Annotated in this window: 52 protein-coding genes, 4 tRNA genes and 3 pseudogenes (1 of these 59 running past the window's edge); 26 read left to right on the top strand and 33 right to left on the bottom strand. The window is 59.6% G+C overall.

Going from position 1 to position 57,428, the window contains the following annotated elements; translation table 11 throughout:
• From OO306_RS13415 to OO306_RS13405, 3 genes are all read left to right on the top strand, one after another.
• Positions 1-769: the 3' end of a DUF4105 domain-containing protein gene (locus OO306_RS13415; RefSeq protein WP_099452859.1), read on the top strand. Its footprint begins 1,085 nt before the window's first position; 769 of the gene's 1,854 nt are visible here — the last part of the coding sequence; its start codon lies off the left edge, out of view; its stop codon occupies positions 767-769.
• A gap of 78 nt (positions 770-847) precedes the next feature.
• Entirely contained in the window at positions 848-1,204 is a 357-nt protein-coding gene (locus OO306_RS13410) for a hypothetical protein (RefSeq protein WP_027594528.1), read from the top strand.
• 66 nt (positions 1,205-1,270) lie between these two features.
• The gene (locus tag OO306_RS13405; RefSeq protein ID WP_265968987.1) at positions 1,271-1,768 is read left to right on the top strand and encodes a GreA/GreB family elongation factor; all 498 of its coding nucleotides are present in this window, start codon (positions 1,271-1,273) and stop codon (positions 1,766-1,768) included.
• A gap of 141 nt (positions 1,769-1,909) precedes the next feature.
• On the opposite strand, the gene gdhA is transcribed toward OO306_RS13405, so the two are convergent.
• From gdhA to OO306_RS13390, 3 genes are all read right to left on the bottom strand, one after another.
• Positions 1,910-3,250, bottom strand: coding sequence for an NADP-specific glutamate dehydrogenase (gdhA, locus tag OO306_RS13400; protein ID WP_265968985.1), 1,341 nt, complete (start codon positions 3,248-3,250; stop codon positions 1,910-1,912).
• Positions 3,251-3,573: 323 nt separating this feature from the next.
• Positions 3,574-5,241, bottom strand: a complete 1,668-nt coding sequence (ettA, locus tag OO306_RS13395; RefSeq protein WP_027594531.1) for an energy-dependent translational throttle protein EttA — start codon at positions 5,239-5,241, stop codon at positions 3,574-3,576.
• 418 nt (positions 5,242-5,659) lie between these two features.
• Complete coding sequence (locus OO306_RS13390) at positions 5,660-6,073, bottom strand: hypothetical protein (protein WP_265968983.1); 414 nt, start codon at positions 6,071-6,073, stop codon at positions 5,660-5,662.
• Positions 6,074-6,343: 270 nt separating this feature from the next.
• On the opposite strand from OO306_RS13390, the gene OO306_RS13385 reads away from it, so the two are divergent.
• From OO306_RS13385 to OO306_RS13350, 8 genes are all read left to right on the top strand, one after another.
• On the top strand, positions 6,344-10,174 hold the full coding sequence (locus OO306_RS13385; protein WP_252826642.1) for a bifunctional diguanylate cyclase/phosphodiesterase: 3,831 nt from the start codon (positions 6,344-6,346) through the stop codon (positions 10,172-10,174).
• A 300-nt stretch (positions 10,175-10,474) separates the two neighbouring features.
• Positions 10,475-11,728, top strand: a complete 1,254-nt coding sequence (glyA, locus tag OO306_RS13380) for a serine hydroxymethyltransferase (protein ID WP_027594534.1) — start codon at positions 10,475-10,477, stop codon at positions 11,726-11,728.
• A 143-nt stretch (positions 11,729-11,871) separates the two neighbouring features.
• A complete protein-coding gene (locus OO306_RS13375; protein WP_265968979.1) occupies positions 11,872-12,462 on the top strand; it encodes a hypothetical protein in 591 nt (196 codons plus the stop codon).
• Between the two features lie 70 nt (positions 12,463-12,532).
• On the top strand, positions 12,533-13,492 hold the full coding sequence (locus tag OO306_RS13370) for an arsenic resistance protein (protein WP_265968977.1): 960 nt from the start codon (positions 12,533-12,535) through the stop codon (positions 13,490-13,492).
• 99 nt (positions 13,493-13,591) lie between these two features.
• Positions 13,592-14,125 (top strand): sigma-70 family RNA polymerase sigma factor, encoded by a 534-nt coding sequence (locus OO306_RS13365; RefSeq protein WP_027594537.1) that lies wholly within the window; start codon positions 13,592-13,594, stop codon positions 14,123-14,125.
• Complete coding sequence (locus OO306_RS13360) at positions 14,118-15,086, top strand: FecR domain-containing protein (RefSeq protein WP_265968974.1); 969 nt, start codon at positions 14,118-14,120, stop codon at positions 15,084-15,086. Before OO306_RS13365 ends, OO306_RS13360 begins: the two co-directional genes overlap by 8 nt.
• 78 nt (positions 15,087-15,164) lie before the next feature.
• The gene (locus tag OO306_RS13355) at positions 15,165-17,594 is read left to right on the top strand and encodes a TonB-dependent siderophore receptor (protein WP_265968972.1); all 2,430 of its coding nucleotides are present in this window, start codon (positions 15,165-15,167) and stop codon (positions 17,592-17,594) included.
• A 307-nt stretch (positions 17,595-17,901) separates the two neighbouring features.
• The gene (locus OO306_RS13350) at positions 17,902-18,219 is read left to right on the top strand and encodes a DNA-binding transcriptional regulator (protein WP_186683146.1); all 318 of its coding nucleotides are present in this window, start codon (positions 17,902-17,904) and stop codon (positions 18,217-18,219) included.
• A gap of 57 nt (positions 18,220-18,276) precedes the next feature.
• Here OO306_RS13350 and OO306_RS13345 read toward each other — a convergent pair whose 3' ends face one another.
• The 3 genes from OO306_RS13345 to OO306_RS13335 form a co-directional block, all read right to left on the bottom strand.
• A complete protein-coding gene (locus tag OO306_RS13345) occupies positions 18,277-19,206 on the bottom strand; it encodes a malate dehydrogenase (protein ID WP_265968969.1) in 930 nt (309 codons plus the stop codon).
• A 141-nt stretch (positions 19,207-19,347) separates the two neighbouring features.
• Positions 19,348-19,575 (bottom strand): hypothetical protein, encoded by a 228-nt coding sequence (locus OO306_RS13340; protein WP_085274298.1) that lies wholly within the window; start codon positions 19,573-19,575, stop codon positions 19,348-19,350.
• Between the two features lie 536 nt (positions 19,576-20,111).
• The gene (locus tag OO306_RS13335; RefSeq protein ID WP_085274297.1) at positions 20,112-20,357 is read right to left on the bottom strand and encodes a hypothetical protein; all 246 of its coding nucleotides are present in this window, start codon (positions 20,355-20,357) and stop codon (positions 20,112-20,114) included.
• A gap of 1,270 nt (positions 20,358-21,627) precedes the next feature.
• On the opposite strand from OO306_RS13335, the gene OO306_RS13330 reads away from it, so the two are divergent.
• Positions 21,628-24,057 (top strand): hypothetical protein, encoded by a 2,430-nt coding sequence (locus OO306_RS13330; RefSeq protein WP_265968965.1) that lies wholly within the window; start codon positions 21,628-21,630, stop codon positions 24,055-24,057.
• A 428-nt stretch (positions 24,058-24,485) separates the two neighbouring features.
• On the opposite strand, the gene OO306_RS13325 is transcribed toward OO306_RS13330, so the two are convergent.
• Together OO306_RS13325 and OO306_RS13320 are read right to left on the bottom strand one after the other, a co-directional pair.
• Complete coding sequence (locus OO306_RS13325) at positions 24,486-24,914, bottom strand: hypothetical protein (RefSeq protein ID WP_265968963.1); 429 nt, start codon at positions 24,912-24,914, stop codon at positions 24,486-24,488.
• A gap of 507 nt (positions 24,915-25,421) precedes the next feature.
• Positions 25,422-25,643, bottom strand: a pseudogene (locus tag OO306_RS13320) (IS5/IS1182 family transposase); the annotation flags it as partial.
• A gap of 535 nt (positions 25,644-26,178) precedes the next feature.
• Here OO306_RS13320 and OO306_RS13315 point away from each other — a divergent pair.
• The 3 genes from OO306_RS13315 (at position 26,179) to OO306_RS13305 (ending at position 27,529) form a co-directional block, all read left to right on the top strand.
• On the top strand, positions 26,179-26,466 hold the full coding sequence (locus tag OO306_RS13315) for a hypothetical protein (protein ID WP_265968961.1): 288 nt from the start codon (positions 26,179-26,181) through the stop codon (positions 26,464-26,466).
• A gap of 60 nt (positions 26,467-26,526) precedes the next feature.
• Complete coding sequence (locus OO306_RS13310; RefSeq protein ID WP_016501569.1) at positions 26,527-26,838, top strand: hypothetical protein; 312 nt, start codon at positions 26,527-26,529, stop codon at positions 26,836-26,838.
• Between the two features lie 94 nt (positions 26,839-26,932).
• On the top strand, positions 26,933-27,529 hold the full coding sequence (locus OO306_RS13305; protein WP_265968959.1) for a hypothetical protein: 597 nt from the start codon (positions 26,933-26,935) through the stop codon (positions 27,527-27,529).
• Positions 27,530-27,624: 95 nt separating this feature from the next.
• Here the strand turns inward: OO306_RS13305 and OO306_RS13300 are convergent, their stop codons facing one another.
• From OO306_RS13300 to OO306_RS13275, 6 genes and pseudogenes are all read right to left on the bottom strand, one after another.
• Positions 27,625-28,533, bottom strand: a complete 909-nt coding sequence (locus OO306_RS13300; protein ID WP_265968957.1) for a DUF2806 domain-containing protein — start codon at positions 28,531-28,533, stop codon at positions 27,625-27,627.
• Positions 28,534-28,656: 123 nt separating this feature from the next.
• Positions 28,657-28,887 carry a hypothetical protein gene (locus tag OO306_RS13295; RefSeq protein WP_016501572.1) on the bottom strand — a complete coding sequence of 77 codons (231 nt, stop codon included), beginning with the start codon at positions 28,885-28,887 and terminating at the stop codon, positions 28,657-28,659.
• 180 nt (positions 28,888-29,067) lie between these two features.
• Positions 29,068-29,450, bottom strand: a pseudogene (locus OO306_RS13290) (integrase); the annotation flags it as partial.
• A gap of 895 nt (positions 29,451-30,345) precedes the next feature.
• Complete coding sequence (locus OO306_RS13285; RefSeq protein WP_265968954.1) at positions 30,346-31,674, bottom strand: integrase arm-type DNA-binding domain-containing protein; 1,329 nt, start codon at positions 31,672-31,674, stop codon at positions 30,346-30,348.
• Between the two features lie 164 nt (positions 31,675-31,838).
• Positions 31,839-31,914, bottom strand: a tRNA-Thr gene (locus OO306_RS13280).
• A 70-nt stretch (positions 31,915-31,984) separates the two neighbouring features.
• Entirely contained in the window at positions 31,985-32,395 is a 411-nt protein-coding gene (locus OO306_RS13275; RefSeq protein ID WP_027594556.1) for a pilin, read from the bottom strand.
• Positions 32,396-32,612: 217 nt separating this feature from the next.
• Here OO306_RS13275 and OO306_RS13270 point away from each other — a divergent pair, with 217 nt between their 5' ends.
• Genes OO306_RS13270 through yacG form a run of 4 tightly spaced genes read left to right on the top strand, consistent with a single transcriptional unit; the run spans position 32,613 to position 35,510 of the window.
• A complete protein-coding gene (locus OO306_RS13270; RefSeq protein ID WP_265968951.1) occupies positions 32,613-33,821 on the top strand; it encodes a type II secretion system F family protein in 1,209 nt (402 codons plus the stop codon).
• A gap of 2 nt (positions 33,822-33,823) precedes the next feature.
• Entirely contained in the window at positions 33,824-34,690 is an 867-nt protein-coding gene (locus tag OO306_RS13265; protein WP_265968949.1) for an A24 family peptidase, read from the top strand.
• Positions 34,690-35,313 (top strand): dephospho-CoA kinase, encoded by a 624-nt coding sequence (gene coaE / locus OO306_RS13260; RefSeq protein WP_027594559.1) that lies wholly within the window; start codon positions 34,690-34,692, stop codon positions 35,311-35,313. The genes OO306_RS13265 and coaE overlap by 1 nt, the downstream gene beginning before the upstream one ends.
• Positions 35,310-35,510 carry a DNA gyrase inhibitor YacG gene (yacG, locus tag OO306_RS13255; RefSeq protein WP_265968947.1) on the top strand — a complete coding sequence of 67 codons (201 nt, stop codon included), beginning with the start codon at positions 35,310-35,312 and terminating at the stop codon, positions 35,508-35,510. Before coaE ends, yacG begins: the two co-directional genes overlap by 4 nt.
• Positions 35,511-35,585: 75 nt before the next feature.
• Here the strand turns inward: yacG and OO306_RS13250 are convergent, their stop codons facing one another.
• Positions 35,586-36,269, bottom strand: a complete 684-nt coding sequence (locus OO306_RS13250) for an energy-coupling factor ABC transporter permease (protein WP_099428277.1) — start codon at positions 36,267-36,269, stop codon at positions 35,586-35,588.
• Between the two features lie 259 nt (positions 36,270-36,528).
• Here OO306_RS13250 and OO306_RS13245 point away from each other — a divergent pair, with 259 nt between their 5' ends.
• The 3 genes from OO306_RS13245 (at position 36,529) to OO306_RS13235 (ending at position 38,844) form a co-directional block, all read left to right on the top strand.
• On the top strand, positions 36,529-37,158 hold the full coding sequence (locus OO306_RS13245) for a DUF1780 domain-containing protein (RefSeq protein WP_019473259.1): 630 nt from the start codon (positions 36,529-36,531) through the stop codon (positions 37,156-37,158).
• Positions 37,159-37,290: 132 nt separating this feature from the next.
• The gene (locus OO306_RS13240; protein WP_013970765.1) at positions 37,291-37,464 is read left to right on the top strand and encodes a DUF3094 family protein; all 174 of its coding nucleotides are present in this window, start codon (positions 37,291-37,293) and stop codon (positions 37,462-37,464) included.
• An 84-nt stretch (positions 37,465-37,548) separates the two neighbouring features.
• Positions 37,549-38,844, top strand: a complete 1,296-nt coding sequence (locus tag OO306_RS13235; protein WP_027594562.1) for an NAD(P)/FAD-dependent oxidoreductase — start codon at positions 37,549-37,551, stop codon at positions 38,842-38,844.
• Positions 38,845-39,154: 310 nt separating this feature from the next.
• Here the strand turns inward: OO306_RS13235 and OO306_RS13230 are convergent.
• The 6 genes from OO306_RS13230 to rluD all read right to left on the bottom strand — a co-directional run bounded on the left by OO306_RS13230 (position 39,155) and on the right by rluD (position 44,243).
• Positions 39,155-39,230: transfer RNA gene (locus tag OO306_RS13230), tRNA-Lys, on the bottom strand.
• Between the two features lie 6 nt (positions 39,231-39,236).
• A tRNA-Pro gene (locus OO306_RS13225) sits at positions 39,237-39,313 on the bottom strand.
• Between the two features lie 4 nt (positions 39,314-39,317).
• Positions 39,318-39,393, bottom strand: a tRNA-Asn gene (locus OO306_RS13220).
• A gap of 400 nt (positions 39,394-39,793) precedes the next feature.
• Positions 39,794-42,358 carry an ATP-dependent chaperone ClpB gene (gene clpB / locus OO306_RS13215; RefSeq protein WP_027594563.1) on the bottom strand — a complete coding sequence of 855 codons (2,565 nt, stop codon included), beginning with the start codon at positions 42,356-42,358 and terminating at the stop codon, positions 39,794-39,796.
• A gap of 185 nt (positions 42,359-42,543) precedes the next feature.
• Positions 42,544-43,284: a peptidoglycan editing factor PgeF gene (pgeF, locus tag OO306_RS13210; RefSeq protein ID WP_027594564.1), complete on the bottom strand. Its 741-nt coding sequence runs from the start codon at positions 43,282-43,284 to the stop codon at positions 42,544-42,546.
• On the bottom strand, positions 43,281-44,243 hold the full coding sequence (gene rluD / locus OO306_RS13205; RefSeq protein ID WP_027594565.1) for a 23S rRNA pseudouridine(1911/1915/1917) synthase RluD: 963 nt from the start codon (positions 44,241-44,243) through the stop codon (positions 43,281-43,283). The genes pgeF and rluD overlap by 4 nt, the downstream gene beginning before the upstream one ends.
• Before the next feature lie 147 nt (positions 44,244-44,390).
• Here rluD and OO306_RS13200 point away from each other — a divergent pair, with 147 nt between their 5' ends.
• Complete coding sequence (locus OO306_RS13200; protein ID WP_099428275.1) at positions 44,391-45,410, top strand: outer membrane protein assembly factor BamD; 1,020 nt, start codon at positions 44,391-44,393, stop codon at positions 45,408-45,410.
• Between the two features lie 94 nt (positions 45,411-45,504).
• Positions 45,505-45,735, top strand: a complete 231-nt coding sequence (locus OO306_RS13195; protein ID WP_099428274.1) for a PP0621 family protein — start codon at positions 45,505-45,507, stop codon at positions 45,733-45,735.
• Between the two features lie 128 nt (positions 45,736-45,863).
• Here OO306_RS13195 and thiO read toward each other — a convergent pair whose 3' ends face one another.
• Genes thiO through OO306_RS13170 form a run of 5 tightly spaced genes read right to left on the bottom strand, consistent with a single transcriptional unit; the run spans position 45,864 to position 48,719 of the window.
• Positions 45,864-46,961: a glycine oxidase ThiO gene (gene thiO / locus OO306_RS13190; protein WP_265968942.1), complete on the bottom strand. Its 1,098-nt coding sequence runs from the start codon at positions 46,959-46,961 to the stop codon at positions 45,864-45,866.
• Between the two features lie 55 nt (positions 46,962-47,016).
• Positions 47,017-47,406: a type IV pilin protein gene (locus tag OO306_RS13185; RefSeq protein ID WP_027594569.1), complete on the bottom strand. Its 390-nt coding sequence runs from the start codon at positions 47,404-47,406 to the stop codon at positions 47,017-47,019.
• Between the two features lies 1 nt (position 47,407).
• Positions 47,408-47,872: a hypothetical protein gene (locus OO306_RS13180; protein ID WP_265968941.1), complete on the bottom strand. Its 465-nt coding sequence runs from the start codon at positions 47,870-47,872 to the stop codon at positions 47,408-47,410.
• Positions 47,869-48,516, bottom strand: coding sequence for a PilW family protein (locus OO306_RS13175; protein WP_265968940.1), 648 nt, complete (start codon positions 48,514-48,516; stop codon positions 47,869-47,871). The genes OO306_RS13180 and OO306_RS13175 overlap by 4 nt, the downstream gene beginning before the upstream one ends.
• Positions 48,513-48,719: a prepilin-type N-terminal cleavage/methylation domain-containing protein gene (locus OO306_RS13170; protein WP_265968939.1), complete on the bottom strand. Its 207-nt coding sequence runs from the start codon at positions 48,717-48,719 to the stop codon at positions 48,513-48,515. Before OO306_RS13170 ends, OO306_RS13175 begins: the two co-directional genes overlap by 4 nt.
• A gap of 109 nt (positions 48,720-48,828) precedes the next feature.
• Between OO306_RS13170 and OO306_RS13165 the strand changes: the two genes are divergently transcribed.
• Entirely contained in the window at positions 48,829-49,311 is a 483-nt protein-coding gene (locus OO306_RS13165; protein WP_186683239.1) for a GspH/FimT family pseudopilin, read from the top strand.
• Here the strand turns inward: OO306_RS13165 and ispH are convergent, their stop codons facing one another.
• From ispH to murJ, 6 genes are all read right to left on the bottom strand, one after another.
• A complete protein-coding gene (gene ispH, locus OO306_RS13160; protein ID WP_027594574.1) occupies positions 49,312-50,259 on the bottom strand; it encodes a 4-hydroxy-3-methylbut-2-enyl diphosphate reductase in 948 nt (315 codons plus the stop codon). It lies immediately after the preceding gene.
• A 14-nt stretch (positions 50,260-50,273) separates the two neighbouring features.
• A complete protein-coding gene (gene fkpB, locus OO306_RS13155) occupies positions 50,274-50,711 on the bottom strand; it encodes an FKBP-type peptidyl-prolyl cis-trans isomerase (RefSeq protein ID WP_085274283.1) in 438 nt (145 codons plus the stop codon).
• Positions 50,704-51,219 carry a signal peptidase II gene (gene lspA, locus OO306_RS13150; protein WP_027594576.1) on the bottom strand — a complete coding sequence of 172 codons (516 nt, stop codon included), beginning with the start codon at positions 51,217-51,219 and terminating at the stop codon, positions 50,704-50,706. The genes fkpB and lspA overlap by 8 nt, the downstream gene beginning before the upstream one ends.
• Complete coding sequence (gene ileS, locus OO306_RS13145; protein ID WP_027594577.1) at positions 51,212-54,043, bottom strand: isoleucine--tRNA ligase; 2,832 nt, start codon at positions 54,041-54,043, stop codon at positions 51,212-51,214. The genes lspA and ileS overlap by 8 nt, the downstream gene beginning before the upstream one ends.
• Entirely contained in the window at positions 54,040-54,990 is a 951-nt protein-coding gene (gene ribF / locus OO306_RS13140; RefSeq protein WP_027594578.1) for a bifunctional riboflavin kinase/FAD synthetase, read from the bottom strand. The genes ileS and ribF overlap by 4 nt, the downstream gene beginning before the upstream one ends.
• A 118-nt stretch (positions 54,991-55,108) precedes the next feature.
• Positions 55,109-56,647 (bottom strand): murein biosynthesis integral membrane protein MurJ, encoded by a 1,539-nt coding sequence (gene murJ / locus OO306_RS13135; RefSeq protein WP_265968938.1) that lies wholly within the window; start codon positions 56,645-56,647, stop codon positions 55,109-55,111.
• A gap of 249 nt (positions 56,648-56,896) precedes the next feature.
• Between murJ and rpsT the strand changes: the two genes are divergently transcribed.
• Positions 56,897-57,175, top strand: a complete 279-nt coding sequence (gene rpsT, locus OO306_RS13130) for a 30S ribosomal protein S20 (RefSeq protein ID WP_003247625.1) — start codon at positions 56,897-56,899, stop codon at positions 57,173-57,175.
• Positions 57,176-57,303: 128 nt separating this feature from the next.
• Here the strand turns inward: rpsT and OO306_RS13125 are convergent.
• Positions 57,304-57,428: pseudogene (locus OO306_RS13125) on the bottom strand (AraC family transcriptional regulator); the annotation flags it as partial.

The following is a 57,428-nucleotide window of genomic DNA, read 5'->3' as shown; positions in this document are numbered from 1 at the left end:
TGGCCAGCAACGCGACCCAGGCCAGGCCACGCGCAGCTTCGAGCTGCTGCGCGCAATCAACCGCAACCCGCCGCCGGCGCTGCAAATCGAGCGCCCCGGCCTGCCTGAGGATGGCCATGATTCACGCACCTGGCAGCTGGGTGTCGGCACGCGGGAAGACCGTGCCTACGCCGAGTACGGCCTGCGCATGGCGTATCACGACCTCAACGACAACGCCTACGGCTTCCCACTGGGCGCGCAAATCGAGATTCTGCAGCTGAAAGTCCGCCAGTACGAAGGCAACGACTGGCAGGTGCAGCGCCTGGACCTTGCCACCATCCGCTCGCTGACACCCCGCAATGCGCTGCTCAAACCATGGTCATGGCAGGTGACCGGTGGCCTGGAACGGGTGCCGGGCAAGCATGACGACGAAGTGCTGGTCAGCCATGTGAATGGCGGCGCTGGCGGCACCTGGCAACTGGCCGACGAACTGCTGGGCTTCGCCCTGGGCACGGTGCGCGTTGAACACCACAATGATTTTGCCGAGTTCATCTCCCCTGCTGCCGGGTTCAACAGCGGCCTGCTATGGCGCAACGGGCTGGGCAACATGACGCTGGAGGCGAAGGGCGACTTCTTCACCAACGGCGAAGTGCGGCGCAGCGTGAGCCTGAATCAGCAATGGGAAATCAGCCGCAACCTGGGCCTGCGGTTAAGTGCCTCGCGCGAATTCAGCCACCTGGCGACGGCGCAGAACGAAGTGATGCTGGAGCTGAAGTGGTACCACTACTGACTCTTTGACACTGTTTTGACAGCTCGCCGACAAATCGCCCCCTAGACTCTCCAGCATCAATTGGAGGGTCTGGTGTTCATGTCGCGGTACTGGTTAGGCCTGTGCGTTGCCTTTTTGCTGTCAGGGTGCGAAACCACCCACGAACAGATGCTCGACCACGGTTACCCCCCCGCCTACGCCGATGGCTTCCAGGATGGCTGCAGCAGCGGCCGGCAGGCGGCCGGGGTGATGGCCGGCGACTTCCGCAAGGACGTGCCGCGCTACCTGCACAATCGCCAGTACGAAAGCGGCTGGGACGATGGCTTTCGCCAATGCCACGCCCTGCAGAACAGCGAAGAGCAGCGTCAATACCGTGACCGCTACTGGGACCAACGCGACCGTGACTGGGAGCACGAGAAGAACCGCGATGCCGCACGGGCCTATCGCCACGACTAGGTCGCAAACTGACATCCCTTGAAACCGGCGGCCTGCCATCATGGTCTCCTGCACAAGGAGGCCACCATGAGCCGAGCGTTCGTCAACGAAGACCAAGCTGCCGCCCAGGCCGACCAACCGGTTGAGCGACGGGTGAGCGAGCAGCCCAACTACGTCACGGCCAGTGGCCTGGCGCAATTGCAGCAGCGGGTAGCCGAACTCAATACATTGCGCAGCCAGTTGCAGGCCCAGGGCGAGCGTGCCGACAAGCAGCGCCTGGCCGATGCCGAGCGCGACCTGCGCTACTTCAGCGCACGGGTGCAGAGTGCCCAGGTGGTGCCAGCCGCTACCTCGCGGGACAAGGTGCAGATCGGTAGCCGGGTAAGCTTTGTGGATGAGCAGGGCCAAGCGCATGAGGTGCAGCTGGTGGGGGAAGATCAGGCCGATGCGGGCCACGGGTTGATCAACTGGGGCTCGCCGCTGGGGCGGGCGTTGCTAGGCGCGGGGCCTGGGGATGAAGTGATGTGGCGGCGGCCGGTGGGGGATCAGATGATCGAGGTGGTCGCTATCGCGGGTGAGGCTTGAGAGCCTTGGGGCTGCGCTGCAGCCCATTCGCGGCGCAAGGCCGCTCCCACAGGTTCGGCGCTAGCCTTGGAGGCTACATAGTTCGGGTGGGAGCGGCCTTGTGCCGCGAATGGGCCGCAAAGCGGCCCCAGCGATCTTGGATCAGACCACGCCCTGCGCCAGCATGGCATCAGCCACTTTCACAAAGCCGGCGATGTTCGCACCCTTGACGTAGTTGATCGTGCCATCCGCCTCTTCACCATAGTGAACACAGGCATGGTGGATCGACTGCATGATGTTGTGCAGCTTGCTGTCCACTTCACCGGCCGTCCACAGCAGGCGCATGGCGTTCTGCGACATTTCCAGGCCCGACACGGCCACGCCACCCGCGTTGGATGCCTTGCCCGGGGCGTACAGAATGCCTGCCTCGAGGAAGATATCCACCGCCTCAAGGGTGGTCGGCATGTTGGCGCCTTCGGCGACGCAGAAGCAGCCATTGCGCAGCAGGGTGCGGGCGTCTTCGGTGTCCAACTCGTTTTGCGTGGCGCACGGCAGGGCGATGTCGCACGGCAGGCTCCACGGGGTCTGGCCCTTGCGGAACTCAAGGCCAAATTCAACGGCCAATGTGCTGAGGCGGCCACGCTTGACGTTTTTCAGCTCCATCACGGCGTCCCACTGGGCGTCGCTGAGGCCGGCTTCGGCGTACAGGGTGCCTTCGGAATCGGACAGCGAGATAACCTTGCCGCCCAGGTCCATGACCTTGCGCGCAGCATACTGGGCCACGTTGCCGGACCCAGAAATGGCCACGCGACGGCCATCGATGCGCAGGTCACGGCGCTTGAGCATTTCTTCAGCGAAGTAGACGCAGCCGTAGCCGGTGGCTTCCGGGCGAATCAAGCTGCCGCCATAAGTCATGCCCTTGCCGGTCAGCACCGAGGTGAACTGGTTGGCCAGGCGCTTGTACTGGCCGAACATGAAGCCAATCTCGCGCGCGCCCACACCGATGTCACCGGCCGGTACGTCGAGGTCGGCGCCGATGTGGCGGTACAGTTCGCTCATGAACGCCTGGCAGAAGCGCATCACTTCTGCATCGCTCTTGCCCTTGGGGTCGAAGTCCGAGCCGCCTTTACCGCCACCCATGGGCAGCGAGGTCAGGGAGTTCTTGAACACCTGCTCGAAGGCCAGGAACTTAAGCACGCTCAGGTTCACCGACGGGTGGAAGCGCAGGCCGCCCTTGTACGGGCCGATGGCGCTGCTCATTTGGATGCGGTAGCCGCGGTTGACCTGGACCTTGCCCTGGTCATCGACCCACGAAACACGGAACAGCACCGCGCGCTCGGGCTCAACCATGCGCTCCAGGATACCGGCCTGCAGGTAATGAGGGTTGGCTTCGAGGAACGGCCACAGGGTACGCAAGACTTCTTCCACCGCCTGGTGGAATTCAGGCTGGGCAGGATCGCGTTGCTTGAGGCGCGCGAGGAAATTGTCGACAGATTCGATCATGGTAGACATCTCACCAAGAGGGATTGGACTTATTGGTTTTTTTTCGAATGTACCAAGAAGCAATCGCACGAGAACAGGGCGTAATGTCGTTTTTTTGAAATTATTTGGTGCGTTTTATATAAATGTATACAAAATGATGAAAATATTGTTAGCAGAATCGGCCTCTTCGCGGGCAAGCCCGCTCCCACAGGGGCCTGTGAAAGACTGAGATTGCGGGTGATTCTGTGGGAGCGGGCTTGCCCCGCGAAGGGGCCAACGCCGAGGCCTGCCAGGCACAAAAATGGGGCCCCTGAGGGCCCCATTCTAGTGCAGCTAAAACCGGCTTACTGGGCCAGCTTCTTGTGCCGTACACGGTGCGGCTGGGCAGCAGCATCGCCCAGGCGCTTCTTGCGGTCGGCTTCATACTCGGTGTAGTTGCCTTCGAAGAACATCACGTTCGAGTCGTCTTCGTACGCCAGGATGTGGGTCGCCACGCGGTCCAGGAACCAACGGTCGTGGGAAATCACAATGGCGGCGCCCGGGAAGTCCAGCAGGGCTTCTTCCAGGGAACGCAGGGTTTCGACGTCCAGGTCGTTGGACGGTTCGTCGAGCAGCAGGACGTTACCGCCCTCCTTCAGGGTCAGGGCCAGGTGCAGACGGCCACGCTCACCACCGGACAGGTCCTTGACGAACTTCTGCTGGTCGCCGCCCTTGAAGTTGAAGCGGCCCACGTAGGTGCGCGACGGGATCTCGTAGTTGCCGATGCGGATCTGGTCGGAACCGTCGGAGATCTGCTGGAACACGGTCTTGGAACCGTCCAGGTCTTCGCGGCTCTGGTCGACGCAGGCCAGTTGCACGGTTTCGCCGATTTCGATGCTGCCCGAGTCCGGCTGCTCCTTGCCCATCAGCATGCGGAACAGGGTCGACTTACCGGCGCCGTTACCGCCGATCACGCCGACAATGGCGCCCTTCGGCATGGCGAACGACAGGTTGTCGATCAGCACGCGATCGCCATAGCCTTTGGAAACGTTCTTGAACTCGATGACCTTGTCACCCAGGCGCGGGCCGGCCGGGATGTAGATCTCGTTGGTCTCGCTGCGCTTCTGGAACTCTTGCGACTGCATTTCTTCAAAGCGCTGCAGACGTGCCTTGGATTTGGACTGGCGGGCCTTGGCGCCTTTGCGCACCCACTCCAGTTCCTCTTTCATGGCCTTTTCGTGGGCGCTCTGTTGCTTGGATTCCTGCGCCAGACGGTCCGACTTGGCTTCCAGCCAGCCCGAGTAGTTGCCTTCGTACGGGATGCCGGCGCCGCGGTCCAGTTCGAGGATCCAGCCGGCGACGTTGTCGAGGAAGTAACGGTCGTGGGTAATCGCTACCACGGTGCCCGGGAAGTCGTGCAGGAAGCGCTCCAGCCAGGCCACCGAGTCGGCGTCCAGGTGGTTGGTTGGTTCGTCGAGCAGCAGCATGTCGGGGGCAGACAGCAGCAGGCGGCACAGGGCCACACGGCGCTTTTCACCACCGGACAGGTGTTCGATTTTCGCGTCCCAGGCCGGCAGGCGCAGGGCGTCGGCGGCGACGTCCAGCTGGCGCTCGAGGTTGTGGCCGTCGGCCGCCTGCAGGATCGACTCGAGCTTGGCCTGTTCGGCGGCCAGTTTGTCGAAGTCGGCGTCGGGTTCGGCGTAGGCGGCGTAGACCTCGTCCAGGCGAGCCTGGGCGTCCTTGATCACGCTGACCGCTTCCTCGACCACTTCACGCACGGTCTTGGCGGGGTCGAGTTGTGGTTCCTGCGGCAGGTAGCCGACGTTGATGTCGGGCATCGGACGGGCTTCGCCGTCGAATTCCTTGTCGACGCCCGCCATGATGCGCAGCAGGGTCGATTTACCCGCGCCGTTTAGGCCGAGTACGCCGATCTTGGCGCCTGGGAAGAACGACAGGGAGATGTTCTTGAGAATTTCGCGCTTCGGCGGCACGACCTTGCTCAGCCGATGCATGGTGTAGACGTATTGAGCCAAAACCAAGCCCTCTAAATAGGTAAAGACATCGACCAACGCCCCGGCAGTGGGCCAGGGGGATGTGTTTACGGGGTGTCATTGAACAAAGTCGACCATTCTACGCCAACGCGCGGCGTTGCATAGGAGGGTCGGATGGTGGGGTTACGGGGAAGAAATGCTTACGCCTGTGCTGGCCTCTTCGCGGGGCAAGCCCGCTCCCACAGGAACAGTACAAACCCCAAAGTTTGCGCAGTACCCGCTGCCCCAGGAACATCACAAACCCCAAAGTTTGCGCAGTACCCGCTGCCCCAGGGACAGCACAAACCCCAAAGCTTGCACGGTGCCCGCTGCCCCAGGTACATCACAAACCCCAAAGCTTGCACAGTACCTGTGGGAGCGGGCTTGCCCCGCGAAGTGGCCAGAACTGACCTTGAAAAGCTCAGACGTGACGCTGCTTGACCTTGCCCCGCGGCAACCGGCAACGGTCGCCCTGCTCGGCCAGGCGCGCGGCCCAGGCAGACTTGACGCTGAACCCGCCACTGCGAGCAGGCTGCTCAACGGCCTTGGCCGGCTGCGCCGCAGACACGCTAACGACCTTGGCCGCAGGCTTGGCCGCGACCGCGGTCACTGCCGGTGCTGCCACGGCTACCGGTGCTGCTGCCGCCTTGGCGGTCTTGCGCAGTTCGGCCAGCGACGGGGCCTTGCTTTTCGAGGCGGCGGCCGCCTCCGGTTTGACCAGCGAACGCTGGCACGACTTGCAAGATACGTCCGCGGTCACGGCAGTGCTGACAAGGGTCTGACTGCTGCGCCCACAGGCGGAATCGAGGCCATTGGAGGAAAAGTGAGTAACCAAAACCGAACATCTCCGAAGCGTTGTCATTGAAGCGGGCGGCATTCTCGCACAGGTTGCAGGGGCTTGCCGAACCACAGGGCGCCACCACGACCGTCGGCAGGGCGACCATCACCGGACAAGGGGACTGGCACTTTGCCATAATCCTAGGCATGCTAGCCCGTTTAGGGTGTCCGGCCTTATAGTGCGCCACCGCGGTCTGGCAACCAGACACCGGCACCAACCGTGCATGATCAATCCCTGCCATCGCCAGCCCAATCGCAGGACCAACGCTTGACCAATCTCTCTCAACCGTCGTCGCTGCGTCCCGCACCAATGGCCCCCGTCGCTTCCCTGCGCGGGTCGATCAAGGGTGCGCTGGCCCTGTTGGCCCTGATTCTGCTGGGCCTGTTGCTGTGGCAACTGTTCGCCCAGTTCCGCCACACCCAAGCCGACCTGCGCAAGCAAAGCCTGGAGGCCACCGCGGAGCTTGCCGACCACCTCAGCCTGAACATGGCGTTGAAGGCCCAGCAGGCCGTGAATGTGGTGCAGCCCTACGTCAATGCGCCGACGCCGGCAGCCCTGCCCAGCCTGCTCGACACCCTGCGCACTCGCCTGCCCGCCCTGCGTGAGCTGGCCTGGCTAGACACCAGCGGGCAGGTCCGCGCCGACAGCCTGGCCGGCAGCCCTGACCGCCAATTGATTGGCGAGCTGCTGACGCTGAACCAGGGTCGCCCGTATTTCTTTGCCAACTCGGCGGACAACCGCACCATTTACCTGTTGCTGCGCCAGTCCACCGAGCAGGACCGCGGCTACTGGCTGCTGCGCTTGTCCGACGCCTATTACCGCACCCTCACCGTGCACCTGGACAGCCCAGGCCACCCCTTGTGGCTGCTGGAAAACAGCCGCAACGGCGCGGTGCTGGACCGCCACGCCATCGCGCAGACCAGCCCGGCACCACTGCAGAGCGTGATGCTGGCGTTCATCGACAACAGTACCTGGCAACTGCGCGGCCTGTTCGACGCCCAGCGGGCCCAGCAGAAGCTGCTGCCGGCACTGATCGGCAAGTGCCTGCTGGTGCTGTTCTGTGCACTGCTGCCAGTGCTGGCGTTGATCAACATGCGCCGCCGCCAGCGCGCGCTGCAGGAAGACCGCCGGCGCTATCAGGAAATTTTCGAAGGCACCGGTGTTGCCTTGTGCGTGCTCGACCTTTCCAGCCTGCCCGGCCAGCTCGACCGCTACCACCTGCGCAACCATGCTGCGCTCAAGCACAGCCTGGCCCTGGACCCTAACCTGCGCCGCTCGCTGTTGCAGGAGTTGAAGATCACCGAGATCAACCAGGTGGCGCGCCAGTTGCTCAACGTCGAATGCCACGAAGGTGCCTGGCAGCGGCTGATCGACGGCAGCGGCGATGGCCGCGACAGCATCGGCATGCAACTGATCGATGCACTGATCGAACAGCGCTCGCTGCTGGAACTGGAAGTGCGCCTGCCCGCACCGCTGGGCGGCGAACTGCACCTGTGGCTGATGGCCCGCCTGCCGCTGCAACGCCGCGACTACCAGGCGGTGATCCTCAGCATCAGCGACATCACCAGCCGCAAACAAGTGGAGCTGTCCCTGCTCGAACGCGAGAGTTTCTGGTCGGACGTGGTGCGTACCGTGCCCGACCAGCTCTACGTGCAGGACGTGCCGAGCCAGCGCATGATCTTCAGCAACCGCCACCTCGGCCAAACCCTGGGCTACGACCGCACCGAGCTGGCACAGATGGGCGACCGCTTCTGGGAGTTGCTGCTGCACCCCGAAGACGCCACGCACTTCCAGGCCCTGCGCCAGCATCAACGAGCCACCGGCCACAGCCAGCCACTGCACTGCCAATTGCGCTTCCGTCACCACGACGGTGGCTGGCGCTGCTACGACATTCGCGAACAGGTGCTGACCCGCGACCACGACGGCCAGGTGATGCGCATCATCGGCGTGGGCAAGGACGTTACCGTACAGATCGAGGCCAGCCAGTCGCTGCGCGACAGCGAACAGCGCTACCGCATGCTGGCCGAAAGCATCAGCGACGTGATTTTCTCCACCGACAGCCAACTGCAGCTCAACTACGTCAGCCCCTCGGTCAAAGCGGTACTGGGTTATCAGGCTGAGTGGATTTTCGACAACGGCTGGCAATCGATCATCGCCAACCCGGCCCAGCTGACCGGCATCTACAGCCTGATGGAGCGCGTCAGCAATGCCATGGGCGACGGCGAGCAACTGGCCCAGTTGCGTGGCCAGTTGCCCACCCAACTGTTCCTGTTCGACTGCCTGCGCGCCGATGGCCGCAAGATCCCGATCGAGCTGCGCCTGGTATTGGTGTGGGACGACCAGGAGCGCTTCGAAGGCGTGCTTGGGGTTGGCCGCGACATCAGCCAGCAACGCCGCGCCGAAAAAGACCTGCGCATGGCCGCCACGGTATTCGAGCACTCGACCTCGGCCATCCTCATCACCGACCCGGCCGGCTACATCGTCCAGGCCAACGAAGCGTTCAGCCGGGTCAGCGGCTATGCCGTCAGCGACGTGCTCGACCAGCTGCCTGGCATGCTCACCGTCGAGCAACAGCAGGAAGGCCACCTGCGTTACGTGGTCAAGCAGTTGCACCAGCGCGGCAGCTGGGAAGGCGAAGTGTGGCTAAAGCGCCGCGACGGCGACCACTACCCGGCCTGGGTCGGCATCACGGCAGTGCTGGACGACGAAGGCGACCTGGCAAGCTACGTGTGCTTCTTCACCGACATCAGCGAGCGCAAGGCCAGCGAACAGCGCATCCACCGCCTGGCCTACTACGACGCCCTCACCCACCTGCCCAACCGCACGCTGTTCCAGGACCGCCTGCACACGGCCCTGCAACAGGCCGAACGGCAAAAGGCGTGGGTGGTGTTGATGTTCCTCGACCTGGACCGTTTCAAGCCGATCAACGACTCCCTCGGCCATGCCGCAGGCGATCGCATGCTCAAAGACATGGCCCTGCGCCTGCTGGCCTGCGTGGATGACGACGACACCGTGGCACGCATGGGCGGCGACGAATTCACCTTGCTGCTGCAACCGCGTGCGACCCGCGAGATGGCGCTGAACCGCGCCATCCATGTGGCCGAGAACATCCTCGCCAGCCTGGTACGGCCCTTCGTGCTGGAGAACCGCGAGTTTTTCGTCACGGCCAGTATCGGCATCGCCCTCAGCCCGCAGGATGGCAGCGAACTGAGCCAGTTGATGAAAAACGCCGACACCGCGATGTACCACGCCAAGGAGCGCGGCAAGAACAACTTCCAGTTCTACCAGGCCGAGATGAACGCCAGTGCCCTGGAGCGCCTGGAGCTGGAAAGCGACCTGCGCCATGCCATGGAGCAGAACGAGTTCATCCTCTACTACCAGCCGCAGTTCAGTGGCGATGGCAAACGCCTGACCGGCGCCGAAGCCTTGCTGCGCTGGCGCCACCCCACCCGCGGCCTGGTGCCGCCGGGCGACTTCATCCCGGTGATCGAAGAGCTGGGCCTGGTGGTGGATGTCGGCGACTGGGTACTGCGTGAGGCCAGCCGCCAACTCAAGGCCTGGCACAAAGCCAAAGTGCGGGTGCCGAAGGTATCGGTAAACATCTCGGCGCGGCAGTTCTCCGACGGCCAGCTGGGCACGCGCATCGCCACCATCCTTGAAGACATCGGGCTGCCGCCGGCGTGCCTGGAACTGGAGCTGACCGAAAGCATCCTGATGCGCGAGGTGAATGAGGCCTTGCAGATTCTCGCCAGCCTGAAGAATCTTGGCCTGAGCATTGCGGTGGACGACTTTGGCACCGGGTACTCGTCGCTCAACTACCTCAAGCAGTTCCCCATCGACGTGCTGAAGATCGACCGCACCTTCGTCGACGGCTTGCCCGAGGGCGAGCAGGACGCGCAGATTGCCCGGGCGATCATTGCCATGGCCCACAGCCTGAACCTGGCGGTGATTGCCGAGGGCGTGGAAACCCATGAGCAGCTGGAGTTCTTGCGTGAACATGGTTGCGACGAGGTGCAGGGTTACCTGTTCGGGCGGCCGATGCCGGCGCATCAGTTCGAGGCGCAGTTCGCCAACGAGACGCTGTTCATGTTCCAGTAGCAAACCACTGTCGTCTTTTTTGTAGGAGCAGCCTTGTGCTGCGAAGAGGCCGGCGACCGCGCCCTGAATCTTTGCTGCTGTTACCGGCCTCTTCGCAGCACAAGGCTGCTCCTACAGGCACAGCACCAACGCTGTAATTGGCGCCGCAAAAAACGGACCTTGAAGTCAACTCCAGCCCAGACAGGGCGCGGGATGCAACATGAAGGCCTTTGGTCCGCGACTTGACGTCACTTCATATGCCATGCCCGAAGCAATCGGTTAGAATGCCCCCCCAATTCAGCCCGATCCTTGAGGACCGCCATGTTCAGCCGTGATTTGACCATTGCCAAGTACGACGCCGAGCTCTTCGAAGCCATGCAGCAAGAAGCTCTGCGCCAGGAAGAGCATATCGAGCTGATCGCTTCGGAAAACTACACCAGCCCGGCTGTCATGGAAGCCCAGGGTTCGGTTCTGACCAACAAGTACGCTGAAGGCTACCCAGGCAAGCGTTACTACGGTGGTTGCGAATACGTCGACGTGGTCGAGCAACTGGCCATCGACCGCGCCAAAGAGCTGTTCGGCGCCGACTACGCCAACGTCCAGCCGCACGCTGGCTCCCAGGCCAACGCCGCCGTTTACCTGGCCCTGCTGTCGGCCGGTGACACCATCCTGGGCATGAGCCTGGCCCACGGCGGTCACCTGACCCACGGCGCCAGCGTCAGCTCTTCGGGCAAGCTGTACAACGCCATCCAGTACGGCATCGACGGCAACGGCCTGATCGACTACGACGAAGTCGAGCGCCTGGCTGTAGAGCACAAGCCGAAGATGATCGTTGCCGGCTTCTCGGCCTACTCGCAGGTGCTGGACTTCCCACGCTTCCGCGCCATTGCCGACAAGGTCGGTGCCTACCTGTTCGTCGACATGGCCCACGTTGCTGGCCTGGTTGCCGCTGGCGTGTACCCGAACCCTGTACCGTTCGCCGACGTGGTCACCACCACCACCCACAAGACCCTGCGCGGTCCACGTGGCGGCCTGATCCTGGCCCGTGCCAACGCCGACATCGAGAAGAAGCTGAACTCCGCTGTCTTCCCGGGCGCCCAGGGCGGCCCGCTGGAGCACGTCATCGCGGCCAAGGCGATCTGCTTCAAAGAAGCCCTGCAGCCTGAGTTCAAGGCTTACCAGCAGCAAGTGGTGAAAAACGCCCAGGCCATGGCCAGCGTGTTCATCGAGCGTGGTTTCGACGTCGTTTCCGGCGGCACCCAAAACCACCTGTTCCTGCTGTCGCTGATCAAGCAGGAAATCTCCGGTAAGGACGCTGACGCCGCACTGGGCAAAGCCTTCATCACCGTCAACAAGAACTCGGTACCGAACGACCCACGTTCCCCGTTCGTCACCTCGGGCCTGCGTTTCGGCACCCCAGCCGTGACCACCCGTGGCTTCAAAGAAGCAGAGTGCAAGGAACTGGCCGGCTGGATCTGCGACATCCTGGCTGACCTGAACAACGAAGCGGTGATCGATGCCGTGCGTGAGAAGGTCAAGGCCATCTGCAAGAAGCTGCCGGTTTACGGCAACTGATTAGCGCCAGCCTGATGTGAAAAAGCCCGGCCCTGCGCCGGGCTTTTTTGTGCTTGCCCGCTTTGCGGAACCTGTTCCAAATGGGCCCCCTGCGCAAGACACCCTAGCCTGCAGCCTCCCCCACGCCAAACCGGAGGCACCCCATGGCAGATAACAAAACACGTTCCTTTACAGCCACCCTGCAGATCGCCGAATCACCGGTGAACAGCCTGGACTGCCTGTGCACAGGGCCCGTGAGCCTGGTCACACCCAACGAAGTGCCGGGGTACGCCATTGAAGGCGCCCACGCACTCGGCATGCTCAGTGGCACGGACGATGATTGGCAGCACGGTCAGGAGTTTGGGTTGATCCCGTTCGACAAAGGCGACGATCAGTGCGCGATGCTGCTGTATTTTCGCTACAGCGATGCGGGTTATCGACTGTATGTGCGCAGCGGGCCTCATTTCGGTAAAGGCATATTCACCACCGCCGAAGGCCTGGTGGCCGCTCAGGCCATCAAGGCGCAAGACCCTAGCCTGTGGACCTTGATCGATGCGCAAACCGGCGCCCCGTTCGACCTGGCACAACTTGAAGATGACCGGCGAGAAATCCAGATGATCGCCAGCAACGGCCACCCCATGGAGATCCACAACCTCTACCCAGTGGGCGGCTTTCTGGCGTGCTACGCCGCTGCCCAGCAATGCACCCTAAGCCTGTTGATCACGCAACGCGGGGGGGATTGGCTGAACACCTGATGTCGCCTGCATGGGCCTTCACGTATTACCCTGTGCCGCTTCAAAACCCGAGCGCGCACAGGACCCTGCCTTGACCAGAGAGCAACTCGAAACCCATCAAATCCCGGTCTACTTCGCAGCCGTGCTCGCAGCCCTTGCCTTCGGCCTGCTGGCCACCGACACCGCACACCACCTGCAAGCCCTGATCACCCCCGCCATTGCCGTGCTGATGTACGCGATGTTCCTGCAGATCCCCTTCCTCGACCTGCGCCAAGGCCTGGGCAACCGCCGCTTCATCAGTGCACTGCTACTGGCCAACTTCGTCCTTATCCCACTGCTGGTCTGGGCCATCACCCGCGGCTTGGTCGCGCACCCGGCCATCCTGATCGGCGCCCTGCTGGTGTTGCTAACCCCCTGCATCGACTACGTGGTGGTGTTCACCCACATCGGCAGAGGCGACTCACGCCAGACCCTCGCCGCCACGCCGCTGCTGCTGTTGGTGCAATTGGTCCTGCTGCCGGTGTACCTGGCGTTGATGCTGGGTGACGACAACGCCGTGGCAATTTCCATCGCGCCCTTCGTGGATGCCTTTGCCTTGTTGATTGTGTTGCCGATGATTCTCGCCGTGCTGACCAGCGCCAGCGCCCGCCGCTCCCGCGTGGCATCGAAGTGGAACGACGCCTGGGCGTGGATGCCGGTGCCGGCGATGGCATGCGTGCTGGTGGTGGTGATCGGCTCGCAGATTGCCGCCGTGCTGCGCGATTTCGAGCGCTTGCTGCCCGTGATCCCGGTGTACCTCGGCTTCATGCTGCTGGCGCCGGTGATCGGCTTTGCCACCGCGCGGCTGATGCGTTTGCCAGTGGCCGAGGTGAGGTCGGTGACGTTCAGCGCTTCGACGCGCAACTCGCTGGTGGTGTTGCCGTTGGCGTTGGCGTTGCCGGAAGACCTGCGCGGGTTGGCGGCGGCAGCGGTGATTACCCAAACGCTGGTGGAGTTGGTGAGCGAGTTAATTTATGTGCGCGTCGTGCCCGCATGGGTGCGAGACAGATGAGGCTATGAGGGTTCAGCAAACGCTGAACCTTTTGCTTGCACCTGGCCGAACGTATGCTGATAGAATGCGATAAATTCTCATTAACATCTATCGTATCCCGTGCAGTCCACCTCATCGGCAAATCATCACCCGCATCAGGCCATCGATCAGCTCTACAGCCACCACCACGGCTGGCTGCAGACCTGGCTGCGCAAGCGCTTGGGCAGTGCCGCCGATGCTGCGGACCTGGCCCAGGATACCTTCGTGCGGCTGCTCAGCAGCGCAACCGGCGAGGCGCTGAATTACACAGCCCCGCGCGCCTATCTGGCCACAATCGCCAATCGCCTGGCCCTCAACTTCTATCGCCGCCGCTCGCTGGAGCACGCCTACCTGGCCGCGCTGGCGGAAACGCCAGAAGCGCTGGCACCGTCGCTGGAACATCAGGCGCTGGTGCTCGAAGCCCTCGATGAGATCGACCAGGTACTCGCCCTCCTGCCCGCCCAAAGCCGACAGGCGTTTCTGATGGCGCAGCTGGAAGGCTATACCCAAGAAGAGATCGCCAGCCGGCTCAAGCTCAGCGTCCGTACCGTGCAACGCCACCTGGCGCGGGCGTTTGAAGAATGCATCGTGCTCGCCAGTACGCACGATGAGTAATGCACCCATCGACCGGCGCATTGCCCGCGAAGCCGCCAGCTGGTTCGTGCGTTTGCAGAACAGCAGCGCCGGCGCCGCCGAACATGCCGCCGGCGCCGAATGGCGGGCGCGGCACGCTGACCATGAGCGCGCCTGGCAACTGGCCGAGCGCTTCAGCAGCCGTGCCCAGCAACTTAGCGGGGACCCCACCCGCGCGGCGCTGGAGCGCCCGCGCAGCCTGGAACGCAGGCAGGCACTCAAGACCCTTGCATTGCTGATTGCCACCGCCCCGCTTGGCCTCGCAGCCTACCGCGGGCTGCCGTGGCGCGAGTGGCAGGCGGACGTGCGCACGGCCACCGGGGAGCAGCGCAGCGTGCCCTTGCCGGATGGCGGGCAGCTACGCCTGAACACCGGCAGCGCGGTCGATATCGCCTACGACGACAGCGTTCGCCGCGTGCGCCTGATCGCCGGTGAGATGCTGGTCGAAGTACCCCGTGAGCCTGCCAGGCGCCCGTTTATCGTCGATACCGCCGAAGCGCACATCAGCCCGCTCGGCAGCCGCTTGCTGGTGCGTCAGTACCCAGGCAGCACGTTCCTCGCCGCGCTGGAGGGCGCTGTCGAAGTGCGCCCGCGCCTGGCACGGGGTGACGACGGCCTGGTGCGCCTGGCGGCCGGCCAGCAAACCCAGGTCAGCCTCCAGGCTGTGCAGCCCCCCATGCCGCTGGCCGAGCAGCGCCTCGACTGGCTCAACCATGTGCTGCGGGTCGAAAAGACGCGCCTGGATGACTTCATCAGCGAGCTGGGGCGCTATCGGCCTGGCTTGCTGCGTTGCGACCCCGCCGTGGCCCGGCTGCTGATCTCCGGCACCTTCCAACTGCGCGACACCGATCAGATTCTGCGCGCCTTGAGCCAGACGCTGCCGGTGGACATCCACTTCCGCACGCCCTACTGGGTCACCGTCACGGCGCGCGCGAATACGTAACAAGAATCATTGTCGTGTTTTGCTCAGGTTGCGTGTCCCTACCGTAAGCACATCACTTTTACAGGGCGGGACGAACACATGGCGACGACGCAGGGCATGCAACCATTGGCGCGGGCAGTACACGCTGCTGCATTGGGCCTGATCATCACAGGTGGCGGCCTGACTGCAACCGTGTCGCAAGCCGCCGAGCACAGCGCGCAGCAGGGCCGGACCTTTCAGGTGCCCGCCGGCAACCTGAGCAGCGCCCTTTCCGATTTCGCCAGCCAAGCCGGTATCACCCTGCCCATCGAACCAGGCCTGGTCGAAGGTTTGCGCAGCCCAGGCCTGAACGCCACCACCAATGTGGAAGGCGGCTTGCAGCAACTGCTGCAAGGCACCGGCCTGCAAGCGTCACCGCAGGGCAATGGCCTCTACCTGCTGACACCACAGGCCACGGGCACTGGCCTGGAACTGGGCGCTACCAGCATTACCGGCCAAGGCTTGGCAGCGACTACCGAAAACAGCGGGTCGTACACCACCGGCACGATGCAGACGGCCACCAAGCTGCCCTTGAGCCTGCGCGAAACCCCGCAGGCCGTCAGCGTGGTCACGCGCAAGCGGATGGACGACAAGGCCATGACCACCATCAGCGATGTGGTCAAAAGTGCGCCAGGTATCTTCCTCAGCAACTCCGGCGGCGCCGGCCGCCCCTCTTTCAGTGCCCGCGGTTTTGACGTCGACAACATCATGTACGACGGCTTCCCCACCAGCTTCCTGACTTACCTGCCCAGCGGCGAAGCCAACCTGGCCATGTACGACCGCGTCGAGATCGTGCGTGGGGCCACCGGGTTGGCCCAGGGCGCCGGCAACCCCGGGGGTGCCATCAACCTGGTACGCAAGCGCCCGACCCATGAATTCCAGGGCACCCTCATCGGCAGTGCCGGCAGTTGGGACGATTACACCGGCACGCTGGACATCGGCGGCCCATTGAATGAAACCGGCACCCTGCGCGCCCGTACCGTGGTCTCCAAGCAAGACGCCAAAAGCTTCCGCGACTCGGTGGAGAGTGACCATGACCTGTTCTACGGCGTGGTCGACGCCGACCTGAGCGAAAGCACCACCCTCACCCTCGGCGCCTACCGGCAGAAAAACCACACCAACTACATTTGGGGCGGTTTGCCCATGGCCCGTGGCGGCGGCCACCTCGGGCTACCACGCGACACCTTCCTCGGCCATGACTGGGAATATTCCGACAACCGCACCACCGGCTATTTCGCCACCCTCGAGCAAGGCTTCGCCAACGACTGGACTCTGCGCCTGGCGGCCATGCAGACCAAGACCGACACCGACGTGCTGGCCTCCTCGATATGGGAATACGACCGCCACTATCTCTGGACCGAAGCCATGGAGCAGAAGGAAAAAGGCTACGACCTGGCCGTCAGCGGCCCCTTCCAGTTGCTCGGTCAAACCCATGACCTGACCGTTGGCGTCAGCAAGCGCCAGCTGGATTATCGGTCTGGCAAGGCCTGGAGCGATTTCATCGACGACGGCAGCAACCTCTTCGAATGGAACCCCCGCGGCCATGCCAAGCCGGATTACGTTACGGGCCCCAACGGCCTCCCCGAGACCACCACCCAGGACAGCGCCTATGCCAGCAGCCGCCTGCGTTTGACCGACCCGCTGTCGCTGATTCTGGGTGGCCGTCTCGACTGGTACGAATTCGACGACAGCGAAAGCAGCGAAAACAACTACAAGATCACGCGCAACCTGACCCGCTATGCCGGCCTGGTCTACGACCTGGACACCAACCACTCGGTCTACGTCAGCTACACCGATATCTTCAAGCCGCAGACCAGCAAAGGCCTGGACAGTAAAGTGCTCGACCCTGTGGTGGGCGAAAACTACGAAGTGGGCATCAAGGGCGAGTACTTTGGTGGCGCGCTGAACGCCAGCCTGGCAGTTTTCCAGATCGACCAGAAGAACCGCGCCCAAGAGCTGCCCGACGTCAAAGGGTGCGGGTCAGGCGCCGCCAGTGCTTGTTACGAGGCGGCCGGCCTGGTGCGCAGCAAAGGCATCGACCTCGAAATCCAGGGCGCCCTGACCGACAATTGGCAACTGGCTGCCGGCTACACCTACACCCAGACCAAATATGTCAGCGACGCCAACAAAGCCCGCGAAGGCGAAGACTTCGACCGCGCCAAACCGCGCCAGCTGTTCAAGCTGTCGACGATCTACACCCTGCCCGGTGAACTGCAGCGCTGGCGCGTGGGTGGTGATATCTACCAACAGAGCCGTATCCGCACTTCGGGGGGCGCCGGTTCTACAGCATGGGAAAACCAGCAAGGCTCTTACACCGTGGTGGGGTTGGTGGCAGGCTACAAAGCCAGCGAGCAGTTGGACCTGCAGGTCAACGTCAACAACCTGTTCGACCGCACCTACTACAGCAGCGTGGCCAATGGTGGGTGGAGCCCGTATGACATTTATGGCGACCCACGGAACGTGAAACTGACTGCGCGGTATAGCTTCTAGGAGGCGGCGCGCTTCGCCATCAGTAGGCGTATTGGACACATCTGGAAAATCTGCAGATGAGCCTCCACGCTGCAAAGTCTGCACAATGATCCTCATAAGCGCAGACAGCGCTCGATGAGTTCAGGGTGGCGAATTCAGTGGCTTGCACCAGCGCGACGTGAAGTCGGGCAGCCTTGCAGGCTGGTCGACGCACGGCATCGGTCAGCAATTCACAGACACGCCCTTTGAGCATTTGTATTGGTCACGATTTACGCTAAGGCAGAGCGTGCCAACATCAGCCCCGCTGAAATCAGCAAGGTGGTATGACATGCGTGATATCGATATTGAAAGTGTTGCAAAAGCCATTGAGGCCGACGCAGGCGAGCCGTTGCCTGACCTACGCCAAGCGCTAAACGAAGCCAAGCAGGGGGTTGGACGCGTTACGACACCGGAGCAAATCCTGGTTCGCCAAGCTCGCGAGCGCTGCGGACTAACTCAGGTCTCATTCGCCGAGCGAATTGCCACACCCGTAGCGACTTTGCGCGATTGGGAACAGGGCCGCTTCGTGCCTCCAGGCGGGGTATTGTGCCTGATGCGCTTAATTCTCAAGCACCCTGAACTGACTCAGGAACTTGCGACGCACTAACTTTACTTCTGCGCACTATCGCCGGCCAGACCGCCGGCGATAGCACCCTCCCGCCGGTCACAGAGCATTCATCTCAGCAATATCCCGCGCCACCTGATCCGCAGAGTGGTCAAACATCGCCTGCTCCTGCCCATCCAGCGGCAACTCGATCACCCGCACAATCCCTTCCTCCGCCAGCACACACGGCACCCCCATGGCGATATCGGTTCGCCCGTATTCGCCCTCCAGCACCACCACCGCCGGCAAAATGCGGTTTCGCCCATTGGCGATCGCATCCACCATCTGCGCAATCGCTACACCCGGCGCATCACAGGCACTGCCCATTTTCTTCAACCCCAAAATCTCACCGCCCCCCTTACGCGTGCGTTCCACAATCCGCTCTATCTGCTCGCTGGACAGGAAGTGCGACAACGGCACCGACCCCACCTGACAGTAGCGCATCAACGGCACCATGCTATCGCCATGCCCGCCCAGCACCAGCGCCGTGATATCCCGAGCAGAAAACCCCGTCTCCTCGGCAATGAAGCACTTCATGCGCGCGGTATCCAGCACCCCCGCCTGCCCGAACACCTTGTTACGGCCCTGCCCGCTGAGCGACCAGGCGCGATAAGTCAGCACGTCGACGGGGTTCGACACCACCAGCACCGTCGCCGCTGGCGCATGGCGTTTGATATCCCGCATGACGCCATCGAGAATCGGCAGGTTGATACTCAGCACATCCTGCCGCGACTGCCCCGGCTTGCGCGGCACGCCTGCCGTGATCACCACCAGCTCAGACCCCTCCAGCATGTCGGCCTTGGCCCCGCCGTAAACCCGCGTATCAGACCCAGCCTCGACCGCCGCCTGCCACACATCCAGCGCCTTGCCCTGCGCCAACTCACCCTGCACATCGATCAACGCCAGCTCACGGCAGAACTCATCCCGGGCGATGATCTGAGCCGCCGCCTCGCCCACCATCCCGGCACCCACGATTGATAGCTTGTTCACCTGACACCTCCCAGCGGCGCGTGCCACCAGGAACACGCCTGCGTATAGAGAGAAGTATTGCCTGCTAATGCCCAAAGGCCACCCTGAGGTGGCCAGTGGTCGTTTAAAAGGGGGACGGTTGGCTTTCAGGCACTACGCCGGTTAATCGGCCGGGCACTGCTCGCGCTGTGACATCACCTTCCCGCACTGCTCACTGGCCAGGCGGCTGATGATCTGGATCGCTTGATGGATGCCCGCCGTGTTGCGGAAGCTCAGGCGCGGGTTGTGTTCGCATTCCAGCATTTCGTCGTGCTGGACCAAGGCTTCGCCGAGCAGTTCTAGGGTCCAGGCGTAGCTTTGAATGGTGGAGAGGCGTTCGTGGTCAGTCATGGGGGGCCTCCTGGGGTTTGGAGGTGGGGTGGGATTGGGTGTTGAGGGGGTAGAAACGGTGGGGGGTGGCGGCCGGCGAAGGGCGGCGGCGGAGAGCGGATGCGAGGATCCTTAACGGACTTAAAGTGAGCATGCATGAGGTCCTTTTCGGTTGAAGCACCACGCTGACCGTCGCCAAACGATTAGGGTGGCAGCTGTACGCGGGTTGGCGAACCGAGGAAAAGGAACCCGGCAGACCCTAAGGTCTCCCACGCACAGCCGCCATTACACGAAACTGCGGACGCAAAAAAAGCGCCTGCAATCGTGATCGGGGCGCCGTTGCGCCTTTTCGTACGGGTCGCCAAACCCGGTCGCGGAATGGTCCGCGACTTGAGCAAGTTATCTGGGTGGGCTTGGTATTGCAAGGTTCGGGGGTGTGTGAATATTCGCCGAGAAGCGTAGGTTTCTCGGCGCTGGCCAAGGACTCTACTGTCGAGGCTGAACGATCAATTCTGGGCAGCGTGGCGCATCCAGCTTCCGATACGTCCCGGCGCTTTTCAGCGGAGCAAGCTACGAATCACCACAAACAGTATTACCGAGCCCACAATCCCAGAGGCGACCAGCCAGCCCGTTGAGGCCATCGCGTGGAAAAACCCAGGGAAGAGTGGCGTCTTCTCAAGCTTCACAAGCACAAGGCAGAGCCATGGCATGAGGATGACGTAAAGCAGTGGAACATAAACGATTGTCTGAAGGACCAGTGTCAGTCCGCCAGCCCAGTCGTTCCAGTCGTGTGGTTTGGCCATGGTGTTTTCCTTTTCTTGAATGGGATGAGTGAATCATCCGCTTCCTACTGCCCTAAACCCAGTTTACGCTCTGGCGTCGGTACAGAGCGAGCAAAGCACCCGCGACAGGCGGGCTTTGCTGAGGATGTTTGGCAGCAGTCATGGACTGCTACCAAACGCTTTACTGGGAGACAGACGGACGGTTGTTGGACGTGAGGGCCCGGTTTTTTTGGGGCTGGAATCAGGTGGATTCTTTGATGTACCTCATAGGGTATCTATAAACAAATCAGCTAACTATGGCTTTCAGTGGAGTCGAATCGGGAAATTCGGTGGCTCCAGTGACAGCTATGCCCACCCTTCAAAAGCTAGGTGGGGAGCTGCCGAGAACGACTTATCACGGTCGTTGGGTGCCTGTAACATCGGAGGCGATTCATACTTCTTCAATACACCGTCCTTCATGCTTGAAGTTAGGTGACATCGGCGCTCACGCAAACGCCATTTGAATAGCTATTGAAATCTTGGCCAGCTGTAGGAAATTATACAGCTGAGTCTGGGCTCTAAGGAGCTTCCATTCTAACGTCTCCTACCGAGTGGGTGTGCGTTCCGTCTGTCTTAATTGAGAGAAGTAAGTGAACGCTCAGTGATCATTTCTGCCACTGGCCGTTTCTCAAAACTTTATCGGGCTATCCTTCTGCAGCTGAATTATTCCTGATTATCATTGCCTTGACGCATCTCCGAGGATTACCCTCGAAGCAAATAGTATTCATAAAGTATTTGCGTAAAAGGGGGCAGTCTATTTTCCAGCGATTCAGCAGCAGAAGAATCTGCTCACTGTGGGCGTCCATAATCTCGGTTTTGGCAAGCTCCGCATGCCACTAATAAAGTTGCTATAAAGAAAAAATCGTCAGACGACTGGCATTATGGAGATTCCAGAGTCTTTGCTGGCCCTCACTGAAGTCTGAACTATTACGGAGACACACTGACGACTGTTGGCTGAGAGTCCCAGTTATCGCCGCGATGGAGTTGAGCGATTTTTAGCCGTGGCTCATACGGCTCCATTGCCCAGCAAAAACACTCAAACTTCGTAGCAACCAAACAACAAATTATATTTAAGCTCCACAAACCAAAAAAACAATAACGAAATAACCAAGGTAGTGGCATATTGCCACGAAAAAAATTCTCGATTATCATAGCGTTAACCCAGAACATTGAAAGCTTCATCAGTTCAAACTTTAGAAATCTCAAAGTTACCAAGTCAGCCACAAATTACAGTACATAGGAATGATCTGAAATGTGGAAATCTAGTCGCGCAATATCAGACTTACTTGAAGAAATTCCAAACACAGCCGACCTAGAGAAATTTTATTCTCTAAGTATTATGTGGCGAAACGCTGTTTACCCTTGCGACTACAGTGCCGCCCCTGAATGGACTTCACTTTTAACTTTTAGCCGCGAGGGAGAAGAGTTATTAACCCACATTCGCGGAGACATACAGTCAAATGAGCCAGACTTATATTTAGCTCTATTCATGAAGTTCAATCATCATGACCTGATTTTTTCACACGAGTTGTCTAACCTAGATGGCATACTATCTCTTCTTGAAAAAGAAACACAAAGCAACAAAATCAAGTTTCCTTATAGATTCGGCCGTACACTATACGACAAATTCCACGAATTTGAGCACTTCGATAGGGCCAACCACTTATTACCACAAGATGTAGACGCGCTACTCAAAGACACCCCCAAAGGAGTGTACCAAGTCGGCAACTTAACTTTAGGGCCATTAGGAGTGGTTTACTCAGCAGAGCCTAGAGCTATTTACCCAGAGTTGAAATTACCACTTTGGCACTGCGCTGACACTGGATGCAACACAGTCCATATCGTTGATTTAGTTCGCCATCAACCTCCTGTCGAGAGAATCTTCAGCGCGATAAATCGAAAAGGGAATGACCTTTTCGGCCCGTCCTCCGAATGGAAAGCCAAACTGAAATGGTTACATCGTGAAGGACGCTGGGAAAACGGTAGAAAATATTCAGATTTAATTGAAACAATTGGCGACTGTATCGTAGGCAAGGAGAGGACTGCGCTAACAGCGCACGCACTCAAGGGTGCTTCAAAACTTTCCCTCCGTCAAATAATTACAGCCCCCCCTAGAAAAAAATCAAATGGCGACGGCTCGGCCGAGGATGTTGCCCAGCGCTTAACCTCAGAAGAGCAATTACAACTACTCATGTCTTTAGAGAACAATATACTGGTCGAGTATATTGACGAACTAACTGACAGAAGACTAATAAAGATACCGTTAGGGGATGTACGAAAACCTGAGTTCAGCGCTTCATCGAGGACTAAAGATCAGCGCTGCCAGCTTTCGGCATTGGGCCTACGGTCATATAGACCCAACCCAATTTCAAATCTCTCTGCGCTAATCCTTCAGGCTTATGAGTCGGAAAACATAGTAAATGAGCTTGCATGGAAGTTAAGACAAGCAGGAGGAAAAAACCTTAGAGAGGCTTTATTTAACCACATTAGAGATAAGGGGCCAGAGACTTCCGTTAGAGAACTAGTCCTTTCGAGCGCAGCTCTAACCAAAACAATCTGCAGCGAAGTCTCTTTATCGCTTAAACATATCTCGTCTAATGACAAAAAGTCCGTAGAAAAAATCTTATGGAAGCTTGGTTTTAATCCGGCTGACTATAGCGACACACTCAAACGATTGAAAGTCAGACTTAGCGACTTCAATCAAAAGCTACTATCAATCCCTTCAATTGATACAGAGGATGATAGGGAAGACATTCGATCAGCAGGTGTAAACCTATTCGTTTCTTTAGAAGAGTTTTTGGACAGCCTCATATCCTATAATGTATGGCTGCTCTACAATGACCACTTCTCCTCAAACAGATTTAGTTACGATATTGATGAGGCTCGACACTGCGTCACTCAAGCACTTAGCATATCCAATGAGGATGACATGGTAGTCGTCCCTTGGTCAGAGAGTGGAGATAACACATTAGGAACCCTTCTACATTATTTAGCTAAGACCGCATCGTGGATAGAGTCACTAGAGGATGCCAACCGAGATCAGCTCAAAAAGGATGAAGACGATCTCCCACACTACTACGACGATAAGCTAAGGCCTTTCCCATTCAGACATACACAATTATGGGCAGACGCTGACCTTAGTGAGCTGTCCAAATATAAAGATGGATTCATTACAATAGCGAGACTCATTGGACAAGCAGATTTAGCATCCGTCAGGAACGGAATCGACCACCATCGGGATGAATATAGCTTTCCTGAGTCCGACAAAATGTTTGCCTGCGTTGCCCGGCTTTCTCAGGCTTTGGAAAGCGCCGACATAAATCGGTACTTCCCTAAGCAATTTTGGCTGGAATCAAAGAAAGAGAACCGCTACGGAGTCAGAGAATACTCTTATCTAGATTATGCCGATCGAGAGCTTATTATTTTTGGACCAAATGTCGCAATGGGCCTACCCAACCAAATCTATGCCCATCCAGTAATTATTGCGCCTGGCAATTTACTAGGCTATCCAAACTCGCAGCTAATGTTTTGGATACAAGAGCGCAATGAATATTCAAATTTCTGGAGAGATTACCCTAAGAGGCGAAAACCTGAGCCAGCCCGGGAGAATGAGCCACTTGGGTCAAATTCATCAAATCATGAGCAAACAGCCAGTAAAGCCCCGACAGCATCATTAAGCTAATGGTATGTTGACGCATTAAATTTACCCACTAGAACCCCACCTATCCTAATGGTGGGGTTCTGAGTTCTGACTCAACGACTTATAGCATCGCTGTAACCACGCATCCGAACTCTAACCAAAGAAAAAGCAGAAGAAGTCCATTACGTGCCATAGCAGTTCGCACCTCGTAAAGGCTCTTAAGCATTAGCACATAGACACGGCACTGGGCAGCACCATATTCAGCGTAACAAATGGCGATTACGCGCCAGGGAAGAAAAAGGGACAGATTTATTTATCCATGTGATGGGCACCACCCTGCTCCTAGTTGCCCAGGGCGAAACCTCTATGCTCAGCTTGCATGCCGATCTGGGTTCGCTCGGTCTCGGTTGGCATGAGCGTTTCTCAGATAATCGACTTCTGGCTATTCAGCACCGGGTAATCGGCGCTTGTTACAATCCGGCGGCATCCGATCCCCCTTCGCTTGGATGCCAAATCTCCGTCAATCCTTTTTGGAAAGCCTTCCTCAACTCATCAGGACTTTTAAACTCTCCAAAACGCATGTCAACATACAGGATGGTCATCGCGGTAATTTTCTCATCGTACTTTTCTAATTTATTTATTATAAGTACCAAATCATCGGCCTGCACAATTACCTTTCCCTCAAGAGCTAAACCATAAATAGAATTTACGTTGTTTTTCTTGTGATCATGTTCAGCTCTAAGCCCCGCGGGTAAACCCGCTGTTACAGCGAACGCACCAGCTTTTAAATGTAGAGCAAGACGGTTACTCTCCAATAGATGGGATGGTTGCTGAGGACGATGGATCAGCGTGGGATGGCAGGGCTCGGCCTCAGGATCATGTCTGGCCAGAAAAATCATTATCTATAAAATTTCGGGATTTTGTATCGTAACCATTGAGCGAAGCCCCGATGCAGGAAATGGATTATCTCAAAATACACGCATCCCTAAGTGGAAAACGGCAGGCGCTTAGGCTGGATAGCGGGATAGTTCTGAGGGCTGAAACCCAAAAGACAGCGAGCACAAAAAAGCCCGCACAAGGCGGGCTTATCTTGAAACCAGATACCGAAAAATCACCACTGGCTCATCTCACTGGTGCCGGAGACAGACGGACGGTTGTTGGCCGTAAGGGCCCGGTTTTCGCGGGGCTGGAATTTGGTGGATTTTTTGATGTACCTCATAGGGTATCTATAAATAAATCAGCCACTCATGGCTTTCCGTGGAACCGAATCGGAAATTGCAGAGGATTCAGTGAGAACTACGACACCCGCTTCTAATGCTGGGTGAGGACCGGCAGAAAACACCCCTTTGCGATGCAAACAATCAGAACCGCTCGGGGATGTTGATGGAGCTAGGAGCGATTCAGTACTGAATCCGATTGAGGTAGATCTTCAGCAGAACTGCTGGGTTGTAAGTCAGGCGACCCGTTGCAGCTGAATCGACGCTCTCTAAGCCGAGTTCTACCGAATCGAATTCATAGACGAAAATGTCGACTACCCGAACTGGGCTTTCTTCGGCGTTATAATTATGTAGACACTTGAGCAGCAGTGTGACCTGCGTCCGAGCCTCACCCTCGATGAATCGCTTCATGATCGTTCCCACCACGATTTAGACGATTAGGAGGCTAGAGAACCGTAGATGTTTTCACACAGCCTGGCCCCATAGCAGATAAACGAAAAGAAACCGTTCTTCTGCTCCGTCTTGGAATAGGCTTGGTCGAGCTGCTATCAAGGAGCTATGCTTTGCAAGGCATTTTGATATCTCAATTAATAAGCATGGATTATCCTGATGAAAATCGTTTCACTCATGATCGCTGCAGTCCTTTCTTTCTCCTCAGTAGCTGCCTTCACGCACAGCGACGACACACTGACTCAAAGGGATGCCAAAGCAGGCGAGCGCCACTGCCACTAAGATAATCTCCAGCACCTTGAGCGCTGGTGCTCTTGACTTCTAAATACGCCGACCGCAGATAAACAGTCAACGACTAAAGCGACTTGCGGATACACGTCGTAATTTCTATCGTAAAAATATGGAATCACGCCTGAGCGTAGATTATTATACGACAAAGCCAACCATAACACCTTGACGACGACCATTACTCACTAATCTTAATACGGAGAGTAGCATGAAAATTATTTCATACTGGAAAAATCACAAAGAAATACATGTCGATAATGGCTTGGTTCTTATTATTGGTTGGTACGATCACAAGAATAAAGATAATGGTGGAAGTAAGGCATTAGGGGTTCACTGGGGAGATTATCCACATTCCAGGGGGATATTAAGCCCTTGTGTAATACCGAAAGCCACTCGCAGCGCTATTCTTTCCGGGCTGTTGCATCAAGCCGTTTCCAGTGCAAATCTGAAGTTGGTGGAATCAATCACTGAAGCAATTGAGTTCTTCCATGCCTAGCCACCCCACTATTGCTTAGTACGTCATTAGTTTAGTAAACGTTTGGCCAAGGAGGAATCCATGCCGTTTCGAGTAATTGAACTGACACAGGGAAATCTAAATAACAACCACCTTTACCTTTCCGGCATCATAGATTTATTCCCACCTGAATCCATTGGTGGAGCGAATGCAAGTAAGCTAGGTGTTCAACTAGAGATCCACTGCGGTATTACAGGACCGATACTCACTGACATTGCAGGTGACAAAAAGATTTTTAGAAAGCGGTCATGGGTGGGGGAATTTTTTCAGTCTCATACCCTGTCTGCTGGAAGCCGGATCATAATTGAAAGAACTGGGACCAATCGTTACCACATTTTCCCTGCGCGAGGGTAATACACAAACAGACCAATCGCGGTAACCAGTGGCTCAAGCCGCCGGGTCGATTCGACCAAGGGCGTCCAAGATGAACTAGGTGGTAAGCAAAAATATGATTGCTCTTAAAAAACTTTCCAATATTATTTGGCTGAATAGAAGGACGATAGATTTTGGCTGTGCCATGTCTTGGGATGAAGACACTTTTTTACAAACTTGGGTGCGCCAGAAGGATGAAAAAGCATGGGCGAACCTACCGGGCTGGTATTGGTTTGAGTCTGACCTAACTCTGGAGGAACTTGAATATCTTGAATTGCCTCTATCTCTTCCAAAAAAGGCGACCAAGTTTAATCAGGTGGCAGTATTCAATAAAATGCGGCTGGCACCTTCTGATATATTTAGGCCAAAAGGAGATGAATTGAATGTGGTTTATAGCGGTCAGGAAGGTCGAGTTTTTTCACGCCTCAGGATTCACTTCTCTTTGACCGAGAAGAATACCGGGACCGGGGCGCTTGGTATTTCTAAGTATCCATTGAGTGACAGGAGATGGCGAGCGAGCTTCTTCCATGAAGGAATGATCGATCAAGTCCCAGATATTAAACAAGAAGACCGAAACTCTCTCCGAGTGCTAATTTCGGAGAAGCACAATCGAGATTTACTGGAGACATGTTGGCGCATAGAACATGGATGGCCTGCGCTATGCATAAAATAGTTTAAAATTAAATACGTATTTTACTGAAGGCGGCGAAGCCCATTTTGAAGCAGTAAATGTATACATGCATTCTGGGTTTGAGAGTTAGGTGCCTTTTAAATTATTTCTACTAGTTCCCTTTTCTCCAATTTCAGCTGCTTTCTCCAATAGTTGATAAAGCTGTCGGATGGGTGGGCACGGCATAGGGTAAACAGCTCTTGGCCAACTGCGGTAAAGTTCACCTGTCCTGTTGAGATAGAAACACTATCCTCTGTCAGGTTTTCTGGCTCGGATTTCGGAATAATCATCTCCAATTGCTTTCCAAAGTAATTCATTAGTATCGAGTGACAGTCTTCAGGGGTGTCTTGATTAATTTGAGAGTCTACTGATACCGCAAAGCCTTCAGATGAATAATGCACAAGCCCCATAGACTCAAGATGCAGAGCTGAACCATAATCTACATCATGATTACGATAATAGCTTTCGCCTATGTCCAGTATGAACAACTCGGCACTTTGATCACGCGCCACTGCAAATGAGCAAAATTTTGTAAATAACTCTGCATCGCTGCTTTCGAGCACCGCGAGTGTACTAATGGTCTTCTTAGAGTAGCTGGATGTATTCGATGCTTTTTTTGCCAATACTTCTCCCCAAACACGCTGCATTTCTGGCTCGCTAATTGAATCGCAGTGATTAAAGAAATAGCTCAGCCAGTCTTTACTTATTTCGTCTGGACTTGAATCGTGAGAAAGTGAGCTAATAGCATTCGCGGTGATTCGCTCAATATTGTCTTGCTTGAACGCTTCTCGTCGTATATGACTTTGTATCGCCCTATGTTCTATTTCAGATAGCTGGAGCCTGCTATTTAAATTAATCAGTTCGGCATGAGCCTGTGCCTGCGCAAGCTTGATTATTTTTCTCGGCTCATATAATACTCCAATGGCATTTGATATTTTTTCAATTAGTATGCTTGCCGTTTGAGTAAGGCCACTTGAATTCGCAAGGAATTTTTCGCTATCGCTCATTTCTCGCTCTCGGATGTTATTAAATTTTACGTTCGTGCATTTGGTTGGGTCTGATATCTGCCTTGGTAATTTGCGGACATCTCGGAATCTGAATTTTCGGATGTGCCTAGACTGCGATGCAAGTCAATATTTATGAGAAAAATTTGACTTAACTATACTTGATATATAGCTATTGAGTCCACGCCCCGCCACTGCCAGGCGTTGTAGTTCAGCGACCATGATTGGACCGGGGCGTTTACTATCATAAACGTAGGTCCGATAGGTTCCTGATGCAAACTGAACAGTGATCGCACCTTCGCTCAATTCGTAAGCAACTACGTTTGACTGTCCACTGAGATTTTTGTAACGTTCCATGTTTTCACCCAACAAGAGATGGCAAGTCGCCACCCATCTACTCTAGACCTCATTTTACTTCCAGCCAATACCCAGATTCCGTAATCGAGAAGGAGCCCCAAATTTTTGGGCTTCTCTCTGCCCAATTTGATTCCGCTGAAAGCCATAACTAACTGATTTGCTTATACGCATCTACTGGAGAACTCCGGTTCGTAGGATAGCCAACTCCCTGCTCGGGCTTGGCAATTTCACGCACTGATCATTGCGAAGCGCTGCCGTGGTCCTGTTAACACTGGATAGGCGGTTTTGTGCGGTGCTGACGGCGAGGTCACCGCGCCTAACATGTCGCGCAAGTACGCCGCATAGTCGGTCACCTCCTTCCGATCAATCTGCTGCGCGTCATTGATACCCAGGCTCTGTTCGGAGCGGCACCACTTCACGAATGCCTGCCACCTGTCACAGTGCGCCTTGACCGTGCCGTAGTGACCGCCGCCGAACATGTCTTTCAGCGCCTGCGGCCCGGCGTAGCTCAATTGCCTGCCGTAGCCGAAGTTACGACCATCGCGTCTACCCACCAATGCCATGCCGGTTACCTCATCTTCCGCTCTCCAATCCTCGCCCCACGTCATCCCGCCAAGAATGCTGAGTGTTATCAGGGATCAAGACCCCTGCGACCTGTGGGGATGTCCTCTAACGCGGGACTGGCGGCTCCTTACGTCCGGGAGCAAGGGCATCTCATAATCTGGCCTCCTGAACACCGTTACCGGTGGGCGGGTGGAGACTGCATTGGCTGACGAGACCAGTGCCGCGAGATCCTGAGCCAAGTGCAAGCAGCAATGCGATGACCGGGGCATGCCTGACTGTCAGTCAGGTGCAGTCCATTCCTTGGTCTGCGGCACCATCATCCACATGGCTGTTGCTGGTGACATCGGCGTTTGTCACGCCGATTGTCACGAGGGGAATTGCCGCAAAGCCATGTGCGATCAGGGCTGCAGCAGTGGTAGAAGTGCCCGTCTCTTTCCAGGAGAAAGAGACGGGCACAGGTTGGCGCAATATTCGGCCAAGCGGATAGGTTGCTGCAGGGCAGCGAGATACGGTGTGTCTGGCACACAAGGGCCATATGTGTAAGAGCATCCATCACCGGGAAGGTGACCGGGCGAGCTGCCGGATGCGAATCGCCCTTGGGGAAAACCACCGCGGGAACGGCGTGACCTTTAAGGTTCTAGTCACCTGGGGTGCTGTCATCGACAGCGCTTGCACGACCAGTTCTACGCCTGTGGATAAACCCGGTCAAGGATCGAAATTCAGCGCTATTGAGGACGAGAAATGCGGTTATCCACCGGTGGAATTCCGTGGTAAATCTCGGACAACATCGTGGCGTTTAGCTTTTCAAAGTGAGGTCCATCCAAACAGGGCGGCTTTGCAGCCCTGTTTGGATGGACCCGCGCGAAAGAGCAGCCAGCTGCCGATCTTGCAGGCTCACCCGCGATTGAATGCGCCATGGCCATTCGGCAAGGCGGTGACGTTGTCGCCTACCGGGTGGGCAAACTCATGAGGGGTAATATGGCCCGATCTGTTGGCATCAATGTAGTTACTCCACCACGCCATGATCAACCGACGCTGCTCCAGAAATTGGGCCTTGTGGATGTAAGCAGCGCGCACGCGGTTACGCTCCTGATGGCTCATCTGCCGTTCAATCGCTGCGTCCGTCCATAGCCCTGATTCGAGCAAGGCACTACAAGCCATGGTCCTGAATCCATGCCCGCAAACGTCCTTGGTGGTGTCGTATCCCATATTGCGCAGCACCTGGTTAACCGTGTTCTCCGACAAGGGCTTCCAATACCTGTGATCACCGGGCAACACGAGTTCAGAGAAGCGATTCAAGCTGCGCAGCCGTTCAAGGATCTCGATGACTTGAGGCGACAGCGGCACTATCTGAATGTCTCCACTCATCTTGGTCCCGCGCGTGGAATAGCGGACGCCTTCAATCGGCTTGCGGGTATCGGGGATTTCCCACATCGCTCGTTGCAGGTCGAATTCATCCCACCGCGCAAAGCGCAGTTCACTAGAGCGCACGAACACATGCAGCGTCAGCAGCACTGCGAGCCGAGTGAGCTCGCGACCGGTGTAGTTGTCGATTCGATCCAACAGTTCAGGAAGGCGATTCAGCGAGAGTGCAGGACGATGCACGGTGCGCGGCGCTTGAATCGAGCCGGCCAGATCGAGCGCCGGATTTTGAGTGATCTGCCGCGCCCGCTTCGCACCCCGCATGATCGTGGATAGGTAGTTCTGCACACGCAGCGCAACATCCATTGTGCCGCGATCCTTGATTCGCTGGGTAACCTCAAGCAGATCGTGGGTGTCGAGTTCGGCGATGGGCCGCTGGCCAATCAGTGGAAACACATGGGTGCGCAACCTGCTCAGCACCGTCTTGGCGTGGCCCTCGGTCCAGCGCCGGGACATTTCGACGTGCCACTCCAGGGCAACAGTTTCAAAGAGAAGGCTCGCCCGCTGGGCTGCGATCTTGGCCTTTTGCTTTTCTTCCATCGGATCAAGATTGTCTAGCAACAGAGCCTTGGCCTCATCGCGCTTGGTCCTTGCGACGGCCAACGAGACGATGGGGTACTTGCCGATAATTAGCGTGCCTTCCTTGCCGTTGGGTTTGAAATACCGCAGCCGCCAAGTCTTCGAACCAGTTGGTGCGACGTACAGGTACATACCCCCGCCGTCGAACAGTTTGTAGGCGCGATCACGCGGTTTGGCCGTGCGGCATTTGAGGTCGCTGAGTGGAATGGCTAGACGTGGCATAAGGGTACGTTCTCCATTCAGGAAAGACGCTGTACCCCAAAAATACCCCCGGTTATTGGGGATTTTGTTGGTTCCCGACGGAGGGTCGTGGAAACGAAAAACCGGCCAAAAGGCCGGTTTAGAGAGCTTCCAAAGCATTAGGCGGAATGCAGTGGAGCTGGATGTGGTGCCGGAGACAGGAATCGAACCTGCGACCTTCGCGTTACGAGTGCGCTGCTCTACCGACTGAGCTACACCGGCGTGTAGCGCAACGTACCACTGCCGCAGCCGTTACGCAAACCCCTGTTTCCCTTCGTTTATTGCCCTACCCTCATGCCCCTTTGCAACCCTTTGGCGCCAGGTCTGCCTCGATGTTGGTGGTGCAGGTCCATCCGGTCGCGGAGCGGGTCAGGGTGATGGCCTTGCCAACCACGGTGGCCGGGGCGTCCACCAGGGTGCATTCGATGATCCCGGTACCGTCAGCAGCCTTGCCTTCAGCTTTGATCGCGCAATGCGCCGTCGCTGGCTGGCCGCCTAGCGACCCTACATCCAGCACGTCCTTGCCTTCGTTCAAGCGCAGGTCCATGGGGGGCTTGAGTGACGTGATCTCCAACAGCCCGGCCGCCGCCTTGGCGCGGGACTGGTGGTTGGTGTACATCGGGATGGCGATGGTCGCCAGAATGCCGATGATCGCGACGACGATCATCAGTTCGATCAGGGTGATACCGCGTTGCCCTTTCATGAACGTTTTCCTTGTTTATACGCATACACATTTGGGGTCACTCTCGACCCCAGGCTGGCAGCGGCGCAGTAGGCCTGAACAGACACCTTTTGTCACCCCTGCCCGCCTGGGCGTCACCTTCGCTGAACTACTCTAGTGAGCATCAGGGAAGCACGCCCTCTCATGGACACGGCAAGCTGTTTCCAAGCTTGTCGCTCGGGCAAAAAAGGACCTTTGCATGAACCATTCGATACGCCTCTACGCTTGGCAGGGCACCGACGCCAATGGCCTGGCCGTCAGCGGGCAAACACCTGGGCGCAGCCCGGCTTATGTGCGCGCGGGGTTGCTGCGCCAGGGCATTCTGGTGGCCAGTTTGCGGCCGGCCGGTGGGCTGGCGTGGCGGTGGCCAAAGCGGCCGGAAAAAGCTGACCCGGTGGGCTTCAGCCGGCAGTTGGCGACCTTGCTGAAAGCCGGGGTGCCGCTGCTGCAGGCGTTCGAGGTGATGGGGCGCAGTGGGTGTGATGCGGCGCAAGCGGCGTTGCTGGTGCGATTGAAACAGGATGTGGCGTCGGGGCTGGGGCTGGCGGATGCGCTGCAGCGCCACCCGGGGTGGTTCGATACGTTGTACTGCAACCTGGTGCGGGTGGGTGAGCAGTCGGGCACGCTGGACCGGCAGCTCGAGCAACTGGCGGGCATGCTGGAACAGCGCCTGGCCCTGCACAAGAAGGTGCGCAAGGCGATGATTTACCCGCTGTTGCTGCTGCTGACGGGGTTGGGGGTGTCGGCGGTTTTGTTGCTGGAAGTGATCCCGCAGTTTCAGAGCCTGTTCGCGGGGTTTGATACTGCGCTGCCGGCTTTTACGCAGTGGGTGATCGACTTGTCCACAGGGCTGGGGCGTTATGCGCCGCTGTTGCTGGTCGGTATGGCGATGCTGGGTTTGGCTGGGCGCCAGCTTTACCGGCAGCATGCGCCGGCGCGCCTGTGGATATCTCAGCGGGTGCTGGGCCTGCCGGTGTTCGGCGCGCTGCTGAGGCAGGCGGCGATGGCGCGTTTTGCGCGTAGCTTAGCAACGTCGTACGCCGCTGGGGTGCCGCTGCTGGATGCCATGGGGACGGTGGCCAAGGTGAGTGGTGGTGAGTTGCATGAACATGCGATTTTGCGGTTACGCCAGGGCATGGCCAATGGGCAGGGGCTGAACCAGGCGATGGCGACTGAGCCGCTGTTCCCGCCCCTGCTGGTGCAGTTGGTGGCGATTGGTGAATCCAGTGGCACGCTGGACACGATGCTGGAAAAAGCCGCCAGCCACTACGAGGAACAGGTCAGCCAGGCGCTGGAGCAGTTGACCAGCCTGCTGGAGCCCGCCATCGTGCTGGTCCTGGGCCTGCTGGTTGGCGGCCTGGTGGTGGCGATGTACTTGCCGATCTTCCAGCTGGGTAGCTTGATCTGAACATGACTTTATGGACCTTCCTGGCTTTGCAGCCGGCTTACTTCATCATCTTGGCGACCGTGCTGGGGTTGTTGGTGGGCAGTTTTATCAATGTGGTGGTGTACCGCCTGCCGATCATGCTGGACCGCCAATGGCAGCGTGAAGCACAGGAGGTGCTGGGGTTGCCGGTGGCCGAGCATGCGCGTTTCGACCTGTGCCTGCCGGCCTCGCAGTGCACCCAGTGTGGGCATCGGATTCGGGCGTGGGAAAACGTCCCCATCCTCAGTTTCCTGGCGTTGCGTGGGCGTTGCTCTGCCTGCAAGCAGCGCATCAGCGCGCGTTATCCGTTGGTCGAGCTGGGTTGTGCGCTGCTGTCGATGGCGGTGGCCTGGCGCTGCGGGGCCAGTGTCGAGGCACTGGTGCTTCTGCCGCTGACGTGGGGTTTGCTGGCCCTGAGCTTGATCGACCATGACCAACAATTGCTGCCTGACGCCATCGTGCTGCCGGGGCTGTGGCTTGGGTTGATCGTCAATTACTTCGGCGTATTGGTGCCCTTGCCCGATGCGGTGTGCGGTGCCGTGGCTGGGTACCTCACCCTGTGGACGGTGTACTGGCTGTTCAAACTGGTGACCGGCAAGGAAGGCATGGGCTATGGCGACTTCAAGCTGCTTGCACTGATCGGTGCCTGGGGTGGCTGGCAGGTGCTGCCGCTGACCTTGCTGCTGTCGTCGGTGGTGGGGGCGTTGGTGGGCGTGTTCCTGCTGCGGATGCGCAAGCATTCCATCGGCATGGCCATGCCGTTTGGCCCCTATCTGGCAATTGCGGGGTGGATTGCTGTGCTCTGGGGTGATGAAATATACGCCTCTTACCTGCAACTGCTTGGATTCTGATGACCACTGCAGCTTTCACCCCCTGGATTCTCGGCCTGACCGGTGGCATCGGTAGCGGCAAGAGTGCCGCCGCCGAGCGTTTCATCGAGCTTGGCGTGCACCTGGTCGATGCCGACCAGGCCGCGCGCTGGGTGGTTGAGCCTGGTCGCCCGGCGCTGGCCAGTATCGTCGAGCGCTTCGGCCCAGGCGTGCTGCTGGACGACGGCCAGCTCGACCGCGGCGCCTTGCGCCAGCTGATTTTCGCCGACCCGGCCCAGCGCCAATGGTTGGAAGCCCTGCTGCACCCGCTGATCGGGCAGGAGATTTTCAGCTACCTGGCCAAGGCGCAGTCGCCGTATGCGGTGTATGTGTCACCCTTGCTGATCGAGTCTGGCCAGCATCGCAAGACCCAACGCGTGTTGGTCATCGATGCCCCGCAGGCGTTGCAGGTGCAACGCACCCTGCAGCGGGACAACACCAGCCCCGAGCAGGTGCAGGCCATTTTGCAGGCCCAGCTGGCCCGCGAAGAGCGCCTGCGCCATGCCGACGATGTGGTGGTCAATGACCGCGACCTCGCGGCGCTGCACGAGCAGATCGACCGTCTGCACCACTTTTACCTGACTTTACGAGGAGGCCAGCCATGAGCCAGCCATTGACCGTCGATTGCCCGACCTGTGGCGCACCTGTGGAATGGGACGAGAAAAGCGCGTTCCGGCCGTTTTGTTCTGACCGTTGCAAGCTGATCGACCTGGGGGCTTGGGCGGCTGAGGAGCACAAGATCGCGGGTTCGGAAGAGTCCGAAGATGAGCTGTATTCCGGGGACCTGGAGCCGCGGCACTAAGCTGATCCCTGGCCCCGTGTAGGAGCGGCCTTGCGGCCCATCGCGACGCAAGGCCGCTCCTACAAAGGGCGGGGGTCAGTGTTCATCGTCCTTCCACGGCGCCTGCAGGTACCGCGTGCGGTTGAAGGTTTCCAGCCACTCCGGGCAAAACACCACCAGCGCACTGATCACCATGCCGTTGATGAACGCCTCGGGGAACATCATCAGCCACAGGTAGCCCACAAAGTCACTCAGCCACTCCGGCATGGCAAAACGCCCGTCCAGCCACAAGATACCCAGCCCGGCCAACAGGCACACCAGCACCGTCAGCGCCGCGGGGAAAAAACCTGAACAAAAGATATACACGAACAGGTTACGCGGTTGCGCGCGTTCGACCGCGATGGCGCACAGCTCGGTAATCAGCACCGGCAACCCGATCAACAGCAGGCCGTTCACACCGAGTGCCGCCAGGTCCTGACGCCCCAGCGCCAGCAACCCCAACTGAGCCATAAACCCCCCCAGCACAGCCAGCGGCCAGTCCAGCAGCAGGGTCACAGCCGTCATGCCAATGAAGTGATACGACACGCCCGTATCGAAATCGCGCCTGACCAGCCACAGGGCAAACAGGCAGAACACCGTGCCAAACAGCAGGTGCTGGCGGCGCCGGTCGGTGAACAGCTCCACCCAGCGCGCGCGGCTGGCGGCCCAGAGCAACAGTGGCACGTAACCCAGCCAGCCCAACGTGAGGCTGGTGCCCGACAACACCTGTGCACTGATCACCGGACGAATACCCCTCTCTCCCTTGTGGATAAAGGTGAGTCTACACCCATTCTCCGTTTCCTCCGGCTGCTGTAGGCTGGCGCCTCCACGCGCTTAACCTGGCCTGATCTGGCGGCCGCCCTTTCTGCATGCGGATGCTTCTGCCTGGGGTTTGGCGTGGTGCATCTGCTGGGTATCGTGCAGCAGTGGCCGGTGATGAGCTGATTTCTACGCACAAACAGCATCTTACCGTCATCGATTAGCGACTAAGCTTGTCTGCATGGATGACTCAGACTACCTGCGCCTGCTTACCATCCAGGCCGAACAAGCCAATGCCTTTCTCTCCAATGCACGCAAATGGGAGCGTGAGCGTTGGGTATGCCAACGCCTGCTGCAAGGGTTGAACATTCCCTACCGCAGCGAGGACTTCACGCCAGCCGGCCAGGAGCCGCCAGACGTGCTGTTCCGCGATGCGGCATTCGAGGTGTTTTTCGTGCTGGACGAAGGCCGCCGCCTCAACGATGAGTGGCGCGAAGAACTGCAACGCCGGCGCAGTGCGTTTTCCCTGGCGCAATTGGTGCGCCGTGAAGCACGCCCGCGGCGGATCAGCGCCACCGAACTGCTGGCTCGGCTGGCCCCGACCTTGCGCAAGAAGGCGCACAACTACCGTGAACGTGGGCTGGAACTGAACGAGCTGGACATCATCGCCTTCGCCAGCCTCAAGCGCGAAGTGCTTGACCTCAACACTCACTTCCCGCCGCCCACCGAATACCTGCGCCAGGGTTGGCGCTCGCTGTCACTGGTCGGGCCGACGTTCGCCAGGGTGTTGTTCGCCCACCCGGATGCGCCAGACTTCTTGCGCGGCAACCTGGGGCGCAGCATTGTGTTCGATGTGGGGATCAGTCTTTGATCCAGTGCCGAGAGTCTTTGCGATGGCGTACACTCGGCGCCAGAGATAGAAAGCATTATCATTTGTTTCAAGCGCTTGCCTGAACGCTGTAGCGTTTGCGCAGTCACAAACGTCTATCTGACGAGGCCCACCATGACCAGCCGCCTGAATCCTGAAGATCAGCGTCGTGTCGATGAGTATCTACGCGCCCCCCAGCACCAAGTCGAGCGCAGGCCCTTCCGGCCGTGGCTGCTCCTTGTACTGGTGGTGGCCGTGACCATTGGTCTGGGCCTCATAAGCCGCCTGTTGAGTGGACTGGTGCTATGAGCTGCCTTGCGCTCGCCCTCCCCTCGTGCAGTTTGCGGCCGGCCCCCAGGGCCACGAATTCCGTAAACCTTATGAGATATCCCCATGACTCATCGCATCGTGATTGTCGGCGGCGGCGCCGGCGGCCTGGAACTGGCGACCCGCCTGGGTAAAAGCCTGGGCAAGCGCAAGCAAGCCGACATCACCCTGGTCGACGCCAACCTGACGCACATCTGGAAGCCGCTGCTGCACGAAGTGGCAGCCGGCTCGCTGAACTCCTCGGAAGATGAACTGAACTACGTGGCCCAGGCCAAGTGGAACCACTTCAACTTCCAGCTGGGGCGCATGAGCGGCCTGGACCGTGAAGGCAAGCAGATCCAACTGGCCGCCACCCTCGATGAAGAGGGCCGCGAGCTGGTGCCTGCGCGCACGCTGAGCTACGACACATTGGTCATCGCCGTGGGCAGCAACACCAACGACTTCGGCACCTTGGGCGCGGCGCAGCACTGCCTGTTCCTGGACACCCGCAAGCAGGCCGAGCGTTTCCACCAGCAACTGCTCAACCACTACCTGCGCGCCCACGCTGGTGATGTGGCCAGCGAACAAATCAGCGTGGCCATCGTCGGTGCCGGTGCCACTGGCGTAGAGCTGGCGGCCGAGCTGCACCACGCGGCGCACGAGTTGGCAGCCTATGGCCTGGACCGCATCCAGCCCAAGGACATGCACATCACCCTGATTGAAGCTGGCCCAAGGGTTTTGCCTGCGTTGCCCGAGCGCATCAGTGTGCCGGTGCACAAAACCCTGGAAAAACTGGGGGTGAAGGTAATGACCAATGCCGCGGTCAGCGAAGTGACCGAGGATGGCCTGAAAACCAAGGACGGCGAAGTGATCCAGGCCAGCCTCAAGGTGTGGGCGGCGGGTATCCGTGCGCCGGGGTTCCTCAAGGACATCGATGGGCTGGAAACCAACCGCATCAACCAGCTGGTGGTACGCCCTACCCTGCAGACCACGCGCGATGACAACATCTTCGCCTTCGGTGACTGCGCCGCGTGCCCGCAACCGGGCAGCGACCGCAATGTGCCGCCACGGGCCCAGGCCGCACACCAGCAGGCTTCGATGCTGGCGCAAAGCCTGAAGGCGCGGTTGGAGAACAAGGCGCTGCCGACTTATGAGTACAAGGACTACGGTTCGTTGGTATCGCTGTCGCGCTTCTCGGCGGTGGGTAACCTGATGGGCAACCTGATGGGCAGCGTGAAGCTGGAGGGCTGGCTGGCGCGGATGTTCTATGTGTCGCTGTATCGCATGCACCAGATGGCGCTGTACGGGTTCTTCCGTACAGCAATGATGATGCTGGGTAGCAAGATTGGGCGTGGGACAGAGCCGCGGTTGAAGCTGCACTGACAGCTAAGCCCAGCCCCTCAGGCTGGGCTTTTTTGTGGCAGATCACCCAGCCCTTTGGGCTGCGGCAAGCTGTTTCCAAAACCTGTGGGAGCCGGCTTGCCGGCGATGCAGGCGCCGCGGTGCATGGCACCGGCTTCGCCGGTGTTCGCGGGGCAAGCCCGCTCCCACAATGCGTCAATTTTTAGAAATTGCGCAAGACAGTTGCTCCCAAAGGGCTCCGCTTAAACAGAAACCTTAACGGGTGCTTTTTTCGTGGGTTAAATTCGAGGCAAAAGAAAAAGGGCATCTCAGTCGAGATGCCCTTTTTACATGGTGGGTCGTGTAGGATTCGAACCTACGACCAATTGGTTAAAAGCCAACTGCTCTACCAACTGAGCTAACGACCCTGAAAATGGTCGGGGTGAGGGGATTCGAACTCCTGACATCCTGCTCCCAAAGCAGGCGCGCTACCGGACTGCGCTACACCCCGAGATTGGCTCCGCGACCTGGACTCGAACCAGGGACCCAATGATTAACAGTCATTTGCTCTACCGACTGAGCTATCGCGGAACTGAACTTCGGTACATCTTTACTACTTCGAAGTCTGTGTTAGCTTCGATCTCTTCAGCTTCTCTGCTTTCGCTTTGTCGCTGCTGAGGCCGGCTATTCTACATTCTTCGTTTTGCTTGTCAACCACTTTTTTTCATTCAACTTACTGATTTCTAAGTTGTTTTGCTAACACCGATGTTCGTGGTGATTCGCTTAGTGCCTGACAACGCGGCGTATATTAGGGGCACTCGATTTTAGATGCAAGCAGAAATTTCAAAATTTTCAGCAAGTTATCAAAAAAACCTGCGAGGCCCCGATTTTACGGTGTTTGCCGGGCCTATTCGTGGGCAAGCCCGCTCCTGCAGTGGCATCAGGGGCATAAAAAAGCCCCGCTGGTGCGGGGCTATTTTTTTCAGCTGGATCAGGCAAAGACGATTTCGTCGCCTTCCACCTTGGCAGTAATCGCCGACCCTGGCAGGAATTTGCCAGAGAGGATCAACTGCGCCAGCGGGTTTTCGATCCAGCGCTGGATCGCACGCTTCAGTGGCCGTGCGCCATACACCGGGTCGTAACCCACTGCGATCAGCTTGTCCAACGCCTCAGGGCTCAGGCTGAGCGACAGTTCACGCTCCAGCAGACGGCTGCGCAGGCGGCCCAGCTGGATTTCGGTGATGCCGGCGATCTGGTCGCGGCCCAGGGGCTCGAATACCACCACTTCGTCGATCCGGTTGATGAACTCCGGACGGAAGTGCGAACCCACCGCATCCATCACCGCAGCACGCTGCGCCTCACGGTCACCGACCAGTTCCTGGATCTGTGCAGAGCCCAGGTTGGAGGTCATCACGATCACGGTGTTGCGGAAGTCCACAGTACGGCCGTGGCTGTCCGTCAGCCGGCCATCCTCAAGCACTTGCAGCAACACGTTGAACACATCCGGGTGCGCCTTCTCTACCTCGTCGAGCAGCACCACCGAATAAGGCTTGCGCCGTACCGCTTCGGTCAGGTAACCGCCCTCCTCGTACCCTACATAGCCTGGTGGAGCGCCGATCAGACGAGCCACGGAATGTTTCTCCATGAACTCGGACATGTCGATACGCACCATCGCCTCTTCCGTGTCGAACAGGAACTCGGCCAGGGCCTTGCACAGCTCGGTCTTACCCACACCGGTCGGGCCGAGGAACATGAACGACCCACTTGGCCGGTTCGGGTCGGACAACCCGGCGCGGGAGCGGCGTACGGCGTTGGCCACGGCGGTAACGGCTTCGTGCTGACCGATCACGCGCTGGTGCAGCAGCTCTTCCATCTTCAGCAGCTTTTCGCGCTCGCCTTCGAGCATCTTGGCAACCGGGATGCCGGTCCACTTGGACACCACTTCGGCAATTTCTTCCTCGGTGACCTTGTTACGCAGCAGCTGGTTTTCCGACTTGCCGTGCTGGTCGACCATCTGCAGGCTGCGCTCCAGGTCTGGGATCACCCCGTACTGCAGCTCGGCCATGCGGCTCAGGTCGCCTTTACGACGGGCGCTTTCAAGCTCTTGGCGGGCCTGCTCGATCTTTTGCTGGATCTGCGCCGAGCCTTGCACTTCAGCTTTCTCGGAGGCCCAGATCTCTTCGAGGTCGGAATACTCACGCTCCAGCCGCTCGATTTCCTCGTGCAGTTTTTCCAGGCGTTTTTTCGCGGCTTCGTCTTCTTCTTTCTTCAGCGCCTGGGATTCCACCTTCAGCTGAATCAGACGACGGTCCAGACGGTCGAGCACTTCAGGCTTGGAGTCGATCTCCATGCGAATGCGGCTGGCCGCTTCGTCGATCAGGTCGATGGCTTTGTCCGGCAGCTGGCGGTCTGTGATGTAGCGATGGCTGAGCTTGGCCGCCGCAATGATCGCGCCGTCGGTGATGGCCACCTTGTGGTGAACTTCGTAGCGTTCTTTCAGGCCGCGCAGGATGGCAATGGTGTCTTCCTCGCTCGGCTCTTCTACCAGTACCTTCTGGAAGCGACGCTCCAGGGCGGCATCCTTTTCGATGAACTGGCGATACTCGTTGAGCGTGGTGGCGCCAACGCAATGCAGCTCGCCACGGGCCAGGGCCGGTTTGAGCATGTTGCCCGCGTCCATGGCGCCCTCGCCTTTACCGGCGCCGACCATGGTGTGCAGTTCGTCGATGAACAGGATGATCTGGCCTTCCTGTTTGGACAGCTCGTTAAGCAGCGACTTCAGGCGCTCTTCGAACTCGCCGCGGTACTTGGCACCGGCGATCAGCGCCCCCATGTCCAGCGCCAGCAGGCGCTTGCCTTTGAGGCCATCGGGCACTTCGCCGTTGATGATGCGCTGGGCCAGGCCTTCGGCGATGGCGGTTTTACCCACGCCAGGCTCACCGATCAGCACCGGGTTGTTCTTGGTACGCCGTTGCAGCACCTGCACGGTACGGCGGATTTCGTCATCGCGGCCGATCACCGGGTCCAGCTTGCCCTCTTCGGCACGCTTGGTCAGGTCGACCGTGTACTTGTCCAGAGCCTGGCGCGACTCTTCGGCGTTGGCGTCGTTGACTGCCGCGCCGCCACGCAGGTTATTGATGGCGTTTTCCAGGGCCTTCTTGGTCACGCCCTGGCTCAACAGCAGCTTGCCGAGCTTGCTGTTCTCGTCCATGGCGGCCAACAGCACCAGCTCGCTGGAGATGAACTGGTCGCCCTTCTGCTGGGCCAGGCGGTCGGCCTGGTTGAGCAGGCGCGCCAGGTCCTGGGACATGTTCACGTCGCCCGTGGGGTTCTGGATTTTCGGCAGTTGGTCGAGTTCTTTCACCAGTGCCTGACGCAGGCTGTTGATGTCGAAGCCGACCTGCATCAGCAGCGGCTTGATCGACCCGCCCTGCTGTTCGATCAGGGCCTGCACCAGGTGCAGGGGCTCGATGGCAGGGTGGTCCATGCCTACGGCGAGGGACTGAGCGTCGGATATTGCTAATTGAAGCTTGCTGGTCAAACGGTCTATTCGCATGGGAGTACCTTCCTGTTAGGGCAGGTCGGAGCGATGGACAGCGCCTTTAATGAAGAAACCTGCCAGAGATGACCAATAGATATGGGTGATTCTGGAAGATTCAAGCGTAGCGGGGTTGACCGAGGTCAACCTGATGGATTAGTGGTGGCTGCGTTGAGGGCTTGCCCGCGTAGAGGCGTGATACGTCAGCGAGGGGCTAGCCAGACCAACGAGGCAAACCGCCCACCTTGGGGCGTGCGGCGATACGAGAAGAACCGTGAGTCGCTGACCGTGCAGAAACCACCGCCATACACCGCCGTCACGCCACGCGCCGCCAGGCGAATACGCGCCAGCGCATAAATGTCGGCCATCAGCTTGCCCGGCCGCTCACCGTCGACAAAGGCCTTGGCAGCCTCCGGGTGCACGGCGGTAAAGGCATCACGCACTTCCAGCCCCACTTCGAACGCCTGCGGGCCAATGGCCGGGCCCAGCCACACCAGCACGTCTTCAGGCGGCAGGGCCAAACGGTCGAGGGTCGCTTCCAGCACCCCGCCCGCCAACCCGCGCCAGCCAGCATGGGCTGCAGCCACGCGGGTACCCGCACGGTCACAGAACAGTGCGGGCAGGCAATCGGCAGTCATTACGGTGCAGGCGATACCGGGCTGATCAGTCCAGCTGGCGTCGGCCTCGGCCACCACGGCCGGGTCGGCATCCGCCACCACCAAGCCATGCACTTGCTTGAGCCAGGCAGGCTGGATAGCAAATTCATCGCTCAGACGGCGGCGGTTTTCGGCGACTGCGACAGGGTCATCACCCACGTGATCACCCAGGTTGAACGCTTCATAGGGCGGCAGGCTGACGCCGCCCTGACGCGTAGTGACACAAGCGCGAACCGAGGCCGGGGCCGGCCAGTCAGGAAACAGCAGCGCCTGCGTCAGACCGTTCATCCGATAAAGCTCTCGCGGTCTTCGTTCAGCAGTGTCAGCAACCAGAGGAAATCATCCGGCAACGGCGATTCCCACTTCATGACTTCACCGGTAATCGGGTGGGCCAGCGCGAGGAAACGCGCATGCAGCGCCTGACGCGGGAAGGTCTTGACCGCCTCGACCATGGTTGGGCTGGCAGCCGGCGGAATGCGGAAGCGCCCACCGTACGTCTGGTCGCCGACCAGTGGGAAGCCCACATGGGCCATGTGCACACGAATCTGGTGGGTACGGCCGGTTTCCAGCTTGACCCGCACGTGAGTGTGAGAACGGAAGCGCTTGAGCACACGGTAGTGGCTGACCGCCGGCTTGCCGCCGTCGGTTACCGCCATGCGCTGGCGCATGCCGCCGTGGCGACCGATCGGGGCGTCGATCTTGCCGCCGGAGGTCACCACACCAATCACGATGCACTCATAGATGCGGCTGACCTTGCGGCTTTGCATTTGCTCGACCAGCCGGGTCTGCGCCTGCAGGGTCTTGGCCACCACCATCAGACCGGTGGTGTCCTTGTCCAGACGGTGGACGATACCGGCGCGCGGCACGTTGATGATGTCTGGCACGTGGTGCAGCAAGGCATTGAGCAGGGTACCGCTGGCATGGCCGGCGGCCGGGTGCACAACCAGCCCGGCAGGCTTGTTGATCACCATGATATGGTCGTCTTCGTAGACGATATCCAGCTCGATGTCTTCTGCGATCCACTCGCCCTGGGCCTCTTGTTCGGCCTCCAGGACAAGCACAGAGCCACCATAGACGGTGTCTCGAGGGCGCACGACGGCACCATCGACCGTCAGGCGGCCCTCTTTGATCCACGTAGTAAGCCGCGAACGCGAGTACTCGGCGAACAATTGGGCGGCGACCTGGTCGAGGCGTTGACCGCCCAGATCGGACGGTACCTCTGCGCTAAGTTGAATGATCTCGGACATGCTCGATTCGGCGGGCGCACAGCCTTTGGTTTCGGCTGCGAGCTTGTGGTTAAATACGGCTTCTTTTGTCCCGGGGTTGGCCGGGGCGCTCATCATAACAGGACGGCACCGCCCAAGACAGCGGCCGTCAAAGGGACGCAAGCCGCCATGCAAGTGAAACACCTGCTGCTGATCGCCATCCTCGGGCTTACCGCGGCCTGTTCCTCTAACAAGGAAGTCATTGACGAGAACCTCAGCGAAGCCGAGCTGTACCAGCAGGCCCAAGCTGACCTGGACAATTCCAGCTACACCAGCGCCGTGAACAAGCTCAAGGCCCTGGAGTCGCGTTACCCGTTCGGCCGTTACGCCGACCAGGCGCAGCTCGAACTGATCTACGCCAACTACAAGAACACCGAGCCGGAGGCCGCCAAGTCTGCCGCCGAGCGTTTCATCCGCCTGCACCCGCAGCACCCGAACGTCGACTACGCCTATTACCTCAAGGGCCTGACGTCGTTCGACCAGGACCGTGGCCTGCTGGCGCGCTTCCTGCCGCTGGACATGACCAAGCGTGACCCGGGTGCCGCCCGTGACTCGTACAACGAATTCGCCCAGCTGACCAGCCGCTTCCCGAACAGCCGCTACGCGCCGGACGCCAAGCAGCGCATGATCTACCTGCGCAACCTGCTGGCCTCCTACGAGATCCACGTGGCCGACTACTACCTGGGCCGCCAGGCGTATGTGGCTGCTGCCAACCGTGGCCGCTACGTGGTCGAGAACTTCCAGGAAACGCCATCGGTCGGTGACGGCCTGGCAATCATGGTCGAGGCGTACCAGAAGATGCACCTGGACGAGCTGGCTGCCACCAGCCTGGAAACCCTCAAGCTCAACTACCCTGACCACCCGAGCCTGGTCGACGGCGAGTTCCAGCCCAAGCAGACCGAGTCTGACGGCCGTGGCTGGCTGTCCAAGGCGACCCTGGGCCTGATCGAAACCGACGCCCCGCTGCCGCCGGGCGAAACCCGCGCCAACCAGGACGTGGTCAAGCAGTTCCAGGACGCTCGCTCCGAGATGCCGCAAGAGCTGTTGCCGAAAGACGAAAACGGCGACGTGATTCTGCCGCCTGGCCCGAAAGAAGCCGAGCAGGACCGTTCGTGGTTCAGCTACATGACCTTTGGTCTGTTCGACTGATTGATCGCAACACAAGAAAGGGAGGCCTTGGGCCTCCCTTTTTTATTGGCTGCGTCCTAGACTGTCGGCTTCTTCATTCGACAAGCTGGACACCATGGTTCGCCTACTTTTCTGGATCGCCCTGATCGCCGCCGCGTTCTGGCTGTGGCGCAAGTTCAAGATCAGCCAGCAATCCCACCCTGAGCCCAAACTCGACGACCCGCTGAAGATGGTGCGCTGCGCCCATTGTGGCGTGCACCTGCCTAATGACCGGGCGTTGCAGCTGGGCAAGGAGTGGTATTGCAGCCAGGCGCACCTTGAGCAGGGGCCTGGGCAATCGCGCTGAGGCGGGATTCGCTGAATGGGGGCGCTGCGCGCCCCAATCGCGACGCGAGGCCGCTCCTACAGAACAGCGTCATCGCCTGTAGGAGCGGCCTTGTGTCGCGAAAGGCCCGCAAAGCGGGCCCGGCACTCTCAGCCCAAGCGCCCTGCCGGCGCATACGGCGCCGGGTCGATGATCGGCTCAGCCCCGGTCAGCAAATCGACGAACAGCTGGCAAGACGCGGGCGCCAGCACCAGCCCATTGCGGTAATGCCCGCAATTGAGCCACAACCCATCATGCCCAGGCACCGGCCCGATATACGGAATACCTTCCGGCGACCCCGGCCGCAGCCCTGCCCAATGCCCCACCACCGTGGCCTCTGCCAGTTCCGGCAGCAACTCGACCGCCGAAGCCTTGAGGCTTTCCAGCGCCTGCTCGGTCGGGGTCTTGTCGTATCCAGCATGCTCCAGCGTACTGCCCACCAGAATATGCCCGTCACGGCGCGGAATGGCGTAGCGCCCCTTGGCCAGCACCATGCTCGGCAAAAAGTCCTCGGCACACTTGAACAGGATCATCTGGCCCTTCACCGGCTCTACCGGCAGTTCCAGGCCCAGCCTGCGCAGCAGGTCGCCGCTCCACGCGCCTGCGCTCAGTACCACTTCATCGGCATTGATCACGCCATCCGCCGTCTGCACACCGGTAACGCGCTCACCCTCATGCCGGAAGCCTGTCACCTGGCAGTGCTCACGCAAGCTCACGTTCGGTAGCGCCAGCAATGCCGCCTTGAGCGACTTCACCAAGCGTGGATTGCGCACGTTGGCCACACCCGCCATGTAAATGGCGCGCTTGAAGCCAGGGCCCAGCACCGGTACGGCGTCATAGGCCGCCGAGATATCCACAGCACTGAGCGGGCGTCGCTCGCGCTCGGCCCAGGCCAATGCCTCGGCTTCATCATCCAGGTCCAACCAATACAACCCAGTAGTATGGACTTGCGGATCAATGCCCGTGGTAGCGAACAGGTGCTCGCCCAGTTGTGGATAAAAATCCTGGGACCAATGCGCCAAAGCGGTTACCGCCGGGCTGTAGCGCCATGGGTACAGCGGCGAGACGATACCGCCGCCGGCCCAGGACGACTCGCGGCCGACCTCCCCCTGATCGCAGACCACGACCTGCCCGACGCTCGCCGCCAGGTTGAATGCCGTCAGCAGGCCGATAACCCCGCCGCCGACTACCACTACTTGCTTGCTCATCTGTCGATCCAAACACCTGAAGTAAAACCGCGATGCGCCGGGCATCATTCATTCTTCAGCTTCCCCAGCATCGCTCGCGGCCTTCCAGGCTGCCCGGGTTGCTCTGCACGCCGCTTTGGTCGAGCTGAAAATCACCACAGCGGTCATCGGCCATCAGGCCATTCGGCAGCCGCCTTGCGCTCAGCGTAAAGGTATCGCTGCTGCGCTGGGCCTGCAGGCTGTAATGACGGTTGGCAGTGGGCAAGGCCAGCTCGCCTTCGGCGTATTGGCCCGTGCGCACGCGGTGGCGCTCCAGGCGCAAGGCAGCGTCATGCAGCAGGCCAACCACTTCGCTGCGTGCGGCTCGCCGAAGCTGGTCGCTGTAACTGGGGTAGGCAATGGCTGCCAGAATGCCGGTCACGGCCACGACAATCAACAATTCGATCAGGGTCAGGCCTTGCTGCATGTCAAGGTTCCCCCAATCGTTGTCGCCAGAGGATGCGCCGCACCTCATCACCTGACAGGGCATACACCGCTTCAAGTACATGGCGCGACTCGACCTGTCGGCTGACGGCAGTCACCCTGAACAAGGTGGCCTGTTGGCCCTCGGGCAAGTGGGCGACGCGGTCGCTTGTGCCAAGGTTTTGCACCTGAAAATAGCCGCTTTCGATGCGCTGCCAGCTGCCTTGCAAGTCGTGCGGGCGTTGTGGCGGCTGGCAGGGCTTGCACAGCGGGGGCGTAACCAGCATTAGCTGGTCAACAGCCAGCAGCAGTGTCTGTTCGGCTTCCTCAAGTGCCTTGAGCCCATCACGCCAGTAGCCGGCCATGCGTGTTTCAACCAGCGCATCTCGCAGCGCCGAGGCCGCGATCAGGCCAAGCAGCAAGCTCAGCACCAGCGCCAACAGCATCACCACACCGCGTTGGCGCTTCACAGTTCGGGCACCGGGTTACGCAGCGCCACACTCAGCGCATGCTGCTGTTCGATGCGCAGGGTGGGCTCGTACAGGGTCAGGTGCACATCTACCCGCCCGCCCTGCGGTGTTTCGACGAACGCCACGCGCATATGGCGCACATGGTCGACCAGCGGTTGCGGAGTGCCTCGTCGCCGGAACTTCAACGTACCGTCCTCCAGCGCATACACGTGCCGGCTGATAGGGAACGCCAACAGCTGACCGTTGCTTTCAGCTCGCCCCTTGTACACGTGGGCCTCGTCGGTGCAGTTGGTCAGCAGCGTCCAACCTGGAGCACCACTATGCCCTGGCAGCTCGGCGACCACCAAGCTCAAGCTAGTGGGGCTCACATGCAGCGGTCGGGCGAATGCCTGAAGTGCTTCCGGGTCGTTGAAATCGCCGGGCTGCAAGCGCAGGCAACCGAACATGCCGGCCATGCGAATATCCTGGGCCATGCGCTGCAACGCCAGCCGGGCATCATCCTGCAGGCGTGAGGCCACACCTTGCAGCCGCCAGGTTTGATGGGCAGACACGAACAGCTGGCTAGCCGCCGCCAGCAGCCCCAAACCGATGGCGAGCGCCAGTACCCCTTCAAGCAGGCTAAAGCCACCTTGTGCGCGCTTCACCGCTGTACCTTCCGCGCGTCAGCTGCCCTGCTCCGCTCTAGCTGCGTGTGGTTCAACAAGGCGGCCTGCGCGTCGTGCCGTGCGCTGTCGGTTGCCTGCAGTGCGCGCACCTGCAGCGCAGCAGCGGCAAACAGGCCCACTGCCACGACCACCATGGCCAGCAGTACCTCGAGAAGCGTCATGCCCCCTTCCATCGTTCGCATCCCTGCGCCCCCTGCGACTTTTCCTGCAGCTGTTTAATCACTGGGCGACTGGATCAATTGCCCTGCGACGTTGAAGCTGAAGCGAAGCACGTCCAGGGAGAAATGCACGGTGCGGCAACAGGGTGCAACACTGATACAAATGATGTTGGCGCTGGCCATGGCGGCCGTTCTGACACAGCTGGGGATGCCGGCCTACACCGGGCTTTCTGATGACTTACATAGCGCAGCCGCAGCGCGGGACCTGGCGCAGGCACTGCGCAGCGCGCGCAGCCACGCCTTGCTGCAAGGCCAGACAGTGCGGGTGCAGCCGATGGAAGGCGATTGGGGTAAGGGTTGGCGTGTGGTGCTTGAACACAATCAGCAGGTGCTGCGTGAACACCGCTTGTCGCGGCCGCTGAGAATTGCCCACAACACCCCGGGGCAGGTGAGGTTCAGTGCAGTAGGTGTTCCGCTGGGGCGTAGCAATTCAACACTGGAGATCTGCGAACGCGCCTCCCCCACCGGCCAGCATCACGTCGTGCTGTCGACCAGCGGCAGAATCAGCGTGCGCACAGGTGAGCCCGAGCGGGGCTCTCTGTGCGCACGCTCTTGATCAGATCAGCGAACGAACCCGCAGCTCTTTGGGCATCGAGAACGTGATGTTCTCTTCACGCCCATCGAGCTCTTCGGCGCCAGAAGCGCCCCACGCCTTGAGCTGCTCGATCACACCACGCACCAGCACCTCTGGGGCAGAAGCACCCGCCGTGATGCCGATGCGGGCGGCGTCGCCAAACCAGCTGCGCTGCAGGTCCTCGGCACCATCGATCAGGTAGGCCGGGGTGCCCATGCGCTCGGCCAGCTCACGCAGGCGGTTGGAGTTGGAGCTGTTCGGGCTGCCGACCACCAGGACCACGTCACATTCGTCGGCCAGTTGCTTGACTGCATCCTGGCGGTTCTGGGTGGCGTAGCAGATGTCATCCTTGCGCGGGCCACCGATGTTCGGGAAGCGCGCACGCAGGGCATCGATGACACGGCTGGTGTCATCCATCGACAGCGTGGTCTGGGTCACGAAGGCCAGGTGGTCCGGGTCGCGCACCTGCAGCTTGGCAACATCCTCCTCGTCTTCGACGAGGTAGATGGCGCCGCCGTTGCTGGCGTCGTACTGCCCCATGGTGCCTTCCACTTCCGGGTGCCCGGCGTGGCCGATGAGAATGCACTCACGGCCGTCGCGGCTGTACTTGGCCACCTCGATGTGCACCTTGGTGACCAGGGGGCAAGTGGCATCGAACACCTTCAGGCCACGCCCGGCCGCTTCCTGGCGCACGGCCTGGGAAACGCCATGGGCGCTGAAGATGACGATGACGTCGTCAGGCACCTGCTCCAGCTCTTCGACGAAGATGGCACCGCGGTTGCGCAGGTCTTCGACCACGAACTTGTTGTGCACCACTTCGTGGCGTACGTAAATCGGCGGGCCGAAGACTTCCAGGGCACGGTTGACGATCTCGATCGCCCGGTCGACCCCCGCGCAAAAGCCGCGAGGGTTGGCGAGTTTGATTTGCATGCTCGGCTCCAGGCTTACAAGGCTTTCACATCGAGGATCTCCACCTCGAAGCTCAGGGTCTTGCCAGCCAGTGGGTGATTGAAGTCGATGGTCACCTGCGCGTCATCGAAGGCTTTGACCACGCCCGGCAGCTCGGCGTTGGCGGCGTCGTTGAAGATCACCAGCAGGCCTTCGGACAACTCCATGTCGGTGAACTGCGAGCGCGGCATCACTTGCACATTCTGCGGGTTCGGTTGGCCGAAGGCGTTCTCCGGGGCCACGGTGACGGTGCGCTTGTCGCCGGCCTTGAAGCCGAACAGCGCGGCTTCGAAACCAGGCAGCAGGTTGCCGTCACCGACCTTGAACATGGCGGGCGACTTGTCGAACGTGCTGTCGACCGTGTCGCCGTTTTCAAGGTGCAGGGCGAAGTGCAAGGTGACTTCGGTGTTCTGGCCAATACGGGTGTCAGTCATGGACAGGCTCCTCGGACTTCTTGCTCTTGAACATATCCAGCGCCAGCATCACCGCACCAACGGTGATGGCACTGTCGGCCAGGTTGAAGGCCGGGAAATAATGGCGGTTCTGCCAGTGCACCAGGATGAAGTCGACCACGTGGCCAAGCACGATGCGGTCATACAGGTTACCCAGCGCACCACCCAGCACCAATGCCAAGGCGACGGCCAGCCAGGTCTCGCTGCGCCCCAGGCGCTTGAGCCAGACCACCAGCACCGCACTGACCACCAGGGCGATCAGGGCGAACAGCCAACGCTGCCAGCCGGAGCTGTCGGCGAGGAAGCTGAACGCCGCCCCGGTGTTGTAGGCCAAGGTCCAGCTGAAGTAGTCAGGAATGACCACGATCTGCTGGTACAGGCTCAACTTGCCTTCGAAATAGACCTTGGTGACCTGGTCAAGGACCAGGACCACCAGGCTCAGCCAGAGCCAGGCAAGGCGCCCGAAGCGCCCCGCAACAGGGTTAGGCATAGTGGCGCACCTCGCCCGAACCGCTCAGGTTGTCGACGCAACGGCTGCAGATTTCCGGGTGCTCCGGGTGGCTGCCAACGTCGGCGCGGAAGTGCCAGCAGCGGCCGCACTTGGCGTGGCCAGACTTGACCACTTTCAGCTTGAGGCCTTCGACTTCGGTCGCCACGGCATCCGCCGGTGCCTGCACGAACGGCACCACGCTGGCAGCCGAGGTGATCAGCACGAAGCGCAGCTCGTCGCCCAGCTTGCTCAGGTCGGCGCTCAGGCCTTCTTCGGCGTACAGGGTAACTTCGGCTTGCAGGTTGCCACCAATGACCTTGGCGGTACGCTGGTTTTCCAGCTCCTTGTTGACCGATGCCTTGACCGCCATGACGCGGTCCCAGTAGGCACGGTCCAGCTCGGTGCCTTCCGGCAGCTCGCTCAGGCCCTGGTACCAGCCGTTAAGCATCACCGACTCGTTGCGCTCGCCCGGCAGGTACTGCCAGATTTCGTCGGCGGTGAAGGCCAGGATCGGCGCGATCCAGCGCACCAGCGCTTCGCTGATGTGGTACAGCGCAGACTGGCACGAACGGCGCGCGACACTGTTGGCGCCGGTGGTGTACTGGCGGTCCTTGATGATGTCGAGGTAGAAGCCACCCAGCTCCTGCACGCAGAAGTTGTGGATCTTCGAGTAGACGTTCCAGAAGCGGTACTCGCTGTAGTGCTCTTCCAGCTCGCGCTGCAGCAGCAGCGTGCGGTCCACTGCCCAACGGTCCAGGGCCAGCATGTCCTCTGGGGCCAGCAGGTCGCGGGACGGATCGAAGCCCGACAGGTTGGACAGCAGGAAGCGCGCGGTGTTGCGGATACGGCGGTAGGCGTCGGCGCTACGCTGCAGGATCTGCTCGGAAACCGCCATCTCACCGGAGTAGTCGGTGGCCGAAACCCACAGGCGCAGGATGTCGGCACCCAGGGTGTTGTTGACCTTTTCCGGCTCGATGGTGTTGCCCAGCGACTTGGACATCTTGCGGCCGTTCTCGTCCACGGTGAAGCCGTGGGTCAGCAACTCGCGGTACGGCGCGTGGTTGTCGATGGCGCAACCGGTCAGCAAGGACGAGTGGAACCAGCCGCGGTGCTGGTCGGAGCCTTCCAGGTACAGGTCGGCGACCGGGCCGGTAGCGTGGCCGATGTCGTGCGAGCCACGCAGCACGTGCCAGTGGGTGGTGCCGGAGTCGAACCACACGTCCAGGGTGTCGGTGATCTTGTCGTACTGGCCGGCTTCGTCACCGAGCAGTTCGGCGGCGTCCAGCTTGAACCAGGCCTCGATGCCTTCTTGCTCGACGCGCTTGGCCACGGCTTCCATCAGCTCGACGGTACGCGGGTGCAGCTCGCCGGTCTGCTTGTGCAGGAAGAACGGGATCGGCACACCCCAGTTGCGCTGACGCGAGATGCACCAGTCCGGGCGGTTGGCGATCATCGAGTGCAAGCGCGCCTGGCCCCAGGCCGGGACGAACTTGGTTTCTTCGATGGCCTTGAGGGCGCGCTCACGCAGCGGCTCGCCGGTGGTTGGCTGCTTGTCCATGCCGACGAACCACTGCGCGGTGGCGCGGTAGATCAGCGGGGTTTTGTGGCGCCAGCAGTGCATGTAGCTGTGGCTGATGGTTTCGGAGTGCATCAGCGCGCCGACTTCGCCCAGCTTCTCGACGATGGCCGGGTTGGCCTTCCAGATGAACTGGCCGCCAAAGAACTCCAGCGACTCGACATACACGCCGTTGCTTTGCACCGGCGTGAGGATGTCGTCGTTGACCATGCCGTAGCGCTTGCAGGTGACGAAGTCGTCTTCACCGTAGGCAGGTGCGGAGTGGACCACACCAGTACCGGCGCCCAGCTCGACGTAGTCAGCCAGGTAGAGTGGCGACAGGCGATCGTAGAACGGGTGGCGGAAGTTGATCAGCTCCAGGGCCGAGCCTTGGGCGGTCGCAACCACCGAGCCTTCCAGGTTGTAACGCTTGAGGCACGACTCGACCAGCTCTTCAGCCAGCACCAGCAGGCGCTCGCCAGTGTCGACCAGGGCGTACTTGAACTCCGGGTGAATGTTCAGCGCCTGGTTGGCAGGGATGGTCCACGGGGTGGTGGTCCAGATCACGATGGCGGCAGGCTTGGCCAGCGAGGCCAGGCCAAAGGCGGCGGCCAGCTTGTCGGCGTCGGCGACCGGGAAGGCCACGTCGATGGTCTGCGACTTCTTGTCGGCGTATTCGACTTCCGCTTCGGCCAGTGCCGAACCGCAATCGAAGCACCAGTTCACAGGCTTGAGGCCCTTGAACACGAAACCTTGCTTGACCATCTCGGCCAGGGCACGGATTTCACCGGCCTCGTTGGCGAAGTTCATGGTCTTGTAAGGGTTGTCCCAGTCGCCCAGTACACCCAGGCGGATGAACTCGGTCTTCTGCCCTTCGATCTGCTCGGCGGCGTACTCGCGGCACAGCTCGCGGGTGCGGTCGGCGGACAGGTGCTTACCGTGGGTGACTTCGACCTTGTGTTCGATCGGCAGGCCATGGCAGTCCCAGCCCGGCACGTAGGGCGCGTCAAAGCCCGCCAGGGTCTTGGAACGGACGATCATGTCCTTGAGGATCTTGTTCAGCGCATGACCGATGTGGATCTTGCCGTTGGCATAGGGCGGGCCGTCGTGCAGGACGAACTTCGGACGATCCTTGCCAATTTCGCGCAGCTTCTGGTACAGGCCAATGCTGTCCCAGCGCTGCAGAATCTGCGGTTCGCGCTGAGGCAGGCCGGCCTTCATCGGGAAGGCGGTGTCCGGAAGGTTTAGCGTGGCTTTGTAGTCGGTCATTTCAGGCTCTTCGTTAGCGGTTGAGCGTGCCAATGTGCACGTGCGGCGGCGATGTCCGCGTCGATCGCCGACTTCAGCGCCTCAAGGGAGGCGAATCGCTGCTCTTCACGCAGCTTGTGGTGGAACTCCACCGTCAGACGCCGGCCATACAGGTCGCCGGCATAATCCAGAAGATGAATCTCCAGGTGCGGGCGCCCATCACCGGCAACGGTGGGGCGCACGCCGATATTGCCGACACCCGGCCAGGCCTTGCCGTCGATTTCGATGCTGGCCAGGTAAACCCCGGACAGCGGCACGCGGCGGCGCTTGAGCTGGATGTTGGCGGTGGGCGTGCCAAGTTGGCGCGCGAGTTTTTGGCCGTGCAAGACCCGGCCAGTGATGCGGTACGGGCGGCCCAGCAGGTGCTCGGCCAGTTCGAAGTCGCCTTCGGACAACGCCTTGCGCACTTCGGTGCTGCTGACCCGCAAACCATCCTGGATAACCGTGTTGGCAGCTTCGACGGTGAACCCGTACTTGTCGCCGGCCTCGACCAGGAAGGCAAAATCGCCTGCGCGGTCGCAGCCAAAGCGGAAGTCGTCGCCCACTTCGAGGTGCCGCACGCCCAGGCCGTCGACCAGGATGGCCTTGACGAACTCATCGGCGCTGAGCTTGCTCAGGCGCTGGTTGAATGCCAGGCACAGCACGCGGTCGATGCCTTCGGCGGCCAGCAGCTCGACCTTGTCGCGCAGCCGAGCCAGACGCGCCGGGGCAGTATCGGGGGCAAAGTATTCGCGCGGCTGTGGCTCGAAGATCACCACGCAGGTCGGCAGGCCAAGTGCTTGGCCGCGCTCGCGCAGACGCGCCAGGATTGCCTGGTGGCCGCGGTGAACCCCGTCGAAGTTGCCAATGGTGGCGACACAGCCCCGGTGCTCGGGGCGCAGGTTGTGAAGACCTCGAACCAGCTGCATAACGCGCTTCTTGCTCATAAAGTGGCCGATTATAACCACACCCGGGCGCCGGTGACAGGCAGCAGCGCCCAGGGGTGGCGTGGAATGCGAAAAACCGACGCCTGACGTGCGCTAGGCCTCAGTGCAGGGCCTTGCGGGCAAAATGCCGTGGCCGGAAGCCGCACAGGTACAGGCAGCCGAAATACGTCACGACACCCGCCAGGATCAGCGCCCCGAGACGCACGAAGCGCTCGAGCATGCCGCCCTGCTCCCAGGCCGGCATGACGTGCATGCCCGCCAGCAAAACCGCCGACATCAATGTAACTGCCAATATCAGCTTGAACAGGAAGCGTACCCAGCCCGCTTGCGGCTCGAACAGCCCTTGGCTGCGCAGCTTCCAGAACAGCAGGCCGGCATTGAGGCAGGCACCCAGGCTGATCGCCAGGGCCAGGCCAGCATGCGCAAGCGGGCCGACCAGGACCAGGTTCAACAGCTGAGTGCAGACCAGCGTGAACACCGCGATCTTCACGGGTGTCCGGATATTCTGCTGCGCATAGAAGCCTGGTGCCAGTACCTTGACCAGAATGATCGCCAACAGGCCCACAGAATAGGCCATCAACGCACGCTGGGTCATGGCCGCATCGAACGCGCTGAACTTGCCGTACTGGAACAGCGCCACAGTCAGCGGCTCGGCGAGAATGGCCATGGCCAGTGTGCAAGGCAACACCAGCAGGAAGCACAGGCGCAGGCCCCAGTCGAGGATGCGCGAGTATTCTTCGCGGTCCTTTTTGGCGTAGGTCTTGGCCAACGTCGGCAGCAGGATGGTGCCCAGGGCCACGCCAAGCACGCCGGACGGCAGCTCCATCAGGCGATCGGCGTAATACATCCACGACACCGAGCCGGCTACCAGGAACGAGGCGAAGATGGTGTTGATGATCAGCGATATCTGGCTGACCGAAACGCCGAGGATTGCCGGCAGCATCTGCTTGAGCACGCGCCATACACCGGTGTCGCGCAGGTTCAGGCGTGGCAGTACGAGCATGCCGATCTTCTTCAGTGCGGGCAGCTGGTACAGCAGTTGCGCCAGGCCGCCTGCCAGTACACCCCAGGCCAACGCCATGATTGGCGGGTCGAAATACGGCGTGAGCACCACGGCGAAGAAGATCATCGCCACGTTCAGCAGGGTCGGGGTAAACGCCGGGACCGAGAATCGGTTCCAGGTATTGAGGATCGCCCCCGCCAGCGACGACAGCGAAATCAGCAATATATAAGGAAAGGTCACCCGCAACAGGTCGGTGGTAAGCGCGTACTTTTCGGCGCTGTCGACGAACCCAGGCGCTGTCGCCCACACCACCCAGGGTGCTGCGAGGATGCCAACGGCCGTGACCAGGGCCAGGACCAGGGTCAGCAGGCCGCTGACATACGCAATAAAGGTACGGGTCGCCTCCTCGCCCTGCTGGGTCTTGTATTCGGCCAGAATCGGCACGAACGCTTGCGAAAACGCCCCCTCGGCAAAAATCCGCCGCAGCAGGTTGGGCAGCTTGAACGCGATGAAAAAGGCATCAGTGGCGATGCCGGCACCAAATACACGCGCCAGGATGGTGTCGCGCACAAAGCCCAACACCCTGGAAATCATGGTGATTGAGCTGACAGCGGCCAGGGATTTGAGCAGATTCATCGAAAAGATTCACGTCAGAGACAGAGGACGCTGCAGACAGCGTTCGAATGTGCGATACTCCCGCGCCTTCGCAGGGGAGCCAAAAATTCCCGAGTTTACAGGTCGCGCAGCAGAAAGGAATCTTTCCCTCTTGTTGGCGCACCGCTCGGCGGAACCTTGCAGGTGGCCTTGACATCCGTTCGACTGATCGGCATGATTCGCGGCCTATTTTGTTTGCTATTTACCTAAAGTCTTTCGAGGAGCTCGACGGTGGCCAACACACCTTCCGCCAAGAAACGTGCAAAACAGGCTGAGAAGCGTCGCAGCCACAACGCCAGCCTGCGTTCCATGGTCCGCACCTACATCAAGAATGTAGTTAAAGCCATCGACGCAAAAGACGCTGAAAAAGCGCAAGCCGCTTACGTTCTGGCTGTGCCTGTAATCGACCGTATGGCCGATAAAGGCATCATCCACAAGAACAAAGCTGCTCGCCACAAAGGCCGTCTGAATGGCCACATCAAGGCGCTGAAAGAAGCTGCAGCTGCCTAAGCGACATGCTTGTCAAAAAACCGACCCTAGGGTCGGTTTTTTGTTGCCTGCGATTTTTAATTGCATGGGCTTTGTGTAGGAGCAGCCTTGTGCTGCGAAGAGGCCGGTGTGAGCACCTGACATCATTAGGCACTGTCGAACTCCACTTCGGTACGCCCACTGCCCAGGCGCAGGTCAGGCCCCCATAGCAGCAGGTCATCGTCCTGCGCAGGGCGCGATACCGCAAGCTCGGTGCGGTCGATGGCAATGCGCC

The sequence above is a fragment of the Pseudomonas sp. DCB_AW genome, from assembly GCF_026240895.1.
GTDB classification, from domain to species: domain Bacteria; phylum Pseudomonadota; class Gammaproteobacteria; order Pseudomonadales; family Pseudomonadaceae; genus Aquipseudomonas; species Aquipseudomonas kermanshahensis.
This window is presented reverse-complemented; position numbering and strand designations above follow the sequence as displayed.

Bases quoted from the DNA above. Each gene is read 5' to 3' on its own strand.
- OO306_RS13245 (WP_019473259.1), top strand. From the start codon at position 36,529: ATGGATGACTCAGACTACCTGCGCCTGCTTACCATCCAGGCCGAACAA.
- OO306_RS13310 (WP_016501569.1), top strand. From the start codon at position 26,527: ATGCCGTTTCGAGTAATTGAACTGACACAGGGAAATCTAAATAACAAC.
- gdhA (WP_265968985.1), bottom strand. From the start codon at position 3,250: ATGATCGAATCTGTCGACAATTTCCTCGCGCGCCTCAAGCAACGCGAT.
- OO306_RS13295 (WP_016501572.1), bottom strand. From the start codon at position 28,887: ATGGAACGTTACAAAAATCTCAGTGGACAGTCAAACGTAGTTGCTTAC.
- OO306_RS13200 (WP_099428275.1), top strand. From the start codon at position 44,391: ATGCAAGTGAAACACCTGCTGCTGATCGCCATCCTCGGGCTTACCGCG.
- thiO (WP_265968942.1), bottom strand. From the start codon at position 46,961: ATGAGCAAGCAAGTAGTGGTAGTCGGCGGCGGGGTTATCGGCCTGCTG.
- OO306_RS13350 (WP_186683146.1), top strand. From the start codon at position 17,902: ATGCGTGATATCGATATTGAAAGTGTTGCAAAAGCCATTGAGGCCGAC.
- pgeF (WP_027594564.1), bottom strand. From the start codon at position 43,284: ATGAACGGTCTGACGCAGGCGCTGCTGTTTCCTGACTGGCCGGCCCCG.
- OO306_RS13170 (WP_265968939.1), bottom strand. From the start codon at position 48,719: ATGCGAACGATGGAAGGGGGCATGACGCTTCTCGAGGTACTGCTGGCC.
- OO306_RS13275 (WP_027594556.1), bottom strand. From the start codon at position 32,395: ATGAAAGGGCAACGCGGTATCACCCTGATCGAACTGATGATCGTCGTC.
- coaE (WP_027594559.1), top strand. From the start codon at position 34,690: ATGACCACTGCAGCTTTCACCCCCTGGATTCTCGGCCTGACCGGTGGC.
- OO306_RS13265 (WP_265968949.1), top strand. From the start codon at position 33,824: ATGACTTTATGGACCTTCCTGGCTTTGCAGCCGGCTTACTTCATCATC.
- OO306_RS13315 (WP_265968961.1), top strand. From the start codon at position 26,179: ATGAAAATTATTTCATACTGGAAAAATCACAAAGAAATACATGTCGAT.
- ileS (WP_027594577.1), bottom strand. From the start codon at position 54,043: ATGACCGACTACAAAGCCACGCTAAACCTTCCGGACACCGCCTTCCCG.
- OO306_RS13300 (WP_265968957.1), bottom strand. From the start codon at position 28,533: ATGAGCGATAGCGAAAAATTCCTTGCGAATTCAAGTGGCCTTACTCAA.
- OO306_RS13410 (WP_027594528.1), top strand. From the start codon at position 848: ATGTCGCGGTACTGGTTAGGCCTGTGCGTTGCCTTTTTGCTGTCAGGG.
- lspA (WP_027594576.1), bottom strand. From the start codon at position 51,219: ATGCCTAACCCTGTTGCGGGGCGCTTCGGGCGCCTTGCCTGGCTCTGG.
- ribF (WP_027594578.1), bottom strand. From the start codon at position 54,990: ATGCAGCTGGTTCGAGGTCTTCACAACCTGCGCCCCGAGCACCGGGGC.
- OO306_RS13240 (WP_013970765.1), top strand. From the start codon at position 37,291: ATGACCAGCCGCCTGAATCCTGAAGATCAGCGTCGTGTCGATGAGTAT.
- OO306_RS13330 (WP_265968965.1), top strand. From the start codon at position 21,628: ATGTGGAAATCTAGTCGCGCAATATCAGACTTACTTGAAGAAATTCCA.
- OO306_RS13375 (WP_265968979.1), top strand. From the start codon at position 11,872: ATGGCAGATAACAAAACACGTTCCTTTACAGCCACCCTGCAGATCGCC.
- OO306_RS13360 (WP_265968974.1), top strand. From the start codon at position 14,118: ATGAGTAATGCACCCATCGACCGGCGCATTGCCCGCGAAGCCGCCAGC.
- fkpB (WP_085274283.1), bottom strand. From the start codon at position 50,711: ATGACTGACACCCGTATTGGCCAGAACACCGAAGTCACCTTGCACTTC.
- OO306_RS13235 (WP_027594562.1), top strand. From the start codon at position 37,549: ATGACTCATCGCATCGTGATTGTCGGCGGCGGCGCCGGCGGCCTGGAA.
- glyA (WP_027594534.1), top strand. From the start codon at position 10,475: ATGTTCAGCCGTGATTTGACCATTGCCAAGTACGACGCCGAGCTCTTC.
- OO306_RS13405 (WP_265968987.1), top strand. From the start codon at position 1,271: ATGAGCCGAGCGTTCGTCAACGAAGACCAAGCTGCCGCCCAGGCCGAC.
- rluD (WP_027594565.1), bottom strand. From the start codon at position 44,243: ATGTCCGAGATCATTCAACTTAGCGCAGAGGTACCGTCCGATCTGGGC.
- murJ (WP_265968938.1), bottom strand. From the start codon at position 56,647: ATGAATCTGCTCAAATCCCTGGCCGCTGTCAGCTCAATCACCATGATT.
- OO306_RS13195 (WP_099428274.1), top strand. From the start codon at position 45,505: ATGGTTCGCCTACTTTTCTGGATCGCCCTGATCGCCGCCGCGTTCTGG.
- yacG (WP_265968947.1), top strand. From the start codon at position 35,310: ATGAGCCAGCCATTGACCGTCGATTGCCCGACCTGTGGCGCACCTGTG.
- OO306_RS13185 (WP_027594569.1), bottom strand. From the start codon at position 47,406: ATGCAGCAAGGCCTGACCCTGATCGAATTGTTGATTGTCGTGGCCGTG.
- OO306_RS13270 (WP_265968951.1), top strand. From the start codon at position 32,613: ATGAACCATTCGATACGCCTCTACGCTTGGCAGGGCACCGACGCCAAT.
- OO306_RS13340 (WP_085274298.1), bottom strand. From the start codon at position 19,575: ATGACTGACCACGAACGCCTCTCCACCATTCAAAGCTACGCCTGGACC.
- OO306_RS13355 (WP_265968972.1), top strand. From the start codon at position 15,165: ATGGCGACGACGCAGGGCATGCAACCATTGGCGCGGGCAGTACACGCT.
- OO306_RS13325 (WP_265968963.1), bottom strand. From the start codon at position 24,914: ATGATTTTTCTGGCCAGACATGATCCTGAGGCCGAGCCCTGCCATCCC.
- OO306_RS13305 (WP_265968959.1), top strand. From the start codon at position 26,933: ATGATTGCTCTTAAAAAACTTTCCAATATTATTTGGCTGAATAGAAGG.
- OO306_RS13335 (WP_085274297.1), bottom strand. From the start codon at position 20,357: ATGGCCAAACCACACGACTGGAACGACTGGGCTGGCGGACTGACACTG.
- clpB (WP_027594563.1), bottom strand. From the start codon at position 42,358: ATGCGAATAGACCGTTTGACCAGCAAGCTTCAATTAGCAATATCCGAC.
- OO306_RS13285 (WP_265968954.1), bottom strand. From the start codon at position 31,674: ATGCCACGTCTAGCCATTCCACTCAGCGACCTCAAATGCCGCACGGCC.
- ispH (WP_027594574.1), bottom strand. From the start codon at position 50,259: ATGCAAATCAAACTCGCCAACCCTCGCGGCTTTTGCGCGGGGGTCGAC.